Here is a 47,055-nt window from a genome sequence, read left to right on the forward strand (position 1 = left end):
CGCCATCCAGGCGCTGCTGCCGCATTGCCCTGTCGTCGCCGGGTCGTCCGTGCTGGACCGGCTGCGCGCCGTCAAGTCGCCAGGCGAGATCGACCTCCTGCGGCAAGGCATCATCTTGTCCGAAGCCGGGCTGGAGCGGCTGCAGGTCGACGCCATGGCCGGCATGCGCCAGGGCGACCTCGTCGCGCTCTACCGGCAAGGCGTCGCCACGGCGGCGGCCGGCTTGTCTCATCCGGTCACCACGGCCGAATATATGACGCTCGGTGCCCGGGCCAAAGGCGCCGACGCCAGGGCCGTGGCTGGCGATCCGCTGAAATGCGACATGGTCTGCACGGTCGGCGGCTACGCCTCCGACATGTCGCGCAACTTCACCTTCGGCCCGCCCCCGGCGGATCAAGCGGAGCTGCACGCCATTGCCGAGCGCGCCTTCGAGGATGGCCTGGCCGAGCTTGTCCCCGGAAACACGCTCGCCCATGTCCACCGCGTCGCCAGCGAAAGCCTGGCGCTGCAAGGCCTGCGCTCCTACCGTCGCGGCCATTTCGGCCACGGCGTCGGCCAGTCGGTCTTTTCCGAACAATGGCCGTTCATCGCCGCCGACAGCGATATCGCGATCGAGGCCGGCATGGTGCTGGCCTTCGAGATCCCGCTCTACATCGACGGCCTCGCCAGCTTCAATCTCGAGGACCAGTTCCTGATCACACCGGATGGACCGGTTGTGATGAACCGGCTGCCGAGACGGCTGGAGGTGATTGGATAGGGAAGGCAGGGGTTGGCGCGCTTGCGTTGCCCATTGCGAGGCGGCACTCTACGGCGCCCCCCTCTGCCCTGCCGGGCATCTCCCCCTCAAGGGGGGAGATTGGCGGTTTCGGCGCCGACTTCTCTTCTTGCAGCGTCGAAAATTGGCGAAGGCGGTCGTGACAAGCAATCTCCCCCCTTGAGGGGGAGATGTCCGGCAGGACAGAGGGGGGCGCCACGGAACTCGGCGGTGATGCCTGGGCACGCATCGGCTGCAACGGTGCCGGGTGCATGGAACGACAGCGTACAGACATGATAAGAAATCGGGTCGAAAGCGGGCTAGGGAAGATCGACTTCATGACCGGAGCTGCCAGACATCCGATTGCCGTGCCCGAATATGCCGACACGTTGAAGCCGACCGCCTCGCGCTTCGCCTTCCTGGCAATGATCGACGTCTTGGCGGTAGCCTCGGCCTACAAGCTCGACGGCTCGGCCCGCGAGACGGTACGCCGCATCAAATACAACGCCCAGATCCACCGTACGGGGAAGGAAATGGAGCCGTTGGGAGATTGAGAGGCGGGCGCGGCGCGTCTTCCTTCCCCCCTTGTGGGGGAAGGTGGATCGGCGCGACAGCGCCGAGACGAATGAGGGGTGTTCCAGCGGAGTGAGACGCTGGTGTTCCCTGGAACACCCCTCATCCGTCGCCTTCGGCGACACCTTCTCCCACAAGGGGAGAAGGAAGAAGAAAGAGGGAAGAAATGCTCGAAATGTCACCATCCAAACAGGCGGCCGCTTGGCTTGATTCCTTTTCGCAGGCGCTTGAATCCGGCGACGTATCGGCCGCAAGCAACCTGTTCGTCGACGATTGCTACTGGCGCGACCTGCTGACCTTCACCTGGAACATCACCACCATGGAAGGCCGCGACGCCATCGCCGATATGCTGAAGTCGACGCTGGCGACGACCAAGCCCGCCGCATGGCAGCTTTCCGGCGAAGCGACCTCGGATGAAGGCACGATCGAGGCCTGGTTCACCTTCGAAACGGCGGTGGCCACGGGACAAGGCATCATGCGCCTGCGCGATGGCCGCTGCCGCACGCTGTTCACGGCGATGACCGACCTGAAAGGGTTCGAGGAGCGCAAGGGCGCGGCGCGGCCGCTCGGCGTGCGCCACAAAGCCGATCCGGAACGCGAAACCTGGTCGGAAGCGCGGGCGCGCGAGACGCGCGAGCTTGGCGTCTCCGAGCAACCCTATTGCCTGGTCATCGGCGGCGGCCAGGGCGGCATCATGCTCGGCGCAAGGCTGCGTCAGCTCGGCGTGCCCACCATCGTCATCGAGAAGAACGAACGGCCAGGCGATTCCTGGCGCAACCGCTACCGCACGCTCGTGCTGCACGATCCGGTCTGGTACGATCATCTGCCCTACATTCCGTTCCCCGACAATTGGCCCGTCTTCACGCCCAAGGACAAGATGGGCGACTGGCTGGAAATGTACACGCGCGTCATGGAGCTGAATTACTGGGGCGCCACCAGGTGCCTCAGCGCCAGTTACGACGAGGCGGAGAAAGAATGGACCGTGGTGGTCGACCGCGTCGGCCAGCGCACCACGCTGAAGCCGAAGCACCTTGTCTTCGCCACCGGCGCCTACGGTCCGCCGCGCAAGATCGAGCTGCCCGGCGCGGACCAGTTCGAGGGTGAGTTGCTGCATTCCAGCCAGTATGCCAGCGGCGAGAAATTCCGCGGCAAAAAGGTCGCCGTCATCGGTGCGGCCAGTTCCGGGCACGATGTCTGCGTCGACCTCTGGGAAAGCGGCGCCGACGTCACTATGATCCAGCGTTCGCCGACCACCGTGGTCAAGTCGGACACGCTGATGCAGGTCGGCTTCGAGATCTTCTCCGAGGATGCGCTGGCGCGCGGCATCACCACGGAAAAGGCCGACATGATCGTCGCCTCGACGCCGTTCGCGCTGGTGCCCAAGGGCCAGCGCGCGCTCTACGACGTCATCCGCGCGCGCGACGCCGCTTTCTACGAGCGTCTCGCCGCGTCCGGCTTCGCGCTGGATTTCGGCGACGACGAGACCGGCCTATTGATGAAGGCCTACCGCACCGGCTCGGGCTATTACATCGATGTCGGCGCGTCCGACCTGATCATCGATGGCAAGATCGGCATCCGCAGCGGCGTCGCGATAAAATCGCTGACAGGCAAAGGCATCCTGTTCGAGGACGGCAGCGAGATCGAGGCCGATGCCATCATCGCCTGCACCGGCTACCAGTCGATGAACGAGAACGTGGGGGCTCTCGTCTCGCGCGAGGTCGCCGACAAGGTCGGCCCGTGCTGGGGCCTCGGCTCCGGCGTCAAGGGCGACCCCGGCCCCTGGCAAGGCGAATTGCGCAACATGTGGAAGCCGACGGCGCAGGAAGCACTATGGTTCCACGGCGGCAATCTGGCCCTGTCGCGGTTCTATTCGAAATACGTGGCGCTGCAGATCAAGGCGCGGATGGAAGGGATCGAGACGCCGGTGTACGGGGCGCCGGGCCTCTAGCTTCTTCCTTCTCCCCTTGTGGGAGAAGGGAAGACCGCACGGCCTCACTCATGCCTATGCCCGAAATGCCGGGCCGCCACCTCGACATGCGTATGGTTTGCATGCGCTTCGAAGCGCTCGGTCTCGCTGACATCGTTCGCCGCCTCGTTAGGCCACCAGGTGCCGCCGATGACGATGCCTTCCGACATCAGCCGCTGGTCGGCGACCAGCGAGGCGCCGACCGCGTCGACGAAGGTGAAGCGGCCCGAACGCTGCCGCAGCACGGCGACATCCCCCGCCGTGCCGACCGCCAGCGTGCCGAGGTCCGGCCGCGCGATCGCCTGCGCCGGCGCCTGCGTCGCGGCGCGCAAAACCTCGACCAGCGGCATGCCGAGCGCCATCAGCTTCGACATGCACACCAATATGTCGAAGGCCGGCCCGTCGACGCAGTAGAGATGCACATCGCTCGAAATGACGTCGGGCGCCAGACCTTCGGCGAGCATGGCGCGGGCGACGTCGAAATCGAACGAGCCCATGCCGTGGCCGAGATCGAAAATGACGCCGCGCTCACGCGCCAGCCGCATGTCGGGCCGCACCATGCCGGAGGCGAAGACCGGCGCATTGGGGAACGGCCGGAAGCAATGGGTGAGAATGTCGCCCCGGCGCAGGCGCGGCAGCACTTCGGAGCGGCCGGGCGGCGGCTCGTCTATATGCGCCATCAGCGGCAGCCCGGCCTTGTCGGCGGCTTCCAGCGCCAGATCGACCGGCGCGATGCCGCTGGTGCCGCCGGCATGCTTGCCGGAGCGGACCTTGACGCCGACGACGACGTCGGCGTGCTCGCGCGCGGCCGCCACCACCTCGCGCGGTTCGCAAAGCCGGAGATCGCTGCATTCGCCGACCGACACCGTCTGCGAAAAGCCGAAAATGCCGGCAAAGGAAATGTTGACATAGGCCAGGATGCGCACCTTGGAGCGCTCCATGACATGGCGGCGGAAGCCGAGGAAATTGCCCGCACCCGCGCTGCCGGCATCGATGAAGGTGGTGGTTCCGCTCTTGGCGGCGAGCCTGTCGGCATCGACGCCGAGCGAAGTGCCGCCCCAATAGACGTGGCTGTGCAGGTCGACCAGACCGGGCGCGACGATGCAGCCGGTCGCATCGACCACCTGCGTGGCGCTGGTCACCGGGACATCGGCGTCGACAGCGGCGACACGGCCATTGGCGATGGCGACATCGCGTGGCGCGTCGATGCCGGACGCCGGATCGATCAGCCGTCCGCCCTTCAGCAGGAGGTCGAATTGCATGGAGATGCCCTCCGCCTTGTTACTTTGCCTTTCAGGCCGGCCTGTACGCGACGGCCTCGACTTCGATCTTGATGTCGATCATCAGCCGCGATTCGACCGTGGTGCGCGCCGGCGGATTCTTCGGGAAGTGCCTGGCATAGACCGCGTTGAAGCCGCCGAAGTCGCGCGCGTCCTCGAGCCAGACGGTGGTCTTGACCACATCGTCCATCGTACAGCCGGCGAGCGCCAGCGCGGCCTTCACATTGGCGAGCACCTGCTCGGTCTGTTCCGCAATGCCGCCCTTGACCACGATGCCGTCGCCGCCGACCGGAACCTGGCCCGAGACAAAGACGAAGTCGCCGGCCCGCACGGCGGGCGACAGCGGCACGTGGGATGTTCCAAAAGCCTGCTTGGGCAAGGGACGGCCTCCTCCGGTGACATGGCAAGGCACCGAGGCGGCGCCCGCTTCGGGACGAGATTTACCGCGATCGGGGTGATCCCGATAGGGCCCTTGTTGGAAAGCAACATCCTTCGAAATCCGTGTTGCTTTATTACAGAAGCGCTTGCATCGTGCGCGCTGCCGGACGGGGTCGACGCCACGACGGAGAGACGCCCTTGCGAGACCGGGAGCCCCGACGATGACCTTCGACAAGAACCCGTTTCCTTCCGGTGACGCCGACCGCCACGCGCTGTGGGAGATGCTGGTGCGGCGCGACATCGACGCCTTCATCGGCCAGGACTGGTCCATGGTCGAGAGCGACTTCATCGCCGAAAGCTTCTTCGGCATGCACGCGCATTTCCTGGCCAATGCCGACGCCTGGCGATTGCAGTTCCCGCGGCTGGAGATCTATCGCGACGAGTGGCTGCGCCAGGCCAAGGAAACGGCCGCGACCAAATTCGCCGAGCCGCTGCGCGAGGCGCTGTTTCGCGTCACCAATCTGCGCGACATCGATGTCGACGGCGACCGCGCGGTGCTGCACAAGAAGTTCGACGGCAGCGTCGCCAAGGCGGATGGCAGCGTCGACCGGCTGAAATGGCAGACGCTGTATTTCTGCCGGAAGGTCGGGGCGAACTGGAAGATAGCCGGCTTCGTCGGCTACATGCCGTATCCACTGGGCGGCTAGCCGAGGCGCCGGCTGATTGCCGTGCGGGCGCTCGGCGCTCAGTACAGCGTGATGATAGCCGGCAGCAGTCCGCTTTCCCGGAGATACTCGACGAGTTCGATGATCGGGAAGATGGCGAGGAAATAGAGCCCGTCGAAAAAAGTGCGCTTCAGCGCGCGCGTCGAGAACTGCAGCTCGTCACTGTCGCGGTAGAGCAGCGGGTTCGGCCAGAACCGGGGCGTCGCCTTGATATAGGCTGAATAGGCCGGGCCGAACTTGCCCAGAAGATATTCAGCTTCCTTGCGCGCCGTGACGCGGAAGATCAGGAAGCTGGCAACGCCGAGGACGGCGGCCGCCACCAGCGAGCCATAGAGCAGACCGATACCGACCGCACCGACCGTCGAGAAGAAGTAGAGCGGGTTCTGGGTCATCGAGAATGGGCCCGCCGAAACCAGCTCCTCATTCTTCTTGCCGCCGACATAGAGGATGCTCCACAGCCGGCCGGCGACGCAGGCGAGCACCAGGCAGAAGCCGAGGAATTCAAGCGTCTCGTGGCCGTGCGAGCCTTCGCTGAGCGCCGGCTTTGTCAGGAACAGCAGCAGCACCGCCAGCACTGCCGCGACGCGGGTGAAAATCAGCCGCTTGCGCTGGACGAAAGCCTTCGAAACCGGCTTGAGGGAGGCGTAGGTCATTGGTGTTTTCCTGGGGCGCTCTCTACGAGCCCGGCCACTGGGGCACGCCATTGATGGCGGATACAAGGCGGTCGCCTTCTGTCAGCGCACCTCGATTATTCGTAAAGACCTTTTGCGCCAGGCAAAGCCATCCTTACGAATTTGTATGCCGCCAGACAGGCTGGCGTGAAGTCGCTTGCCTATTGTCCGGATGCCGGATCGCCGCCGCAACCATCGACATCGGACACCAGCCATGCTCGCGCCCAACACACCCCCCGCCGTACCAAGCCCCAACCGGGTTCCCGACGTCACCCTCGACTTCTGGCTGATCAAGCTGATGGCGGTGACAATGGGCGAAACGGCGGCCGACTATCTCGCCGTCAACCTCGGTCTCGGGCTGACCGTCACCTCGCTGATCATGGCCGGCGTCCTGATCGTCGCTCTCGTGCTGCAGTTCGCGCAGAAACGCTACGTGCCCTGGGCCTACTGGCTGGCGGTGGTGCTGATCAGCATCATCGGCACGCTGGTCACCGATAACCTCGTCGACAATTTCGGCGTGCGCCTGCAGACCACCACGATTGCCTTCTCGGTGGTGCTCGCGGCGACGTTCGCGGTCTGGTACGCGAGCGAGCGGACGCTCTCTGTCCACACCATCTTCACCACCCGCCGAGAGATCTTCTACTGGCTGGCGATCCTGTTCACCTTCTCGCTCGGCACCGCCGCCGGCGATCTTGTCGCCGAGAGTTTCGACATGGGCTATCTGGCCACGGGCCTGCTGTTCGGCGGCGTCATCGCGCTCATCGCGCTCGCCTATTATCTCATCCACCTGAACGCCGTTCTGGCCTTTTGGCTCGCCTATATACTGACGCGTCCGCTGGGTGCCTCCTTCGGCGATTGGCTGTCGCGGCCGCCCGAATATGGCGGTTTGGGTTTCGGCACCATTTTCACCAGCCTGATCTTCCTCGGCTGCATCATCGCCCTGGTTCTCTCCATGACACTGAGGCAAACCGCCGGCGATGCCGACGAGATCCTGCTGGAATCGGACTGAGCCGCCGCCGGGCGCTGCGGCGGCAGCCGGCCTTGCGCCCATCCTAGGAACGGACCCGTGCCGGTGATAACCTGTCCCCGATATCGGCAGTCAACCGGAACAGCGATGCGGCTACTTCTCGTCGAGGACGACCACAGGACGGCGGACTACATCGTCAGGGGATTGACCGAGGCCGGCCATGTCTGCGACCTCCTGCGCAACGGGCATGATGGACTTTTCGCCGCGACCAGCGGCGGCTACGACGTGATCGTCGCCGACCGGATGATCCCGGGCCTCGACGGCCTGTCGATGGTCAAGGCTGTCCGCGCCGCGGGCGTGCGCACACCGGCGATCTTCCTCACCTCCGTCGGCGGCATAGACGACCGCGTCGAGGGGCTCGAGGCCGGCGGCGACGACTATCTGGTCAAGCCCTTCGCCTTTTCCGAATTGCTTGCCCGCATCAACGCGCTTGGCCGGCGGCCGGCCGCGCAGGAGCAGAAGACCGTGCTCAGGGTTGCCGATCTCGAGATGGACCTGATCATGCGCCGCGTCGTCAGGCACGGCCAGCCGATCGACCTGCAGCCGAGGGAGTTCAGCCTGCTCGAGGTGCTGATGCGCGGCGAGGGCCGCGTCATCACCCGCACCATGCTTCTGGAACGCGTCTGGGATTTTCATTTCGATCCCAAGACCAGCGTCGTCGAGACCCATATCAGCCGGCTGCGGGCCAAGGTCGACAAGCCGTTCGATACCCAGCTCATCCACACCATCCGCAACACCGGCTACAGCCTGCACCCGCCGCTCCCCCAGTGATCGCGACATCCCGATGACCGCGACTTTCTCATGACGGCGACCTGGACCCGCCTGCTGCGCAGCACGCCGTTCCGGCTTGCCCTGACGTTCGCCTTCCTGTTCATGCTGGCCTTCGTGCTGGCGGGCGCCATCGTCTACCAGATGATGAGCGCCGACCTTGCCGAGCAGCTCGACGACACCATCAAGGAAACCTATTCTGTCATCGCCGCGACCTATGCCGGCAATGATCTCAAGGAGCTGGTGGAGACCGTCGAAAGCCACTCCACGCGCAGCCTGAAGAAGGCACAGCTCTTTTCGCTGACCGACGCGGCCGGCAACCGTATCGCCGGCAACTTCACCGCCGCTGGGCTTCCCGACGGTTTCTCGATGTTCGGCGCCGAGATGCCTGGCCTGCCGCCGGGCACCGAATACCGCGCCTATTCCGGTTCGGTGGGTGCCAACACTTTGACCATCGCCTTCAGCCTCTCCGAGACGGAGGAGCTGGAGACGATCATGCTGATGAGCTTCGGCTGGGCGACCCTGATCATCACCGGTCTGGCCGTCACCGGCGGCGCCCTGCTCGCCTCGCGCGTCCAGCGCCGTCTCGACGGCATTGCCGCCACGATGGTCGACGTTTCGCATGGCAGGCTCGACACCCGCATCCCGCTGACCGGCAAGGGCGACGACATCGACATCGTCTCCAGCCAGGTCAACGCGGCACTCGATCGCCTGTCGGCACTGGTCGAAGGCATGAAGCAGGTCAGCGCCGACATCGCGCACGATCTTAAGACGCCGCTCAACCGCCTGCAGATGATCCTGGAGGGTGCGGCCGACAAGGCCGCGCGGCACCAGGACGTCTCCGACGATCTGGCCGACGCCCGCACGGAAGGCCATCAGATCAACGAGACCTTCGACGCGTTGCTGCGGATCGCACAGATCGAGGCCGGTGCGCGCAAGGCGCGCTTCACCGATGTCGATCCCGGCGAGATCCTGCGGACCATCGCCGAGATCTACACCGATGTGGCCGAGGACGACGGCAAGTCGCTGTTGCCGCCGCGGCTGGAGGAGACGACGGGCCGGATTCACGGCGATCGCGAACTGTTGACGCAGATGGTCGCCAATCTGGTGGAGAACGCGCTGCGCCATTGCCCGCCCGGCACCTCGATCGAACTGTCGGTGACGCGCCAGGGTGACCGCGCCCTAGCCAGCGTCGCCGACAACGGCCCCGGCATTCCCGCCGACGAGCGTGAAAAAGTGTTTCAGCGGCTCTACCGGCTGGACCACAGCCGATCGACGCCGGGCAGCGGTCTCGGCCTCAGCCTCGTCCGGGCCATCGCCGACCTGCACGGCGCGACCATCACGCTCGAGGACTGCCGGCCTGGGCTGGCCGTGGTGGTGAGTTTTCCCTTGGCGACGGATTAACTTCGGAAGTTGGCGAAACCCGGTGTAACGGCCAATCTCCCCCCTTGCGGTGGAGATGCCTGGCAAGGCAGAGGGGGTGCTGTCCCGCTGGCCTGTCGATCTGTGGTCACGTCGATACACCGGCCCAGGCTGGCGATCCTTCACACCCCCCTCTGGCCTGCCGGCCATCTCCCCCGCAAAGGGGGAGATCGGCTGTATCGATCTTCACCTGTCGATCCGTGTCGATAGGATGATCGACGACGCGGTCCGCTCCACCCCGTCCATGGCGCCGATCTGGTCGAGCAGCGTGTCGAGGTCGCGGATCGACGGCGCGTCGACGATGACGATCATGTCGAAATTGCCGCTGACCGAATGCAGTGTCCGCACGGGCGCCAATGCCTGCAGGCTGCGCACCACCCTATCGGCCAGCTTGGGCGTGACGGTGAGCAGCACATGCGCCCTGACCAGCCCCTGCTCATAGTCCGGCGCCAGCCTGACGCCATAGCCCGTGATGATGCCGCGCTGCTCCAGCCGCTCGATCCGGCTTTGCACCGTGGTGCGCGAAACGCCGAGCTGCCGCGCCAGTTCGGCCGTCGAGGCGCGCGCGTTGGCGCGCAGCAGGGAAAGCAGGGCCTGTTCGGCATTACTGAGCATTTCGACAAAACTCTTCGGCAAATTAACTAAAGATAGGGTGCGGTTTGCAAGATCTCACGCTTCCTTTCGACAGGCAAGCTGCGATGATTCCGGCGAACGCAGATGGCAGGGTATTTGACCATGAACAACATAGCTATCGTCGGGGCCGGCAAGATCGGCTCGACCATCGCCGAAATGCTCGCCGCAACGGGTGACTACCACGTCACCCTCGTCGACCGCTCGGCCGCGCAACTCACTGCCGCCGAAGTGCCCGACGGCGTCGAGACACTCGAACTCGACATCGCGGCGGTCGGTGCGCTTGAAGCCGCACTCGCCGGCAAGTTTGCGGTGCTGAGCGCCGCCCCCTTCCATCTCACCACGCGCATCGCCGAAGCGGCGGCCAGCGCCGGCGTGCACTATCTCGATCTCACCGAGGATGTCGTCTCGACTAGGCGCGTCAAGGAGCTGGCACGTTCCGCCAAGAGCGCCTTCATCCCGCAATGCGGACTGGCGCCGGGCTTCATCTCGATCGTCGCCAACGATCTCGCCAGCCGCTTCGACACGCTGGAAAGCGTGCGCATGCGCGTCGGCGCGCTGCCGCAATACCCGTCCAACGCGCTGAACTACAATCTGACCTGGAGCACCGACGGCGTCATCAACGAATATTGCGAGCCTTGCGAGGCGATCGTCGAGGGCGAGCTGGTCGAAGTGCCGCCGCTGGAGGAGCGCGAGGAATTCTCGCTCGACGGCGTCACCTATGAGGCGTTCAACACCTCGGGTGGGCTCGGCACCTTGGCCGAGACGCTGAAGGGCAAGGTGCGCACGCTGAACTACCGCACCATCCGCTATCCCGGCCACGCCGCGATCATGAAGGCGCTGCTCAACGACCTTGGCCTTCGCCACCGCCGCGACGTGCTGAAGGACATTTTCGAAAGCGCCCTGCCGGCGACGCTGCAGGACGTGGTCATCGTCTTCGTCACCGTTTCCGGCCGCAAGAACGGCCGCCTGCTGCAGGAGACCTACGCCAACAAGATCTATTCCAGGCGCGTCGGCCAGACCGTGCGCAGCGCCATCCAGATCACCACCGCCTCCGGCATCTGCGCCGTGCTCGACATGCTGGCCGATGGCAGCTTGCCGGCGACCGGCTTCGTCAAGCAGGAGGAAATCGCGCTCGAAGCCTTCCTCGCCAACCGCTTCGGCCGCGCCTATGCCCAACATGAGATGGTAAGCCGGCTAGCGGGGTAAGCTTTTCGGATATGCCGGCGGGACAGCGCCCCCCTCTGTCCTGCCGGACATCTCCCCCTCGAGGGGGGAGATTGGACTTCACTGCGGCCTTCGCCAATTTTCGGTGGTGAAGTAACCCGCAGCGTCGAAACTGCCGATCTCCCCCCTTGAGGGGGAGATGCCCGGCAGGGCAGAGGGGGGCGCTGTCCCGCCGGCATTGCCGATCTGCGTCGGCGCGACACCTCAAATATGCAGCGCGTGCCCGAGCGCCTTTAGCGCGGCTTCCTGGAACCCTTCGCCTTGCGTCGGATGCGAATGGATCGTGCCTGCGATGTCCTCCAGCCTTGCCCCCATCTCCAGCGCCAGCCCAAACGCCGCCGACAGCTCCGACACGCCCTGACCGACCGCCTGGATGCCGAGCACCAGATGATTGTCCGCACGCGCCACGACGCGAACGAAGCCATCCTCGCCGAGCTTGGTCATGGCGCGGCCATTGGCGGCGAAGGGGAACAGGCCGATCTTGATCTCGCCGAGCGCCTTGGCCTCTTCAGGCGACAGACCCGCCGTCACCAGCTCGGGATCGGTGAAGCAAACGGCGGGGATCGAGCGTTTGTCCCAGCTGCGCTTGTGGCCGGCGACGATTTCGGCGACCATCTCGCCTTGCGCCATCGCCCGGTGCGCCAGCATCGGCTCGCCGGTGACGTCGCCGATGGCGAAGACGCCGCGCATCGAGGTGCGGCACTGGTCGTCGATCCTGATGAATTTCCCGCCCTGTCGAGATCGATCTGCTCGAGCCCCCAGCCCTCGGTCACCGGCTTGCGGCCGACCGTCACCAGGATCTTGTCCGCCGCGACCTTGCCGCTCTTGCCGTCGGATGTCTCGACCAACAGCGCATCGCCTTTTGTCGACAGTCCCTTGGCCTTGGCGCCGAGCATCACCTCGACGCCAAGTGCGGCGAGCCGCTTGACCACCGGCCGGGTCAACTCCGCATCATACTGTGCCAGCACGCGCGGCAAGGCCTCGACCAGGGTCACCTTGGCGCCCATCTTGGCGAAGGCCATGCCGAGCTCGAGGCCGATATAGCCGCCGCCGACGACCGCAAGCCTCTTCGGCACTTCGCTCAGCGCCAGCGCCTCGGTGGATGAAATCACCGGTCCGCCGAAGGGCAGGAGTTCGACCGGCGCCGAGCCCGTCGCGATCACGATCACTTCCGCGCGGATCACCTGGCTGCCGGTCTCGGTCTCGACCTCGACGGTCTTGCCGTCGCGAAACCTCGCCCAGCCGTGCACGGTCTTCACCCCGGCCTTCTTGAGCAGGCCGGCGACGCCACTGTTGAGCCGGCTGACGATCCCGTCCTTCCAGGCGATGGTCCTGGCCAGATCGAGCACCGGTGCCGTGACCGAAATGCCGAGCGGGCTCTTGCCGCCGGCCATGTGCGCGACCTTCTCGAATTCCTCCGCCGCATGGATCAGCGCTTTTGAGGGGATGCAGCCGACATTGAGGCAGGTGCCGCCGGGCTTGCCCGCCTCGACGATGACCGTATCGACGCCGAGCTGCCCGGCACGAATGGCGCAGACATACCCGCCCGGCCCGGCGCCGATGACGAGCAGCTTGCAAGAGATTTCTTTCATGGCGTCGGCTTCCCTTGGACGAAGGCCGCCGCGCGCTTTTGCCTTCTCCCCTTGTGGGGTCCGCAGGACGGGGCGAGACCAGTGGCTCGCCCCAGGGCGGTGGATCGGCGCGCCAGCGACGAGACGGATGAGGGGTGTTCCAGCGGAGTGAAACGTCGGCGTTCCCTGGACCACCCCTCATCCGTCGCCTGCGGCGACACCTTCTCCCACAAGGGGAGAAGGGGGAGCTTACATCCGCCCGCCGCGCATTGATTTCCGTTCGAGACCGACCCCATCATCCCCTCTCAATCCACGAAAATCAGCGCCGGCGTCTCCAGCAGCGCCTTTATCCGCTGGATGAACACCGCCGCGTCCCAGCCGTCGATGACGCGGTGGTCGAAGCTCGACGACAGGTTCATCATCTTGCGCGGGATGAACTGAGTGCCGTCCCACACCGGCCGCACCATCATCTTGTTGACGCCGATGATCGCCACTTCCGGATGATTGATGACCGGCGTCGTCGCCACACCCCCCATGGCGCCGAGCGAGGTGATGGTGATGGTCGAGCCCGACAGCTCGTCACGCATCGCCGTGCCCGACTTGGCCGCCTCGGCCAGCCTGGCGACCTCGGCGCCGCACTCCCAGATGTCGCGCGCCTCGGCGTGCTTGACGACAGGCACCACCAGCCCCGACGGCGTCTGCGCGGCGATGCCGATATGGATGCCGCCATGCTGGTGGATGATGCCGGCCTCGTCGTCGAACAGCGAATTGAGCTGGGGCTGGTCCGCGATCGCCTTGACCATCGCCCGCATCAGGAACGGCAGCAGGGTCAGCTTCGGCCTCTCCGCGCCGCCCTTGGCAACACGCTTCTCCTTGTTGAGCGCGGCGCGCAATTCCTCGAGCGCCGTCACGTCGATCTCCTCGACATAGGTGATGTGCGGGATGCGCGATTTCGACAGCGTCATCTTCTCGGCGATCTTGCGCCGCAGGCCGACCAGTTTGATATCCTCGATGGCATCGTTGCGGGCGAGGCCCGATGCCTTGGCCACTTGCGGCCCGCGCGCCAGGAAGGCCTCGATGTCTTCATGGCCGATGCGGCCGGCCGGGCCGCTGCCTGCCACTTGCCTGAGATCGATGCCGGCCTCTTTGGCGCGCAAGCGGACAGCTGGCGAGGCCAGCGGCTTTTCGCCTTCCGGGCGCGGTGCGCCGGCCGAGGCCTGTGCCATGGTCTTGGCGGCGGCCGGCGATGGCGCGAGTTTCGCCGGTGCCTCGGCGGGCTTTGCCTTGGCGGCCGGTGCGGTTTCGGGCTTTGGGCTCGCCGGCCTTGCGGGCGCTTCGGCTTCGGCGGCCGGTGCCGTCCTTTGCCCGGCGGCCTTCACATTGCCCTCGCCCGCCACTTTCAGCCGCACGATGGGCGAACCGATCGCCACCGTGTCGCCGATCTCGGCGCCCAGCCACAGGATCTCGCCATCGACGGGCGACGGGATTTCGACCGTCGCCTTGTCGGTCATCACGGCGGCCAGCAACATGTCCTCGCGCACGATGTCGCCGATCTTCACATGCCATTCGACGAGTTCGGCCTCGGCGACGCCCTCGCCGACATCGGGCAGCTTGATGATGTGTTCGCCCATTTCAGGCCTCTCTAAGCTTCCAATGTTTCGATGAGCGCACGGCCGACACGGGCCGGGCCGGGGAAATAGTCCCACTCCTGCGCGTGCGGATAGGGCGTGTCCCAGCCGGCGACGCGGACCACCGGCGCTTCCAGATGGTAGAAGCAGTTTTCCTGTACCAGCGCCGACAGTTCGGCGCCGAACCCTGACGTCAGCGTCGCCTCGTGTACGACCACGCAACGTCCGGTCTTCTTGACCGAGGCCACGATCGTATCGAGGTCGAGCGGCAGCAGCGTCCTGAGGTCGATGATCTCGGCATCGATGCTGGTCTCCTCGGCCGCGGCCTGGGCGACATAGACCATGGTGCCGTAGGCGAGCACCGTGACAGCGGAACCCGCCCTGCGGATCGCCGCCTTGCCGAGCGGCACGGTATAGTGGCCGTCGGCGACCTCGCCGAGCTCGTGCTTCGACCACGGCGTCACCGGCCGGTCGTGATGGCCGTCGAAAGGGCCGTTATAGAGCCGCTTCGGCTCGAGGAAGATCACCGGGTCGGGATCCTCGATCGCCGCGATCAAAAGCCCCTTGGCGTCATGCGGGTTGGATGGCACCACCGTCTTCAGTCCGGACACATGGGTGAACAGCGCCTCCGGGCTCTGGCTGTGCGTCTGGCCGCCGAAGATACCGCCGCCGGTCGGCATCCGCACCACGATCGGGCAGGTGAAATCACCGTTCGACCGGTAGCGCAGCCTTGCGGCTTCCTGCGTCAGCTGGTCGTAGGCCGGATACATGTAGTCGGCAAACTGAATTTCCACGCATGGCTTCAGGCCATAGGCGGCCATGCCGATGGCCGAACCGACAATGCCGGATTCGTTGATCGGCGCGTCGAAGCAGCGGCTCTTGCCGTATTTGGCCTGCAGGCCGTGGGTGACGCGAAAAACGCCGCCGAAGAAGCCGACATCCTCGCCGAACACGACGACTTTGCTGTCGCGCTCCATCGAAACGTCCATGGCGTCCCGGATGGCCTCGATCATGGTCCGCCTTGGCATGGCTCAGACTCCCGCCTGCTGGCGCTGGCGCCTGAGATGCGGCGGCATCTCGGCATAGAGGCCCTCGAACATGTCGCGCGTCGACGGCTTGCCGCCGGCATGCAGCGTGCCGTGGCTTTCCGCCTCCTTCTGCGCCGCGATCACCGTGTCGAGGATTTCCGCCTCGGCCTGCGCGTGCCGCTCATCCGACCAGACGCCGAGCTTGATCAGATGGTTCTTCAGCCGCACGACCGGATCGCCGAGCGGCCAGGCGTCGGACTCGGTCTTTGGCCGGTAGGCGGAGGGATCGTCCGAACTCGAATGGGCGCCAGCGCGATAGGTGACATATTCGACCAGCGTCGGCCCGAGATTGTTGCGGGCCCGCTCGGCTGCCCACTTGGCCACCGCATGGACCGCCAGATAGTCGTTGCCGTCGACGCGCAGCGACGGAATGCCGAAGCCGAGGCCGCGCGCCGCGAAGGTGCCCGAGCCGCCGCGCGCAATGCCCTGAAAAGTCGAGATCGCCCACTGGTTGTTGACGACGTTGAGCACCACGGGTGCCTTATAGGTGGAAGCGAACACCAGCGCCGAATGGAAATCGGATTCGGCCGTCGAGCCGTCGCCGATCCAGGCGGCGGCGATGCGCGAATCGTTCGAGATCGCCGAGGCCATCGCCCAGCCGACCGCCTGGATATACTGCGTCGCCAGATTGCCGGAGATCGAGAAGAAGCCGTGCTCTTTCGACGAATACATGATCGGCAGCTGCCTGCCTTTCAGCGGATCGGCCTCGTTGGAATAGATCTGGTTCATCATCGTGACCATCGGATAGCCGTCGGCGATCAGCAGGCCGGCCTGCCGATAGGTCGGGAAGTTCATGTCGCCCGGGGCAAGCGCCTTGCGAAAGGCGCAGCTCACCGCTTCTTCGCCCAGATGCTGCATGTAGAAAGAGGTCTTGCCTTGCCTCTGCGCCATCTGCATGCGCGCATCGAAGGTCCGCAGCGTCATCATGTTGCGCAGGCCCTCCAGCAATTCCTCGCTGGAAAGCAGCCCGGCCCATGGTCCGACGGCTTCGCCATTGCGGTTCAGCACGCGGATGATCGAAAACGCCATGTCGCGGATGGTGCGCGGATCGACATCGATATCGGGACGCGGCACCGAGCCGGCCTGGGCGATGGTCACGTTGGAGAAATCAGGTGTGCCGCCCGGCCGCACTTCCGGCTCCGGAACGTGAAAACGCAACATCCCAGCATCGGCCATGACCAAAACTCCTCCAATGTTGCCTGGGTGCGGATATTTGCACATCCGCGCGTCCAGACCAGTGCGAATTCGCCAGGCAAGTCATCCGGGTATTGGTTCCGGCCGCGCCGGCCGATCCCGGCCTCCCGCGCTCAAGATGAAGATATGTCCGCGAAATTTCTTGTCGATGTTGAGCAGCGGCACGCAATTTGGCGCAAGGTTGCGCCGTGTTTGTCGCCAGATAAGGTGATTGGGGGCAGAGCGTCGCCGCTTTTCCTTCTCCCCTTGTGGGGCCGAAGGGCGGGCGAGGCCCGTGACTCGCCCAGGGCGGTGGCCTCGCGAAGCGAGGTCGGATGAGGGGTGCTCCAGCTTGGCGTCCTGATGCCAATCGGCTGCATCACAACCAGCGTCTCACTCCGCTGGAACACCCCTCATCCGTCTCGGCGCTGGCGCGCCGATCCACCTTCTCCCACAAGGGGAGAAGGAAAAGAGTGCTCGGTGCCGATCGCCGTTCACTCCCTCCGCGCATCATGCTAACCACCCTCCATGGCACAGAAGAAAGCTTTCGAGGTCGATTCCTGGCTCGTGCGGCCTGATCCGCGCATCTCGATCGTCCTGCTTTATGGCCCCGATCGCGGCCTTGTCTCGGAGCGGGCGAAGGCCTTTGCCGGAAAGACTGGTCTGCCGCTGGAAGATCCGTTCTCCGTGGTCAGGCTCGAGGGTTCGGAGGTCGACCGCGACGAGGGCCGGCTGCTCGACGAGGCCCGCACCGTGCCGATGTTTTCCGACCGGCGGCTGCTCTGGGTGCGCAACGCCAGCGGCCAGAAGGCACTGGCCGACGACGTCAAGGCGCTGACGGCGGAGCCGGTGCAGGACGCCATCATCCTGATCGAGGCCGGCGACTTGAAGAAAGGGGTCGGGCTGCGCGCGGTGGTCGAGGGCGCCGACAACGCCATGGCCTTGCCCTGCTACGCCGATGAGGCCCGCGACATCGACACGGTCATCGACGACGAGCTGCGCAAGGCCGGCATGTCGATGACGCTGGAGGCCAGACAGGCGCTGCGCCGCAATCTCGGCGGCGACCGGCTGGCCTCGCGTGGCGAGATCGAAAAACTCATCCTCTACGCCCACGGCCAGAAGGAAATCGGGCTGGAAGAGGTGAGAGCCATGTCGGGCGACGTGTCCGGTGCCTCTTATGACGATGCCGTCGACGCGCTGCTCGAAGGCAAGATCGGCGACTTCGACACCGCCTTCACGCGCCACTGCCAGGGCGGCGGCCAACCCTTCCTGGTGCTGTCCTCGGCGATGCGGCAGATACAGCAGATCCAGGTCATGCGCGGTCAGATGGACTCCGGCGGCCGCAACGCCGCTTCCGTCGTTGCCGCCGCGCGCCCGCCGGTCTTTTTCGCCCGCCGCAAGCTGGTGGAGAGAACGCTGGAGCGCTGGAACAGCGAAGCGCTCGGCCGCGCGCTGACCCGCCTGCAGTCGGCCGTGCTGCAGACGCGGCGCCGGCCGGACCTGTCGGTGGCGCTGGCAAGGCAGGCGCTGCTGGGGATCGCCGTGGAGAGCGCCCGGCTGGCGCAAAGGTAGGCGCCTCTTCCTTCTCCCCTTGTGGGCCCGAAGGGCGGGCGAGGCCCGTGATTCGCCCAGGGCGGTGGCCTCGCGAAGCGAGGTCGGATGAGGGGTGCTCCAGCTTGGCGCGTCCTCATGCCAATCGGCTGCATCAAAGCCAGCGTCTCACTCCGCTGGAACACCCCTCATCCGTCTCGGCGCTGCGCGCCGATCCACCTTCTCCCACAAGGGGAGAAGGGAAGATTGCGCGAAATATTCGCCGGCTAAATAATAGGGTGTCCCAGGAAAAGTGTGCTGCGGCCTTGCATTCGAACTGCGCAGAAACAACAGTCAGAGCGGATCAGCGATTCTATGAATCGCCGGGCCGTTCTAATCCTGTTTCAACCGCCTGCACAACTCGTCCAGCTGTTCCAGGCTTCGATACGCAACGCGCAGCACGCCACCCTTGCCCTTGTGGTCGACCGTGACGATCATGCCGGTCGTATCGGTCAGCAGCTTTTCCAGGGCCAGCGTATCGGCGTCCTTTTCGTTGGCGGGTGCGGCAGGTTTGGTGCCGTTGGAACTGGTGCCGGCCGGCAGCTGCGCCAGCGCCTCGGCCTGGCGCACGGAAAGGCCCTCCTCGACGATGCGCTTGGCGAGGCCGGCCGGATCCTCCGCCGTGACCAGCGTGCGGGCATGCCCGGCCGATAGCGCGCCGTCGACCAGCATGTCGCGGATCACGTCGGGCAGCTTCAACAATCTCAAGGTGTTGGCGACATGGCTGCGGCTCTTCCCGATCACCTGGCCGAGATCGGCCTGGGTGTAGCCATGGTCGTCGATGAGTTGCTGGTAACCCTGTGCCTCTTCGACCGGATTGAGGTCGGCGCGCTGGACGTTCTCGATGATCGCCAGTTCCAGCGCCGTGCGGTCGTTGACTTCGCGGATGATGACCGGGATCTCGGTCAGCCCGGCACGCTGCGCCGCACGCCAGCGCCGCTCGCCGGCGATGAGCTCGTAGCGGCCCGCCTGCGTCGGCGACGGCCGCGCCACGACCGGCTGCACCACGCCATGCTCGCGGATCGACTGGGCGAGGTCGGTCAGTTCGGCATCGCCAAAATGCCGGCGCGGATTTCTCGGGTTTGGGCTGAGAAACTCGATCGGCACCTTGCCGTCGGCGCTCATGCCGGGCTTTTCCGGTGCGGCCGGACGATCGATCTCGCCGATCAGTGCCGCCAGTCCGCGTCCCAGTCTTTTCCTCGAGAGATCTTCGCTCATCTTTATTCCACGTCTATTTCAGATCGTTTCGGTATCGTATCGGCTGTTGATTATGCGGCCGACCTAATCAAGCAGCGCGCAATTTACGCTCGCGGCGGATCACTTCGGAGGCCAGTTGCAGATAGGCCTGGCTGCCGGAGCATTTCAGGTCGTAGAGGATCGCCGGCTTGCCATAGGACGGCGCCTCCGACACCCGCACATTGCGCGGAATGATGGTCTCATAGACCTTGTCGCCCATATGCTCGCGCACATCCTGCACCACCTGGTTGGCGAGGTTGTTGCGGCCGTCATACATGGTCAGTACGATGCCCTGGATGGTGAGATCCGGATTGATCGAGCGACGCACCTGCTCGACCGTTTCGAGCAGCTGGCTGAGACCCTCCAGCGCGAAGAACTCGCATTGCAGCGGCACGAGAACGGAATCGGCTGCCGCCATTGAATTCAATGTCAAAAGATTGAGCGAAGGCGGGCAATCGATCAGCACGTAGCCGAAGGGCGCTCCGCGCTCGGTCGCCGCGCGCAGTGCATTGCGCAGTTTGAGCACCCGGTCCGGCGCCGAAGCGATCTCCATCTCGATGCCGAGCAGGTCGAGCGTCGAGGGCACGATCGACAGGCCGGGCACCGCGGTCGGAATGGCGGCGGCTTCCAGCTCCAGTTCGCCGGTCAGCACATCATAGGACGAGACCGTCCGGTCCTTGCGGTCGATGCCGAGGCCGGTGCTTGCATTGCCTTGCGGATCGAGATCGACGATCAGCACTTTTTCGCCGATTGCCGCCAGCGCGGTGGCCAGGTTGATGGCGGTGGTGGTCTTGCCGACACCGCCCTTCTGGTTGGCTACGGTGATGATTCGAGGGCCGTTCTTCATCATGGGTTTATGCCAGAAATTCATCTTTGGGTCGCCGAATAATCAGACCGGTCTCGGTTCAGACAGGTCGCACATTGGATAATTCGAGGATGACGCCGCTGGCGTCGGTCACGCTTGGATGTTCTACCAGATCGAAAGTCCACCGGTTAACGCTTTCTTGCACTTCGGCGCGGTAATCCCGGCCTTTGTGGAACAGCGCGCGCGCCCCCGAGGTCAGCCATGGCGCGGACAGGTCCAGCAGGACCGAAAGCGGGGCCAGCGCCCGCGCCGTGACGATTTGCGGCTTCGAAACAAGCACATGGCTGTCCTCGATGCGGCGCGCCACGACCCGCGCCGGCAAGCCGAACTGACCGATGACGGTCTGCAGGAACGAGGCCTTCTTGCGGTTGCTTTCGACCATATCGATGCTGGCCCCCGGGCGCTCGGCGAGCAGAAAGGCCATGACAAGCCCGGGAAATCCGCCGCCGGAACCAATATCGACCCAATGCGTGGCTTCGGGCTCTATCCGTGCAAGCTGCGCACTGTCCAGGATGTGGCGTTGCCAGACATCACCGGAGGTCGATTGCGCGACGAGATTGATGCTGCGGTTCCATTTCTGGAACATCTCTTCGAACGCCACTAGGCGATCGAATGTTTCACGTGAAACCGGACCGGCGGCCTCCTGCAGGCTGTCGCGGGAGAAAGACCTCACGCAACGTCCCTCTGCTCGGCCTTTTCAGCGGTTTCCCCCTTCTGCGCTGCTTCCCCCTTCTGCGCTGTTTCCCAATGACGGACATGCGCGACAATGATCGCCAGCGCCGCAGGCGTCATGCCTTCCATGCGTTGTGCATCCGCAACGGAGCGCGGCCGCCGCGCCTGCATCTTCTGCTTCAATTCATTGGACAGGCCGGGCACACCGGTGAAATCGATGGCGTCCGGAATCAGCCGGCTCTCCTCATGCCGTATTTGCGCGACATCCGTGCTCTGGCGGTCAAGATAAACCGAATATTTCGCTTCCGTTTCGAGGCGCTCCGCGGTCCTGGCGTCGATGTCGCCAAATTTAGGCTCGACCCGGCTTAGCCAGGCAATATCGACACCGGGATAGGCCAGCAGCTCAAAGCCGGACCGGCGCACGCCGTCGCGATTGATCTCCAGGCCGTGCCGTGCCGCCTCGTTCGGCGTCATGGTCAGCGAAAGCGCCAATTGGCGCGCTTCGTCAAGCCGCCGCGCGACATCGCCATAGCGCTGCAGCCGCCGCGCCGAAGCGATCCCCAGCGTCTTCGCCAATGGCGTCAGCCGCTCATCGGCGTTGTCGGCGCGCAGCGACAGCCGGAACTCGGCCCGCGAGGTGAACATCCGGTAGGGCTCGCTGATGCCGCGACTGGTCAAATCGTCGACCATTACGCCGATATAGGCCTGGGTGCGGCTGAGCACGACCTGCTCGCCGCCCGCGGCGCGGCGCGCTGCGTTGAGGCCGGCGAGCAGGCCCTGCCCGGCGGCCTCTTCATAGCCGGTCGTACCGTTGATCTGCCCGGCGAGAAAAAGCCCGGCAACGCGCTTGGTCTCCAGCGTCTGATGCAGTTCGCGCGGATCGACATGATCATATTCGATGGCATAGCCCGGCTGCAGCATGACAGCACGCTCCAGCCCCGGAATGGTTTTCAGGATGGCGAGCTGAACATCTTCCGGCAGCGAGGTCGAAATGCCGTTGGGATAGACGGTGTGGTCGTCGAGCCCTTCCGGTTCGAGAAAGATCTGGTGCCCGTCGCGGTCGCCGAACTTGACGATCTTGTCCTCGATCGAGGGGCAATAACGCGGCCCAACGCCTTCGATTGAGCCGGAATACATCGCCGAACGGCCAAGATTGGCGCGAATCACCTCATGCGTGGCCGTGGTAGTGCGCGTAATGCCGCAATCGATCTGCGGCGTCACGATGCGGTCGGTCATCAGCGAGAACGGCACCGGGTTCTCGTCCGCCGCCTGGCTTTCCAGCGAAGCCGAGTCGATGGTTCGCCCGTCCAGGCGTGGCGGCGTGCCGGTCTTGAGCCGCCCGAGCCTGAAACCGGCGCGGTCCATTGTCGCCGACAATCCCATGCTGGCCTTCTCGTTCATGCGGCCGGCGACAATCTTCTTTTCGCCGATGTGAATGAGCCCGCGCAGGAAGGTTCCTGTGGTCAGCACCACCGCGCCGCAGGCAAGCCGGCGGCCGTCCGCCAGGAGAACCGCTTCTATCTTCCCATCGGAAATCTCAAAGTCGAGAACTTCGCCCTCGACAACCCCAAGATCGTTCTGCTGCCGAATCGCTTCCTGCATGGCAAGGCGATAGAGTTTCCTGTCGGCCTGTGTGCGGGGTCCGCGCACCGCCGGACCCTTGCGACGGTTGAGCAAACGAAACTGGATGCCGGCGGCGTCCGCCACGCGGCCCATCAGCCCGTCCATGGCGTCGATCTCGCGCACAAGATGCCCTTTGCCCAGCCCGCCGATGGCAGGGTTGCACGACATCACGCCGATCGTGTCGAAACGGAGCGTCACCAGCGCGGTGCTGGCGCCGGCGCGCGCCGCGGCACTGGCCGCCTCGCAACCCGCATGGCCGCCGCCCACCACAACCACATCATAGTGATCGGTCATCTTACATAAGTCCCGGACAAAGAGATCAGCGACACATGTCCCCGCGAGACGGGACTGTCAAGAAAACTTCCGCGCGACGTTTCACGTGAAACAGGGAAACCCTGCTTCTGTTCGCGTTTCACGTGAATCACGCCCAAGATGTTTCACGTGAGTCAATCGGAGCCCCCTGCCCGCGACATGCGTGTTTCACGTGAGTCATTTCCCGATGCAGAACTGGGAAAAGATCACATCAAGCAAGTCTTCGACGTCCACCGCGCCCACGATCCGCCCCAGGCGATCCGCTGCCAGGCGCAACTCTTCGGCGCGTAGCTCCTGTGGCGTCCCGTCATCGGCGGCGCGATGCAGATGCCGGTTCGCCGCACCGAGCAACTCGACATGACGCAGCCGTGACGGCAGCACATCGCCGGCATCGCCGGCCGCCTTCGTGGCGCGGCGCCCGATCTCCGCCAACAATTCATCCACGCCCGTCCCATCGACCACCGATATGCCGAACTCGTAGCGCCGGGCCGCATCGTAGGCCGCTCCCCCATCGAGCAGGTCGAGCTTGGTGCCGACGCGCAATGCCGGTATCGTAACAGGAAGCGGACCCGCGTCCCTGCGGTCCGCGGCGTCCTCGAGCAGCAGCAAGAGATCGGCGCGATCGGCCTTGGCTCTCGCCTTCTCGATGCCGATCGCCTCGATTTTGCCGGGCCCTTCCCGCAACCCCGCCGTGTCGGTCAACCTGACACGCAGACCTTGGAGATCCAGCACGACCTCCAGCAGGTCGCGGGTGGTGCCGGGTTCATCCGTTACAATAGCCGCATCGCGGCGCGCCAAGGCGTTGAACAGGCTGGACTTGCCGGCATTGGGCGCGCCGAGGATGACGACCTCGAAGCCGTCGCGAATGACTTCGGCGGCGTGGAATCCGGCTATGTGCCGGTCAATCTCTGATATCATGGACCGCACGTCGGACCAGACCGCATCCGAAACGGAACCCGGCACATCATCCTCATCGGCAAAGTCGATCTCGGCTTCGATCATCGCCCGCGCATGGATCAGGCGCCGGCGCCAGCCGAGATAAAGCTCACTCTGCGCGCCCTCGGCATTCTGGACGGCGAAGCGCCGTTGCGCTTCGGTCTCGGCGTTGACGAGATCCGCCAGCGCCTCCGTCTCGACCAGGTCGACCTTGCCGTTGAGAAAGGCGCGGCGCGTGAATTCTCCGGGTTCGGCATGCCTGACGCCGTCAAATCCAGCGATTGTCTCCAACATTCTGGCCACCACGGCGCGGCCGCCATGAATATGGAACTCGGCGACGTCCTCACCGGTGAAGCTGGCCGGCCCGGGGAACAAGACGACCAGCCCGGTGTCGAGAACCGTTCCATCTGGAGCCCTGAGCTTGCGCAGCACCGCCATGCGCTCCTTAACCATGCCGCCGGCAATCGTTTCGACAACGAATCGAGTCCGAGGGCCGGATATCCGCAGCACGGCGACCCCGGCCGGAAGCCGGCCGCTCGACAACGCCACGATCGAATCGCCTGAAATCATTTGCCCGCTCTACCGAACCGCCCTAGCTATCGTCTCATCACCCATCCCGAGTGCCTCGAAAGTTGGCCATTGTGACATTGCCCGCGCAAAACTTGCTTGCCGACGAGGCCAGCCCCTATCTGCAGCAGCACAGCGGCAATCCCGTACATTGGCGGGGGTGGTCACCGGCATCGCTGGAAGAGGCAAAGGCCCTGGACAGGCCTATCCTGCTCTCCATCGGCTACGCCGCCTGCCATTGGTGCCATGTCATGGCCCATGAAAGCTTCGAGAACGACGACGTTGCCGCCGTCATGAACCGTCTGTTCGTCAATATCAAGGTCGACCGCGAGGAGCGCCCCGACATCGACCAGATCTATATGGCCGCACTGTCCTCGATGGGCGAGCAAGGCGGTTGGCCGCTGACCATGTTCCTGGCGCCCGATGGCAAACCGTTCTGGGGCGGCACCTATTTCCCGCGCGAGCCGCGCTATGGCCGGCCGGGGTTCATCCAGGTGATGGAAGCGGTCGACAAGGCCTGGCGCGAAAAGAGGGCGAGCCTGCACCAGAGCGCCGACGGCCTGACCTCCCATGTCGAGGCGCGGCTCTCCGCCACGCATTCCAAGGCGCTTCTCGATCGCGATGCGCTGTCCGACCTGGCCGGCCGCGTCAGCGGCATGATCGACCGCGATCGCGGCGGCCTGGCCGGCGCGCCGAAATTCCCGAACGCGCCGTTCATGCAAACGCTGTGGCTGTCGTGGCTGCGCGACGGCAATGCCGCGCATCGCGACGACGTGCTCATCGGCCTCGAACATATGTTGAGCGGCGGCATCTACGATCACATTGGCGGCGGCCTCAGCCGCTACTCGACGGACGCCGAATGGCTGGTGCCGCATTTCGAGAAGATGCTCTACGACAACGCCCAACTCATCCGCTTCTGCAATTGGGCTCTTGCGGCGACCGGCAATGATTTGTTCCGGGTACGAATCGAAGACACGGTCGACTGGCTGCTGCGCGAAATGCGCGTCGATGGCGGCGCCTTTGCCGCCAGCCTCGACGCCGACAGCGACGGCGAGGAGGGCCTGTTCTACACCTGGAGCAGGGAAGAGATCGAATCTGTCCTTGGCGATGATTCAGCGTGGTTTTTCAATTACTTCACGCTTTCCAGCCCACCCGGCTGGGAGGGCAAGCCGGTTGTCCATCAAACCCTCTCCCAGCAAGCGCTTGGGGCGACCGACCGCGAACAACTGGTGCCGCTCAAGGCAAGGCTTCTCGCCGCCCGGGAAGAACGCGTCAGGCCTGGGCTTGACGCAAAGACCCTTACCGACTGGAACGGCCTGATGATCGCAGCACTCGCCGAGGCCGGCCGCTCGCTGGCACGGCCGGATTGGATCGAGGCCGCGGCAAAGGCGTTTGCCTATATCAGCGCCGCCAGCCGCGACAATCGCTTGCCGCATTCCATGCTTGGTATCAGGAAATTGTTTCCCGCTCTATCGAGCGACTATGCCGCCATGACCACCGCGGCGATCTCGCTGTTTGAAGCCACAGGCGATTGGAACTATGTCGACAAGGCCAGCCGGTTCCTCGAACAGCTCGACCATTGGCACGCCGACGCGCAGGGCACGGGCTATTATCTGACCGCCTCGGACAGCACCGATGTGCCGATCCGCATCAGGGGCGATGTCGATGAGGCCATTCCGTCAGCCACCAGCCAGATCATCGAGGCGCAGGTGCGGCTCGCCTCCGTCACCGGCAATCTCGATTTGCAGGAGAAGGCGTGGAAAACCGCCGAGCACGCCGCCGGCCGCGCCGCGCACCAGGCCTATGGCCAGGCGGGCATCGTCAATGCCTGCGCGCTTGCCATCGAACCGCTGAAACTGGTCGTCGTCGACGAGCCGGAAGATCAAAAACTCGTTCCGGTCGTTAATCGAAACCCTGATCCCCGCCGCGTCGACATCGTCGTGCCGATCGGTACGGCGGCGAATCGACCCTTGCTGCCCGGCGGAATTCTGCCGCCGACCAACCGGCGCGGCGCCTGGCTGTGCACCGGCCAGGTCTGCCTGCCGGTGGTTGCGGATCCCGATGAGCTGGAAGGACTGTTGCGCAGTTCGTCATCCTATAGCGCAGCAAGGAGCGACGCGACGCACCGCGGACCCTAGGACGTCACGGGATGGATCCACGGCTCAAGCCCGAGGATCACGAAGAGAAAGGCCGCCTCGCTTCGATTATGTATTCATCGAATCGAAGAAATCGCCGTTGGTCTTGGTCTGCTTCAGCTTGTCGATCAGGAACTCGATTGCGTCGGTGGTTCCCATCGGCGCCAGGATGCGGCGCAGCACGAAGATCTTCTGCAGGTCCTGACGCGACACCAGCAGGTCTTCCTTGCGGGTGCCGGACTTGAGGATGTCGATGGCCGGATAGATGCGCTTGTCGGCCACCTTGCGGTCGAGCTGGATTTCGCAGTTACCGGTGCCCTTGAACTCTTCGAAGATGACTTCGTCCATCCGGCTGCCGGTGTCGATCAGCGCCGTGGCGATGATGGTGAGCGAGCCGCCTTCCTCGATGTTGCGGGCGGCGCCGAAGAAGCGCTTCGGGCGCTGCAGCGCGTTGGCGTCGACACCGCCGGTCAGCACCTTGCCGGAGGACGGCACGACGGTGTTGTAGGCGCGGCCGAGGCGGGTGATGGAATCCAGCAGGATCACCACATCACGGCCGTGCTCGACCAGGCGCTTGGCCTTCTCGATGACCATTTCGGCGACCTGGACGTGGCGCACCGCCGGTTCGTCGAAGGTCGAGGAGACCACTTCGCCCTTCACCGAGCGCTGCATGTCGGTCACTTCTTCCGGACGCTCGTCGATCAGAAGCACGATCAGATAGCATTCCGGATGATTGGCGGTGATCGAGTGCGCGATGTTCTGCAAAAGCACCGTCTTACCGGTACGCGGCTGTGCGTTGATCAGCGCGCGCTGGCCCTTGCCGATCGGCGCCACCAGGTCGATCACGCGAGGCGATATGTCCTTGCTTGGCGGATTGTCGACCTCCATCTTCAGCCGCGAGGTCGGATAGAGCGGCGTCAGATTGTCGAAGTGGATCTTGTGGCGGATCTTTTCGGGATCGTCGAAATTGATCGTGTTGACCTTGAGCAGCGCGAAATAGCGCTCGCCCTCCTTCGGGCTGCGGATCGGTCCTTCGACCGTATCGCCGGTCTTCAGCGAAAAGCGCCGGATCTGCGACGGCGAGATGTAGATGTCGTCGGGACCCGGCAAATAGTTGGCATTGGCGGAGCGCAGGAAGCCGAAGCCGTCCTGCAGCACCTCGACCACACCGTCACCGATGATTTCGATGTCCTGGGCGGCGAGCTTCTTCAGGATCGCGAACATCAGCTCCTGCTTGCGCATGACGCTGGCGTTCTCGACCTCGAGCGATTCGGCATAAGCGATCAGCTCTGGCGGCTTCTTGTTCTTGAACTCGGTGAGTTTCATTTCTTGCATTAGACGGACTCTGGGTAGGCTTTGGGGAAAAGATCGGCGGGATGCGACAAATGCCGGGCGCGGCCGAAAGCAATGACGGGCGGCGCATGACGGGAAGGAAGACCCGTCTTGTATCGTCGGTCGGCTGAAAGAGCAAGCCGCCTTTTGAGCGGGTCCGATGAAGCCTCAGAAGGGCTTCACGACGACCAGGATCACGATTGCGATCATCAGCAATGTGGGGATCTCGTTGACGATCCGCCAGTGCCTTGCCGGTTTTTCGTTGCGGTCCTCGGCGAATTTGCGCACCGCGGCGGCCAGATAGCCGTGAATGCCAGACAAGATCAGCACCAGGCCGATCTTGGCATGCAGCCAGCCGCCCTGGAACGCAAAGATTTTCCAGGCCAGCCACAGCCCGAACACCCAGGTGAGGATCATCGCCGGATTGATGATGCCGCGCAGCAGACGCCGCTCCATCACCTTGAATGTCTCGGATTGGACGGAGTCCTTCTCCGCGTCAACGTGATAGACAAACAGGCGCGGCAGATAAAGCATGCCGGCCATCCAGGAGATGACGGCGAGGATATGGATCGCCTTTGCCCAGGGATAGAAGCTTTCCGGCGCGAAGAAAAACAAAAGCGCGGTGAGAACGATCAGGACAGCGATGCCGATGACCATGCGCTTCATCGCCTGGCCGGTGCTATTGGTGTTGCTTCTGTCAGTCATCAGCGTGCCGCACTCCGCACCTGTTTCACCATCGCCTCGACATGCGCCACCGGCGTGTCGGGCGTGATGCCATGGCCGAGATTGAAGATCAGCGGCCCGTCCCCCAACGCCCGAAGGATCGCCCCGACCCCGTCGGCCAATGCCTGGCCGCCGGCGACCAGCCGCAACGGATCGAGATTGCCCTGGACGGCTCCCTGCCGCTGCAACGCCTTCGCTGCCTCGAGCGGCACCGTCCAGTCGATGCCCAGCCCTGTCACCCCGGTCTTCTCGCGATAACTCTGGTAGCGAGCTCCGGCGCCCTTGGGAAACCCGATGATCGGCACGTCGGGATGCACGGCCCGAACTTGCCTGACGACCTCTGCGACCGGCTCGACGCAGAACTCTTCGAATGTAGCATCGTCGAGCACCCCCGACCAGGAATCGAAGATCTGCACGACATCCGCGCCCGCCTCGATCTGGCGGATCAGGTAGGAAGCCGAATGATCGGCGAGCACTTTCAGCAGCTGTCGAAACGCCGCCGGCTCGCGGTAGGCGAATAGCCGCGCCGGCGCCTGGTCCGGCGTACCGTGGCCGGCGATCATATAGGTCGCCACCGTCCAGGGCGCGCCGCAAAAGCCGATCAGCGTCGTCTCGTCGGGCAATTTCGCCCGCAGCCGGCGAAGCGTCTCGTAGACCGGTTCGAGATTCACGTGAAACATGTCGCTTCCCAGCGCCGCGATCTCCGCCGCTGAAATCGGTGTCAGCAGCGGTCCGCGCCCTTCCTCGAAGCGCACGTCGCGGCCAAGCGCATGGGGAACGACAAGGATGTCCGAGAACACGATCGAAGCGTCGAAGCCGAAACGCTCGATCGGCTGCAGCGTCACTTCGACGGCGAGGTCGGGGTCGTAGCAGAGATCAAGGAACGAACCGGCACGCCTTCGCGTCTCACGATATTCCGGCAGATAGCGCCCGGCTTGGCGCATCATCCAGAGCGGAGGAGGAAACACCGTCTTGCCCTTCAGGACATCCAGCATGATCCGTCTTGCAGGCATCGAACGCTCGCCTCTCCCGGCTTCCTCTTAATCAAATATCTTATTTTAAAAGAGTCTTCTGATTCTAAGAGTCTGTTGGTTGTGGTGGTTGTCACCTGTCCCGCTTTGGCCGCCAAAACGCCAGCAAGCATATTGTCGCGCACTGCCGATCGCGGTTTGCAGGGTTCTGGGGACAATCAGGAATCTCGCAGAGGAGTCAATGCGCTAGATCGACCGCCCTCGAGACCTGCCCTGTGGACGAACGAAAGGCAAAGCGCTTCGTCCACGGACTTGTCCCCAGCCGTCCGGCGAAGCTGACAGCGCATCGAATTGTGGACAAACCGGCATCTGATACAGTCGCCTTTCGCCGGCATGCCTGCCCGTTCGATCTTATCCACATCCGCCCACAGCCCCAGGTGACCCCCTGTGAACAAACCCCAAAGCTTCTTCCACCTGCACCTGATTTCCGACGCCACCGGGGAAACGCTGCTCGCCGCCGGCCGCGCCGCTTCGGCGCAGTACAAGGATGCGCGCGCCATCGAACACATCTACCCGCTCATCCGCACCGAAAAGCAGATAGCCAAGGTGTTCGAGGACATAGAGGAGGAGCCGGGCATCATCCTCTACACGGTGGTCGACCAGAAGCTGGCGCACGGCATCGACGAACGCTGCGCGGCCATGGGCCTGCCCTGCGTGTCCGTGCTGGAGCCCGTGCTGACCGTCTTCCAGTCCTATCTCGGAACGCCGGCCGGCCGCCGCGTCGGCGCCCAGCATGTTCTCGACGCCGAATATTTCCGGCGCATCGATGCGCTCAACTTCACCATGGACCATGATGACGGCCAGCTGCCGGCAAACATGGATGACGCCGATGTCGTGCTGATCGGCATTTCGCGCACCTCGAAGACGCCGACCAGCATCTATCTCGCCAACCGTGGCATCAAGACCGCCAACATCCCGATCGTGCTCGGCGTGCCGGTGCCCGAAAGCCTGGTCAACGCCAGGACGCCGCTGATCGTCGGATTGATCGCCACCGCCGAGCGCATATCGCATGTGCGCCAGAACCGCATCCTCGGCAATTCGAGCACCTACGTGCCGACCGACTATGTCGACCGCGCCGCCATCAACGAGGAGCTCGCCTATGCCCGCCAGATCTGCATCCGCCATGGCTGGCCGATGATCGACGTCAGCCGCCGCTCGATCGAGGAGACGGCGGCGGCGATCGTTGCCCTTAGGGGGAAGACGCGCTAGGGCAGACGAGAGAAGTGCGCTACGGAACACCAACCCCTGTGAGTCAGCATGACAGAAAAAATCATCCTCGCTTCGGGCAGCCCGTTCCGCAAGGCGATGCTGGCCGATGCCGGCGTCGACATCGAGGCGGTTCCCGCGACGCTTGACGAGCGGGCGCTGGAAGCCCCTTTGCAGGACAGCGGCGCCTCGCCAGAGGACGTCGCCCTGGTGCTCGCCGAAGCCAAGGCCACCGAAGTCAGCGAGCGCAGGCCCGGCGCGCTGGTGCTCGGCTGCGACCAGACGCTGTCCTTGGGCGACGAGGTGTTCCACAAGCCCGCCGACATGGAGGGCGCGCGCCGCCATCTCCTGGCGCTGTCGGGCAGGACTCATCAGCTCAACAGCGCCGCCGTGCTGGTGCGCGACGGCAAGGTGCTGTGGCGCCATGTCGGCATCGCCTCGATGACTATGCGCAAGCTCGACCCCGCCTTCATCGGCCGGCATCTCGCCAGGGTTGGCGCCAAGGCATTGTCGAGCGTCGGCGCGTATCAAATCGAAGGCGAAGGCGTCCAGCTGTTCGAAAAAATCGAAGGCGACCATTTTACCATTGTCGGCCTGCCACTGCTGCCGTTGCTGGCGGAGCTCCGTACCTTGGGAGCCATCGATGGCTGACGCAATGAAGAAGGCCTTCGTCACCGGCCATCCGATAAAACATTCGCGCTCGCCGATGATCCACGGCCACTGGCTGGCCAAGCACGGCATTGACGGCAGCTACCAGGCGATCGACGTAGCGCCGCGGGACTTCGCCGATTTCCTGGCGAGCATGCGGGCCAACGGCTATCGCGGCGGCAACGTCACCATCCCGCACAAGGAGGCGGCCTTTGCTGGGGTCGCGCGCCGCGACCATGCGGCGGACGAGATCGGCGCCGTCAACACGCTGTGGCTCGAGGACGGCACTTTGTGGGGCGGCAACACCGACGGCCATGGCTTTGCCGCCAATCTCGACGATTACGCTGCGGGCTGGGCGACCAATGGCCCGGCCGTGGTGCTGGGTGCCGGCGGCGCTTCCCGTGCCGTCATCCACGCGTTGAAGGAGCGCGGCGTCGGTGATATCCGCATCGTCAACCGCACGCTCGCCCGGGCGATTGAATTGCGCGACCGCTTTGGCGCCGGCGTCTCGGCGCACGAAATGGTCGCGACCGCCGAATTGTTGGGCGACGCCGGCCTGCTGGTTAACACCACCGCGTTGGGCATGCAGGGCAATGAGGGTTTGCCCGCCGACCCCACGCTGCTGCCCGACCATGCCGTGGTCAACGACATCGTCTACGTGCCGCTCGAAACCCCCCTGCTCGCGGCCGCACGGGCACGGGGGCTGAAGACGGTCGACGGGCTCGGCATGCTGCTCAACCAGGCGGTGCCCGGCTTCGAGCGCTGGTTCGGCGTCAGGCCGAAGGTTACCGCTGAACTCCGCGCGCTCATCGTTGCCGATCTTGTGCCTAAGTCTCCGGCGTCGAAACCATGATCGTGCTCGGCCTCACCGGCTCGATCGGCATGGGCAAGTCGACGACGGCCAGGATGTTCGCCGAGGCCGGCGTGCCGGTGCATGATTCCGACGAGACGGTGCATCGCCTCTATGCCGGCAAGGCGGCCCCCTTGGTCGAGGCCGCCTTTCCCGGCACCACCATTGGCGGAAGCGTCGACCGCGCAAAACTCGCCGCCCGTGTACTCGGCGATGCGGCGGCCTTGAAAAAGCTCGAGGCCATCATCCATCCGCTGGTCCGCGCCGATGCCGATGCCTTTTTGGCCAGGCATCGTAACGCGGGCGAATCGATCGCGGTGCTCGACATCCCCCTGCTGTTCGAAACCGGCGGCCGTGGCCGGGTCGACAAGGTCGTCGTCGTCACCGCGCCGGACGAAGTCCAGCGCCAGCGCGTGCTGGCGCGGCCTGGCATGACCGAGGAAAAACTGGCGTCGATCGTGGCCAAGCAGGTGCCGGATGCCGAAAAGCGCCGGCTGGCCGATTTCGTCATCGATACCGGCGAGGGGCTGGAGGCCGCGCGTGCCGCGGTTTCGGCGATTGTTGCCGAAATCAAGGGGGGTTCTGGCCGCTAGCTTTTTCCTTCTCCCCTTGTGGGAGAAGGTGGATCGGCGCGTAGCGCCGAGACGGTTGAGGGGTGTTCCAGCGAAGTGAGGCGCTGATAATCGCTGTGCGATCGTGGCCGGAAAGCTGTTGCCAAGCTGGAGCACCCCTCATCCGGCCGCTTCGCGGCCACCTTCTCCAACAAGGTTAGAAGGAAAAGAGGCATTGCCCATTGCCATTTTGTTCCGGTCTAACGATTCTGTTCCCAGGAGCGACCTGATTCGATGCGTGAGATCATTTTCGATACGGAAACCACCGGCCTCGATTCGCGCGACGACCGCGTGATCGAGCTTGGCGGCGTCGAGCTGGTCAATCGTTTTCCGACCGGCAGGACCTTCCATCACTACATCAACCCGCAAGGCCGTGCGATCCACGCCGAGGCGCAGTCGGTACACGGCATCAGCGCGGCCGACCTCGCGGGCAAGCCGAGCTTCGCCGAAATCGCCGAGGAATGGCTGAAATTCACGGAAGGCGCCAAGCTGGTCGCCCACAACGCCACGTTCGATATCGGCTTCCTCAATGTCGAATTCGGCCGGCTCGGCCACCCCCCCGTCGACAACGGGCTTGTCGTCGACACACTGGCCCTGGCGCGCCGCAAGCACCCGATGGGTCCCAATTCGCTCGACGCGCTGTGCCGGCGCTACGGCATCGACAACACAAAGCGCACCAAGCATGGCGCCCTGCTCGATTCCGAATTGCTGGCCGAGGTCTATATCGAGCTGATCGGCGGCAAGCAGGCGGCGCTGATCCTCGACAGCGCAAGCGCACCGGCGCGGGGCGGCGACAATGTCCGCCAGATCGAGATTATCGTAGCCGAACGGCCGGCGCCACTGCTGCCGCGTCTGACAGAGGCGGAGCGCGCGGCGCATGCAGCCATGGTCGCCACGCTCGGCGACAAGGCGCTATGGCTGAAAGCCTCCCCCCAGGAAGCAGCCCAGGCGCTGTCCTCATAAAAGCCGTCCGGCGAGCGGCCTCAGTAGGGCCACTCTCCCCGGCCCAGCGCGGCGACCGCCGCGATGATGCGCGCAAAGGCTTCCGCCGCGGCCGGCACGGTCGTGCGGGCGCGCAGGAAACTGTGCACGAGGCGGGGTTCCTCATGCCACCAGGCCTTGCCGCCAGCCTCCAGAATACAGTCGCGATAGGCCTCGCCATCCGACGACAGCGGGTCGCATTCGGCCGTGATGATCATTGTCGGCGGCAGGCCGGAGAAATCGCGATCGCGCAATGGCGAGAAGGTCGGATCGTCGGGCGATTGCTTCCTGGCTGACCTGACGTCGCGGTAGAAGGCGGCATCGCCTGTCGACAGCAGCGGCGCGTCAGCGTGCTCGACATAGGAGCCCATCGTCTCGTTGCCGCCGAGATCGGGATAGATCAGCACCTGGCCGATCGCGGCGCGCGGGTGGTGACGCGTGGCCTGTGCCACCGCCGCCGCCAGGTTGCCGCCGGCACTTTCGCCGCAGAGCACGAGCGGCAGGTCGCTGCTTGCCGCCCATTCGAAAGCCGCCAGCGCATCGTCGAAGGCGGCGGGGTGGAGATGCTCGGGCGCCAGCCGGTAGTCGACCGACAGCACGTCGAAGCCGGTGCCGGCGCAGATTTCGGCGCAGATGTCGTCATGGCTTTCGAGCCCGCCAAGGATGAAGCCGCCGCCGTGGAAATAGAGCACTGTCGCACGCGGCGCCGCGCCGGCGAGCCGGTAGCGGCGGACCGGGATGCCATGCTTCGAAGCGGCGACCAGGCTGTCGCTGGCCTTGACCCCGGCCGGACGGCCCTGGTGGAAAGCCCGGCACATCCTGGCATAAACCGCGCGCTGCTTGTCGACCGGCAGGCCGGCGATCTCGGGCGGGTACCAGGCGTTGACGCTGTCTATATAGGCCCAGAGCGCGGGGTCGAGCCAAGGTCCGTATTTGCCGCGGCTGGTCATTTCACTCCGAGGGGCACGTCAAAGCTCGGTATAGAGGCGGGCGGCGTTTTCAAAGGTGAAGCGCAGGGGTACCGAGCCCTCGACCTGCCAGACGGTGACCGTCTCGCCGGCCAGCAGCCGGCAGGCGCCTTCCGTATCGGTGACCGCGCCGCCATAGAGCCGGTTGGCAAGGTTGAGAATGGCGGTCTGGTGCATGGCCGCGCTGCCGCTGCCGCAGGCATCCTTGACCAGAAGCACGCGAAAGCCCTTCGCCACCGCGTCCTTTACCGACGCGTCGATGCAGGCCTCGGTCCACACGCCAGCGATGACCAGCCATTCGATGCCGGAAGCCTTGAGCCGGTCGCCCGCCGGACCGGAGCGGAAGGCGCTGGCCTCCGCCTTGATCAGCAGCGCCTCGCCATCCGCCGGCGCCACCTCGCGGCAGATTTCGGTCAGCGGGTCGCTTTTGTCGGAAAAGGCCGACTTGCCGTCTTCGCCGACCGGATGAAAGGGCCGGTCCTGGCTGTCGAGATCGACAATATAGGCCCAGTGCTGAAGCGGCACATGGTTCTGCCGCGCCGTCGCCTGCAGGCGCTGGACGTTGGCGAGGATTTTTTCGTAGCCCTCGACGAGATAGCGCGGGTCCTGCCGGTGCTCTTCCTGCAGGTCGATGAAGATGGCGGCCACCGTGCCGCGCTTGATCGAGATAGGGGCTTTCATGCGGATGCGCCTGGGCCCCAAGATATTTCCAAATGCTGGAGGGACAGTGCCCCCCTCTGCCCCGCCGGGCATCTCCCCCTCGAGGGGGGAGATTGGCGGTTGGAGTGCTTTCGCCAATCACCAGCATTGCAGGAAAAAGCGCTGCAAGCGAAGCTGCCGATCTCCCCCCTAAAGGGGGAGATGTCCGGCAGGACAGAGGGGGGCGCCAAGGAATGAGGCGCTCGTTCTTCAGTTGCAATACGTCGCTGAGGTGAGCAACCAGCATCAAACCTCTTTCTCCAAAAACTCGTCCTCGTAGGGAAAGCGCGACAGAAGCTCGGTGCCGGTGTCGGTGATCAGGATCTCGTCCTCCAGCTTGACGCCCTCGCGGCCGCCTTTCTCGCCAATATAGCTTTCCACGCTCACCACCATGCCTGGCACGATATGGCCGTCGCGGCCATAGGTCTCGTAATCCATGGCATGCGCGATGAACGGTGTCTCGCCATGCATGCCGACACCGTGCATGACCGAGGTGTATCGCTGGTCGACGAAGCGGTCCGGAATCTTCCACGCCTTCTCGGCGATTTCGCGGAAGGCCATGCCGGGTTTGACGATCGAAATGTTGTGCTGAACCTGGTCGTGCGCCATGCGGTAGAGCGACTTCTGATAGGGGGTCGGCTTGCCCGGCCCGCAGCGGAAAGTTCGGGAGAAATCCGAGTAATAGCCATAGCAGCCGATTGTGTCGGTATCGAGCGCCAGCAACTCGCCGGGCCTGATCTTGCGGCCGCTGGCCTCGTTGAACCAGGGATTGGTGCGCTGGCCCGAGGTCAGCAGCCGGGTCTCGATGAACTCGCCGCCCTGGCGGATAACCTCGCCATACATGATGGCGAACAGCTCGTTTTCAGATACGCCGGGCTTGATCGCCTCGCGCACCGCATAGACCGCCGCCTCGGCGCCGGCCATCGACACCTGCAGGCATTTCACCTCCTCGGGCGTCTTCACCGCGCGCACCGCTAAAATCTCGCCCTGGCAATCCCGGACCTCGCAGCCGCGCTTTTCCAGCGCTAGCGCCTGCAGATGGCTGCAGCGGTCGAGCCCGAGCTTCATCGAGCCGCCGCCATGCTTTTTCAGCAGCTCGGCGATCTCGTCGGCGAAGGGACCGGCGGTTTCGTCGTCGCGGCCCGACACGGAAGACCACACAAGCTTGGACGGACGCGCCTCGTCGATCGTGTCGAGCACCATCGAGACATGGTAGCTCTGCGGATATTCGAACAGCACGATCGGCCCGTCGGTCGGAATGAAGAAATAGCGGGTCGAGTTGCGCAGGAAATAGCCGAACATGTTGCGCGAGCCGGTGGCGTAACGCTGGTTATAGGGGTCGAACAGCACCACGCCGCCATAGCCGGCCTCGCGCATCCAGCCGCGCAGTTTGTTGAGCCGGCCTTTGCGCAAGGCGTCGGCATCGATGAAGGACGGTTCCGTATCCGACAGCCACATGCCGCCCGCCGGATCGGCGGCGGCCGGGTGGCGCATGCGATCCTTGAAGTCGACGTCCTCGGTGCTGTCGGGGTCGAATACGACGATGCTCATGGGGTGGCTGGCCTTGGGTGGGTTGCAAGGTGTGACCATGGCGCAGGTGGGGTGCGGGAATTGTGCGGAAAACCGCGTGGGTTGTGCGGAATGCCGCTGACGATGGAATGCTGGCGGGACAGCGCCCCCCTCTGCCCTGCCGGACATCTCCCCCTCAAGGGGGGAGATTGGATGTTATGCCGGGTTTTGCCAATCCTCCACCGTTGAACAAGAAGCGAGGTTGGCGAAGCTGCCAATCTCCCCACTTGAGGGGGAGATGGCCGGCAGGCCAGAGGGGGGCGCTGTCCCGCCAGCATTCGAAAGTCCTAACGCCGTCGCGCCATCTTCGGTGCATGCCCATGCTCCTCGCGAAAAGCCCGGGCAAAACTCGACATCGAGGCAAAGCCGCAGGCCAGCGCCACGTCGCGCACGGCGAGCGTCGAATGCGCCAGCAGGTCGGCGGCGCGCTTCAGCCTGAGCCTCCGATAATAGCCGTTCGGCGAGATGGCGAGTTCGGAGCGGAAGGAGCGTTCGAGCTTGTCGGAGGACACGCCGAGCTTCGCGGTCAGCTCGGCCATGCCGAGCCGCTCCTCCACCGCATCTTCCATGATGGCGATGGCCGACAGCACAAGCTCGTTCTGTACCCCGGTACGCAGGCGCAGCGGCATCAGCTTGCGGTCGACGCTCGATCGCAAGGGACTGTGCACGAACCATTCGGCGACGCCGGCGGCAAGCTCGGCGCCGTAATCGCGGGTGATGATCTCCAGCATCATGTCGAGGCTGCCGACGCCGCCGGCCGAAGTGAAACGCTTGCGGTCGATGACATAGAGGTCGCGTCTAAGCTCGATGTTGGGAAAGGCCTCGGTGAAGGCGGCCTGGCTGGTCCAGTGCAAGGTACAGGCATGGCCGTCGAGCAGGCCGGCCCGCGCCAGGAAGAACGCCGCGTCCGCCACCGCGCCGATATGAGCGCCGGCGCGCAGGCTGCGGCGGATCCAGCTCGCCGCGTCCTCGGCCACGAGGTGATCGGCGTCGCCGCCCGAGCAGACCACGATGCGGTCGACCTTGGGTGCGGCCTCGGCGTAAAACCTTGGCTGGATGACGACCCCATTGGAAGCCTCGACCGGATCCTGCGTCGCCCCGACGATGATCCAGCGGTAGCATTCCCGCTTCGCCAGTATGTTGACGGCGCGCAGCGGCTCGATGACGGAGCTGAACGCCATCATCGGAAAGCCGGGGAACACCAGCACCGCGAAGGTGAGGGGTGCGTCTGTGGGTGGTTCGCGCGTGGACATGGGCGCTACATCTCGGGCAGATGGCGCTTGTGGTCAACGGTGTTTGGCCGACCGCTGCTCGATGCGGCTGCTGATCTTCACCGTTGAGGCGCGTGTCGACGTCGCGGCATGGATCCTAGGGCCTCCGCGACGTCGCTTCGCTCCTGCTCATCCCTAGGATGACGAAAACAAGAACGGCCAAAAGGCCCGCCGCGAACGTTTGAGATTGGCAAGTTGCTCCGCATCTGGTTGTGCATGAAGGGGATCCGAATTTCGCACCTGAAGACTTTCGAGATTAGCCGAAACAATCCTCAATTCGTGATCCTAGGGCGGAGCAAGGAGCGAAGCGACGCGGCGCAGACCCTAGGATCCATGCCGCGACGTTCGTGAGAGAACCCCAAGCTCGCGGTGCAGGTTACCACCGACGCTTCTCGGTCGTGCCGAGAGCCACTCAACCCCCCAGTGCCTGATCCAGGTCCGCAATCAGATCATCGCCGTCCTCGATGCCCGCCGACAATCTCACCAGCGAATCCGATATGCCGATCTCCGCCCGCTTCCCGGCGGGAATGGAGCCATGCGTCATCAGCGCCGGGTGTTCGATGAGGCTCTCCACCCCGCCGAGACTTTCGGCCAGCGTGAACAGCTGGGTGCGTTCGAGGAAGCGTTTGGTGCCGGCAAGGTCGCGATCGAGCACGGCTGATATCATGCCGCCGAAGGCATGCATCTGCTGGACTGCTATGGCGTGCTGGGGATGGCTGGCGAGGCCGGGATAGATGACGCGGCGCACATCCCTGCGGGCTTCCAGCCATTGCGCGATTTTCAGGCCGTTGGCGGAATGACGCTCCATCCTGAGCGCCAGGGTCTTCAGCCCGCGCAGCGCCAGGAAACTGTCGAACGGACCCGATATGGCGCCGATGGCGTTCTGCAGGAATTTCAGCCGGTCGGCGAGATCCCTGTTGTCGCCGACGACAGCGACGCCGCCGACCATGTCGGAATGGCCGTTCAGATATTTGGTCGTCGAGTGGACCACGATGTCGATGCCGAGCTCCAGCGGCCGCTGGATGTAAGGGCTGCAGAAGGTGTTGTCGGCGACCGAGAGGATCCCCTTGCGCCTGGCGAGCCTCGCGACGCCCTCGAGGTCGACGATGCGCAGCAGCGGATTGGTCGGCGTCTCGACCCACAGCATCTTGGTCTCCGGCCGGATCGCCGCCTCGACCGCCGCAAGGTCGGTGAAGTCGACGAAGCTCACCTGGAGATTGGCCGAGCGCTTGCGCACCCGCTCCATCAGCCGGAACGAGCCGCCATAGATGTCGTCGGTGGCCACGATATGCGCGCCGGAATCGAGCAGTTCCAGCACGGTGGCGATCGACGCCAGGCCGGAGGCAAAAGCGAAGGCCGCCGAGCCGCTTTCCAGGTCCGCCACCGCGCGCTCGAAGGCGAAGCGGGTCGGGTTTTGGCTGCGGGCATATTCGAAACCCTTGTGCACGCCGGGCGACTGCTGGCCATAGGTCGAGGTGGCGTAGATCGGCACCATCACAGCACCGGTCAGCGGATCGTGGCTCTGGCCGCCATGGATGGTGCGGGTGGAGAAGGCCAGGCGGTTCTTGCCGGATGTGGTCATTTTGCGCGGCGCCTCAGATGGTTGATCAGGTCGATACGGGTAATCAGGCCGACGAACTCGTCGCCGTCGAAGATGATGGCGACCTCGTTGCGGTCGAACACCGGCAGCAGCGCGTCCAGCGTCTGGCTGGCCTGCAGCGTGTGCAGATTGGAGGTCATGGCCGTTTTCACCGGGCCGCTGAAGCGCTCCCAGCGCCCGTCATAGGGGCCGTCGACATGGGCCAGGATGTCGCTTTCGTCGACGATGCCGACCAGCTTGCCATTGTCGAGCACCGGCAACTGCGAGACGTCGGAGCGGCGCATGCGGCCATAGGCGTTGAGCAGGCTCTCGTCCGGGCCGACGTAGACCGTGTCGCCGGTGCGGTGGGTGCGCATGACGAGGTCGCGCAGGTCGCCATGCTGCTCGTGTTCGGCCAGCCCCTGCTCGGCCAGCCAGAAATCGTCGAACACTTTTGACAGGTACTTGTTGCCGCTGTCGCAGACGAAGGTGACGACGCGCTTGGGCACCGTCTGTTCGCGGCAATAGCGCAGGGCGGTCGACAGCAGCGTGCCGGAGGAAGAACCGGCCAGGATGCCTTCGCGGGACAACAGATCCCGCACCGCCAGCATGCTCTGCTTGTCGGTGATGGAATAGGCTTTCCTGACCAGCGACAAATCGGCGTTGGGCGGCACGAAATCCTCGCCGATGCCTTCCACTGTCCAGTTTCCCGCCTCTTCCATCTTGCCGGTCTTGATCAGCGGCGCCAGCACCGAGCCGACCGGATCGGCCAATACCATTTCCGTCTTCGGCGACGCCTTGGCGAAAAAGCGGCCAAGCCCGGTCAGCGTGCCGCCCGAGCCGACGCCGACCACCACCGCGTCGACGTCACCGTCAAGCTGCGCGAAAATCTCGGGGCCGGTGGTCGTCTCATGCGCCAGCGGGTTGGCCGGGTTGGCGAACTGGTTGGCATAGAAGGCGCCGGGCAGTTCGGCGGCAATCTTCTCCGCCATGTCCTGGTAATATTCGGCATGACCCTTGCCGACATCGGAGCGCGTCATGTGCACTTCGGCGCCGAGCGCGCGCAGATGCTGGATCTTTTCGCGCGACATCTTGTCTGGAACCACCAGGATGATGCGGTAGCCCTTGGGAATGCCGACCTGGGCGAGGCCAAGGCCGGTATTGCCGGCGGTCGCCTCGACGATCGTGCCGCCGGGCTTCAGCCTGCCATCCTTCTCGGCCGCCGCGATCATCGACAGCGCGATGCGGTCCTTGATCGAGCCGCCCGGGTTCTGGCTCTCGAGCTTGATGAACAGCCGGCATTTTCCCGTGTCGAATTTGGTCAGCTCGACGATGGGCGTCTGGCCAATGAGATCGAGAACCGACGCATAGGGCGGACGCAGGCGGGATGTTGCGGTGTCCGACGGGGCGCTGTCGGCAGTGGCTTTTCTGTGCTCGCTCATGTCGGAGCCTCCATGGATCAACCTAGCGTCTTTTCCAGCCGATCGCTGTTGGAAAGAAGATAGATCGTGCCAATCCGGTGGCCAGACGGGGAATGAAATTCCAGCGGCCCATCAGGGCGAAGCAGTGCGGTGCCGACCGAGACGCCGGCGGGACAGCGCCCCCTCTGCCCTGCCGGGCATCTCCCCCTCGAGGGGGGAGATCGGCAGCTTCGCCGGCCACGCCATCTTTACAACGTCGAGTATTGGCGAAGACCGTCGGAACAGCAATCTCCCCACTTGAGGGGGAGATGGCCGGCAGGCCAGAGGGGGGCGCCGTAGAGCGCCGACCTTAACGGCCCAAGCCGCCGAACTGTCCGGCCCGTCCAACGAACCATCTCGTTCGTTGAAGCCGCCGATTTGGCCATGCTAGCCGAACATACGCCATACCAGCACAAGGAGACGGCCGATGAAGATCCTCGCCTATGACAACTTCAAACCCGGCGTCACCCTCGCCGACTTGAAACCTCATCTTCGCGATGAAGTCTCGAATGTCTGGCGGCTGTGGAAGGCGGGCATAGTGCGCGAAAACTATGCGCGCGCCGATGTCGGCGGCGTCATCATCGTTTTCGAGCTCGACACTGTCGAAGAAGCCAGGAACTACACCGACGACTTCCCGCTGTCGAAGGCCGGGCTGCTGGAATGGCATTTTCTTGCCTTCGATTCCGCGCCGTTGCCGCTCGAATACCTCTTCGATCCAACGGTCGATCTCGCAAAACCCTGGGACCGGACAGCGGCATGATCCGGTCGAGCGAAGGGATGGAGATACCGACCAGCCTGGCGGAGTGGTGCAATCCGCGCCGCATGGCGCTGGTGGTCTACGACATGCAGGTCGGCATCTGCCGCCAGATCGCCGGCGCGGCCGACATTGTCGAGGCCACCGGCAGCGTCCTCGAAGCCGCCCGCTCGGCCGGCATGCGGGTGGCGTTCACGCGCCATCTCTCCTTGCCGCGCAAGTGGATGGGCGCCACCCAGCTGCGCACCGCAATGGCCTGGCAGCGGCGCGACAGTCCCGACACGGTCGAGCCCTGGTTCCCGCGCGATGCCGAGGCGACGGCGATCGTTCCCGAACTCGCGCCACGCGCCGAAGAGGCGGTGTTCGACAAGCTGACCATGTCGGCCTTCGATTCCACGGCGCTGAGCTTTGCCTTGCGCGATTGCGGTGTGCGCGCCGTCGCGCTCGCCGGCGTGGCGATGGAGATCGGCATCGAGCCGACCGTTCGCCAGGCGACCGACAATGGTTTTGTGGCCGTGGTGATCGAAGATGCCTGCGGCTTCGGTAACCGGCAGGCCCGTGACCGCTCGATGGCCACGCTTGGCTTCCTCGGCGAGGCTGTCATCACCGATGTCGAGGGTTTCCGCGGTGCGCTTGCCGCCAGGAGCTAGGCGCCTTGTCGGGTCTCGATATCGGTGCGGAAGCGGACGCCGTCCGCGCGTCCGTGCACATTGCCCCAGTCGTAGAGCGCCTCAAGCGCCGCGGCCAGATCGCGGCCACGCTCGGTCAAGACATAGCGTCCCTTTCCGTCCGGCGACGCCTCCAGCGCGACAAACCCGATCTCGACGAGATCGGCAAGGCGCTGCGTCAGCATCTTGTCGGAAAGCGAAGGGATCGATCGGCGCAGCTCGGAATAGCGCAGCGGTCCTTGCTTGATACGGGCCAGGATCACCGTCTTCCATTTGCCGCCGAGTGCGTCGAGCGCGAACTCGACCGGACAGCCGTAAAGTCTTCCGCGTTGTGCCATGCCGCCATCGTAAGCAACGCCCGGCGGCGACGGAAGCGGATTTTGCCCGGCCATATGGCCAGATTGCAGCATTAGGCTTTATCGGCGACAGCTTCATAGAGGAGAGCTACGATGAGTGTACGGGACGCCAATCCGGTCAATGCACGCAAGCCGAAACGCGTGGCGATCGTCATCGCCAATCCTGCCGTCTCGACCACGACCGGCTGGCTGGTCGGCTTTTGGTGGAGCGAGCTGACGCACCCGTGGTTCGCTTTCACCGAGCGTGGTTATGATGTCGAGATCTTCTCGCCCGATGGCGGCCGATGCGAGGCCGACGCGCTGAGCGATCCGCGTGATCCCTCGGGCTATTCCGAAACCGACCTCATCTCGCTCGGCTTCATCTCGAGCCCGAAACTGGCGAGCCTGGTCGACAACACAAGGCCGGTGGCGGAGATCGAGCTCGACAGTTTCGACGCGATCGTCGTCGCCGGCGGCCAGGCGCCGATGTTCACCTATGATCGGGCGGAAACGCTGCAGCGGACCTTCGTTGCCTTCCATGAAGCGGGCAAGGTGGCGGCAGCTCTTTGCCATGGCACGGCGCTGCTGCGCTATGCCAGGCGCGCCGATGGATCGCTGCTCGCCGCCGGCAAGACGGTGACCGGGTTCGCCAATATCGAGGAGGATTTTGCCGACCACGCGACCTGGCGGATGGGCGCGCTGGAGCGCGGAAAACATTTGATGCCATGGCGGATCGAGGATGAGCTCAAGGCAATCGGCGCCAACTACATCCAGGCCGGTCTGTGGCGCGCCTTTGCGGTGCGCGACGGCAACCTGATCACCGGCCAGCAGAACTTTTCCGGCGCCGAGACCGCGCGCGCCGTGTGTGAGGCATTGGGCGGCTGAACCGTCTCGTCCGGCGGACAGCGGAAGGGACTTCAGTCTTAGTTGAGCAATGGCTAATATAGATATAGCTTGGTCATGCGGGAGACGATCCCAAATCGAAGCCTAACCCGCAATGGCCGGTGCGACCCGCTTTCAACCCAAGCATCCCCGCACCGGCCATTCTTTTTCGTGGGGTAGCCCATGACCAGCCTGAAATCGCAACCTTGGGGGGCGCGATGTCGGCATTTCGGGGAGGAAATCCAGTCGAAGGCGGGAGCATCGCGCTCCCTTTGCAAGAGGTCTGCGTCAAGCCGTGAATATCTTAATTGGCTAAAGTGCGGAACGTCCAATGGACAAGTCCGGAACGTTTGAAGGCCCCTCGGACCAAGGCCTACCGGTGCGCAAGACTTTAGTCCTGCCGTCTTATAGCTAAGAACGGAAGTTGTTCGGCCCAGATAGGGCCACCTGGGCTAAATACCAGACTGCACTCAGCCGACTATGGTGCGATCGCGGAAGACGCTTTCGGGTTGAGCCGGATGCGGGTCTGCCAAATATACGATCGCCGCCGGAATTGCTCTATCCCAGCAACAGCTTGCTCAGCCTGGCGCACTGGACGCGGATATCGGGAATGGCGTCGATCTCGAAGAAGGTGCCGCGCGTCAGCGGCCCGACGGCGAGGATTTTTCGCGAGACGGTGCCGTCGGCGGCGATAATCTCGCAATTGGCCGAGACGTCGAGGCCGATGCGCAGCGGATCGGGACGCGCCAGGCCGCGGTCGACCAGCGAGCGCACCACGCTGTTCGACGAGGTCGAGATGTCGCGCACGATGCCGGAGCAATCATAGATGCGGGCGACGTCGAATGTTTCGAGACGCTGTGTGTGGCGCGACTGGACCTCGACCGCGAAGCCGTCGCCCGGGGTGACGCCGACGACGCGCCCGGCGATCGGCCGGATGCGTCCGGATTGCACGGCCTCCGTCACCCTGGCGTAGACCTCGGGTGCCATGCGATGGCGATGGATGTCCCACCACGCCTTGGTGTGTTCGACGAAGCGGCGCTTGGCCGAGGCGGGCCAGTTCTGCCAGATCTTCTGGTTGAAGGGGCGCAGGCCGTCGACGACGTCGCGCCAGTCGACGCCGGCCTTCTGGTTCTCGCGGATGAGGTCGCGGAACCAGCCGACGAAATAGGAGAGCTGGGTGCCGAGCGGGATGTCGGCGACGTCGAGCTTGATCGGATTGCCCTTGCGGTGCGGCGAGGGCAGCAGGCCACGCCGCGACACCGCGATGATGTCGCCGCGATGGCCGCGCTGCTCCAGGGAAAGGAAGGCATCGACCATGCTGAGCCCGGTGCCCAGCACCAGGATCCGATTGTCCTGATCGAGCGCGGTATCGGCCTCCGAGCCCATCCGGATCGCATGGCCCTGCGCGGGCTGTTCGTCATGGCCGGTGGCCAGCACGGCAAGATGGGCAACCACGCTGGTGCCGTTGGCGAGCGCCACCTCGACCCCGGATCCGGTGGGCGAAATCGACAGGCTCTCCTCGCGGATCAGGCGCAGCCGGCCGGTCTCGCGCTCGCGCGTCTCCAGATCGTCGAGCAATTCCTTGAGATAGCGCGCATAGAGGCTGCGCGGCGCGTACACCGGAGCCTGCTCCGGTGTCGCCAGCCCCCGTTCCAGCAGCCAGCGCCAGAAATTGCCGGGATCGTCGGCATAGGCGCTCATGCCGGCCGCACTGACATTCAGCACATGCGCCGACAGCAGCGTCGAATAGGCTATGCCCTGGCCGAAATGCGGGCGCTTTTCGATCAGTGTGACGCGCAGATCCGGATTGGGCGATTTGAGCAGATGGGCGGCCAGCACCACGCCGCTGGCGCCACCGCCGACGATGATGATGGAACTGGGGGTGATGGAATCGGTCCGCCCGGTCATGCGCAAGCGAGCCCCGTGCCAGGCGCCGGCTTCAGGCCTGGACCTTCACCACGACCGGCAGGTCGCTCATACCCGACGCGATCGTAAGATCGTCGGCGTCCCTCGCGATCGTAAGATCGTCGGCGATGTCGCGCATCTTGGCGAGGCTGCGCTGGTCGAGCACCTCGGCGATCGCCTGCCGGACCTCGAGCATCAGATGTCGGACTTGGCATGTCGCCTCGTTGCAGTCTTCACAGCGCTGATATTGTGTGCGGCTGGCGCAGGGGATTGGGGCCAGCGGCCCGTCGAGGACGCGCACGACGTGGCCGACCTTGATTTCGTCGGCGGGCCGCGCCAGGCGGTAGCCGCCCTCCTTGCCCTTGCGGCTCTGAACGAAGCCGGCATTGCGCAGCTCGCCGAGAATGGCGTCGAGAAACTTTTTCGGGATGTTGTTGCCGGTCGCGATATCGCCGACGAAGGCGAGCTGTCCGGCCGGCATCCGCGCGAGATGGACGAGCGCCTTGAGGCCGTACTTGCCTTTCTTGGTGAGCATGAACCGAACGTTTCTCTGTCATGCGATGGCCCTAGGTGTGGAGCCTCAACAGGTTGTCCTTGGTCAGGCCCAGGCGGCTGATTGGCGGTTTGGACTTTAGGCTTCCGTGCGGACGGTGCCAATTGTACCGATGCAGCCATATGGGCAACTCGGCGGCGCGATGGTCGGAGTTCGCATAAGCCACGGCATATGCCCACTCCCTGAGTGCGGTCTGGATGAACCGCTCGGCCT

At 64.5% G+C, this 47,055-nt stretch carries 43 protein-coding genes and 1 pseudogene; 18 read left to right on the forward strand and 26 right to left on the reverse strand.

Annotated features, from left to right (window positions below; all coding sequences use genetic code 11):
• From O7A61_RS12075 to O7A61_RS12085, 3 genes are all read left to right on the forward strand, one after another.
• A partial coding sequence (locus O7A61_RS12075) for a M24 family metallopeptidase (RefSeq protein ID WP_337129970.1) occupies nt 1–757 on the forward strand: 757 nt, incomplete at its 5' end.
• Nucleotides 758–1,092: 335 nt separating this feature from the next.
• Nucleotides 1,093–1,308: a hypothetical protein gene (locus O7A61_RS12080; RefSeq protein ID WP_337129971.1), complete on the forward strand. Its 216-nt coding sequence runs from the start codon at nt 1,093–1,095 to the stop codon at nt 1,306–1,308.
• Nucleotides 1,309–1,493: 185 nt separating this feature from the next.
• Nucleotides 1,494–3,275 carry an NAD(P)/FAD-dependent oxidoreductase gene (locus O7A61_RS12085; protein ID WP_337129972.1) on the forward strand — a complete coding sequence of 594 codons (1,782 nt, stop codon included), beginning with the start codon at nt 1,494–1,496 and terminating at the stop codon, nt 3,273–3,275.
• A gap of 44 nt (nt 3,276–3,319) precedes the next feature.
• Here the strand turns inward: O7A61_RS12085 and O7A61_RS12090 are convergent, their stop codons facing one another.
• Together O7A61_RS12090 and O7A61_RS12095 are read right to left on the reverse strand one after the other, a co-directional pair.
• Nucleotides 3,320–4,555, reverse strand: coding sequence for an amidohydrolase/deacetylase family metallohydrolase (locus O7A61_RS12090; RefSeq protein WP_337129973.1), 1,236 nt, complete (start codon nt 4,553–4,555; stop codon nt 3,320–3,322).
• 31 nt (nt 4,556–4,586) lie between these two features.
• On the reverse strand, nt 4,587–4,952 hold the full coding sequence (locus O7A61_RS12095) for a RidA family protein (RefSeq protein WP_337129975.1): 366 nt from the start codon (nt 4,950–4,952) through the stop codon (nt 4,587–4,589).
• Nucleotides 4,953–5,172: 220 nt separating this feature from the next.
• Between O7A61_RS12095 and O7A61_RS12100 the strand changes: the two genes are divergently transcribed.
• On the forward strand, nt 5,173–5,658 hold the full coding sequence (locus tag O7A61_RS12100) for a hypothetical protein (protein ID WP_337129976.1): 486 nt from the start codon (nt 5,173–5,175) through the stop codon (nt 5,656–5,658).
• A 38-nt stretch (nt 5,659–5,696) separates the two neighbouring features.
• Here O7A61_RS12100 and O7A61_RS12105 read toward each other — a convergent pair whose 3' ends face one another.
• The gene (locus O7A61_RS12105) at nt 5,697–6,329 is read right to left on the reverse strand and encodes a methyltransferase family protein (protein ID WP_027145942.1); all 633 of its coding nucleotides are present in this window, start codon (nt 6,327–6,329) and stop codon (nt 5,697–5,699) included.
• A 232-nt stretch (nt 6,330–6,561) separates the two neighbouring features.
• Here O7A61_RS12105 and O7A61_RS12110 point away from each other — a divergent pair, with 232 nt between their 5' ends.
• From O7A61_RS12110 to O7A61_RS12120, 3 genes are all read left to right on the forward strand, one after another.
• A complete protein-coding gene (locus O7A61_RS12110) occupies nt 6,562–7,356 on the forward strand; it encodes a COG4705 family protein (RefSeq protein ID WP_337129977.1) in 795 nt (264 codons plus the stop codon).
• Nucleotides 7,357–7,461: 105 nt separating this feature from the next.
• Nucleotides 7,462–8,145: a winged helix-turn-helix domain-containing protein gene (locus O7A61_RS12115; protein ID WP_337129978.1), complete on the forward strand. Its 684-nt coding sequence runs from the start codon at nt 7,462–7,464 to the stop codon at nt 8,143–8,145.
• A 30-nt stretch (nt 8,146–8,175) separates the two neighbouring features.
• Nucleotides 8,176–9,546 carry a sensor histidine kinase gene (locus tag O7A61_RS12120; RefSeq protein ID WP_337129979.1) on the forward strand — a complete coding sequence of 457 codons (1,371 nt, stop codon included), beginning with the start codon at nt 8,176–8,178 and terminating at the stop codon, nt 9,544–9,546.
• Between the two features lie 204 nt (nt 9,547–9,750).
• Here O7A61_RS12120 and O7A61_RS12125 read toward each other — a convergent pair whose 3' ends face one another.
• The gene (locus tag O7A61_RS12125) at nt 9,751–10,179 is read right to left on the reverse strand and encodes an Lrp/AsnC family transcriptional regulator (RefSeq protein ID WP_337129980.1); all 429 of its coding nucleotides are present in this window, start codon (nt 10,177–10,179) and stop codon (nt 9,751–9,753) included.
• A gap of 120 nt (nt 10,180–10,299) precedes the next feature.
• Here O7A61_RS12125 and O7A61_RS12130 point away from each other — a divergent pair, with 120 nt between their 5' ends.
• The gene (locus O7A61_RS12130; RefSeq protein WP_337129981.1) at nt 10,300–11,403 is read left to right on the forward strand and encodes a saccharopine dehydrogenase family protein; all 1,104 of its coding nucleotides are present in this window, start codon (nt 10,300–10,302) and stop codon (nt 11,401–11,403) included.
• A gap of 222 nt (nt 11,404–11,625) precedes the next feature.
• Here O7A61_RS12130 and lpdA read toward each other — a convergent pair.
• The 4 genes and pseudogenes from lpdA to O7A61_RS12150 all read right to left on the reverse strand — a co-directional run bounded on the left by lpdA (nt 11,626) and on the right by O7A61_RS12150 (nt 16,884).
• Nucleotides 11,626–13,013: pseudogene (gene lpdA, locus O7A61_RS12135) on the reverse strand (dihydrolipoyl dehydrogenase).
• Between the two features lie 284 nt (nt 13,014–13,297).
• A complete protein-coding gene (locus O7A61_RS12140) occupies nt 13,298–14,623 on the reverse strand; it encodes a dihydrolipoamide acetyltransferase family protein (protein WP_337129982.1) in 1,326 nt (441 codons plus the stop codon).
• 11 nt (nt 14,624–14,634) lie between these two features.
• Nucleotides 14,635–15,648 (reverse strand): alpha-ketoacid dehydrogenase subunit beta, encoded by a 1,014-nt coding sequence (locus O7A61_RS12145; RefSeq protein ID WP_337129984.1) that lies wholly within the window; start codon nt 15,646–15,648, stop codon nt 14,635–14,637.
• Between the two features lie 3 nt (nt 15,649–15,651).
• A complete protein-coding gene (locus tag O7A61_RS12150; RefSeq protein ID WP_027146765.1) occupies nt 15,652–16,884 on the reverse strand; it encodes a 3-methyl-2-oxobutanoate dehydrogenase (2-methylpropanoyl-transferring) subunit alpha in 1,233 nt (410 codons plus the stop codon).
• 525 nt (nt 16,885–17,409) lie between these two features.
• On the opposite strand from O7A61_RS12150, the gene holA reads away from it, so the two are divergent.
• The gene (gene holA, locus O7A61_RS12155; protein WP_337129985.1) at nt 17,410–18,453 is read left to right on the forward strand and encodes a DNA polymerase III subunit delta; all 1,044 of its coding nucleotides are present in this window, start codon (nt 17,410–17,412) and stop codon (nt 18,451–18,453) included.
• A gap of 351 nt (nt 18,454–18,804) precedes the next feature.
• Here the strand turns inward: holA and O7A61_RS12160 are convergent, their stop codons facing one another.
• From O7A61_RS12160 to mnmE, 5 genes are all read right to left on the reverse strand, one after another.
• Complete coding sequence (locus O7A61_RS12160; RefSeq protein ID WP_337129986.1) at nt 18,805–19,689, reverse strand: ParB/RepB/Spo0J family partition protein; 885 nt, start codon at nt 19,687–19,689, stop codon at nt 18,805–18,807.
• A 67-nt stretch (nt 19,690–19,756) separates the two neighbouring features.
• Nucleotides 19,757–20,557: a ParA family protein gene (locus O7A61_RS12165; RefSeq protein WP_031240355.1), complete on the reverse strand. Its 801-nt coding sequence runs from the start codon at nt 20,555–20,557 to the stop codon at nt 19,757–19,759.
• Nucleotides 20,558–20,612: 55 nt separating this feature from the next.
• Nucleotides 20,613–21,245 (reverse strand): 16S rRNA (guanine(527)-N(7))-methyltransferase RsmG, encoded by a 633-nt coding sequence (gene rsmG / locus O7A61_RS12170; RefSeq protein ID WP_337129987.1) that lies wholly within the window; start codon nt 21,243–21,245, stop codon nt 20,613–20,615.
• The gene (mnmG, locus tag O7A61_RS12175; protein WP_337129988.1) at nt 21,242–23,161 is read right to left on the reverse strand and encodes a tRNA uridine-5-carboxymethylaminomethyl(34) synthesis enzyme MnmG; all 1,920 of its coding nucleotides are present in this window, start codon (nt 23,159–23,161) and stop codon (nt 21,242–21,244) included. The genes rsmG and mnmG overlap by 4 nt, the downstream gene beginning before the upstream one ends.
• 195 nt (nt 23,162–23,356) lie before the next feature.
• Complete coding sequence (mnmE, locus tag O7A61_RS12180) at nt 23,357–24,685, reverse strand: tRNA uridine-5-carboxymethylaminomethyl(34) synthesis GTPase MnmE (protein WP_337129989.1); 1,329 nt, start codon at nt 24,683–24,685, stop codon at nt 23,357–23,359.
• Nucleotides 24,686–24,756: 71 nt separating this feature from the next.
• On the opposite strand from mnmE, the gene O7A61_RS12185 reads away from it, so the two are divergent.
• On the forward strand, nt 24,757–26,820 hold the full coding sequence (locus O7A61_RS12185) for a thioredoxin domain-containing protein (protein ID WP_337130009.1): 2,064 nt from the start codon (nt 24,757–24,759) through the stop codon (nt 26,818–26,820).
• Between the two features lie 66 nt (nt 26,821–26,886).
• Here the strand turns inward: O7A61_RS12185 and rho are convergent, their stop codons facing one another.
• From rho to hemE, 3 genes are all read right to left on the reverse strand, one after another.
• On the reverse strand, nt 26,887–28,152 hold the full coding sequence (gene rho / locus O7A61_RS12190) for a transcription termination factor Rho (protein ID WP_140507185.1): 1,266 nt from the start codon (nt 28,150–28,152) through the stop codon (nt 26,887–26,889).
• Between the two features lie 165 nt (nt 28,153–28,317).
• Nucleotides 28,318–28,854 (reverse strand): protoporphyrinogen oxidase HemJ, encoded by a 537-nt coding sequence (hemJ, locus tag O7A61_RS12195; RefSeq protein ID WP_337129990.1) that lies wholly within the window; start codon nt 28,852–28,854, stop codon nt 28,318–28,320.
• The gene (gene hemE, locus O7A61_RS12200) at nt 28,854–29,885 is read right to left on the reverse strand and encodes a uroporphyrinogen decarboxylase (RefSeq protein ID WP_337129991.1); all 1,032 of its coding nucleotides are present in this window, start codon (nt 29,883–29,885) and stop codon (nt 28,854–28,856) included. Before hemE ends, hemJ begins: the two co-directional genes overlap by 1 nt.
• A gap of 405 nt (nt 29,886–30,290) precedes the next feature.
• On the opposite strand from hemE, the gene O7A61_RS12205 reads away from it, so the two are divergent.
• The 5 genes from O7A61_RS12205 (at nt 30,291) to dnaQ (ending at nt 34,181) form a co-directional block, all read left to right on the forward strand.
• A complete protein-coding gene (locus O7A61_RS12205; protein WP_027145737.1) occupies nt 30,291–31,112 on the forward strand; it encodes a pyruvate, water dikinase regulatory protein in 822 nt (273 codons plus the stop codon).
• A gap of 48 nt (nt 31,113–31,160) precedes the next feature.
• Nucleotides 31,161–31,760 carry a Maf-like protein gene (locus O7A61_RS12210; protein WP_337129992.1) on the forward strand — a complete coding sequence of 200 codons (600 nt, stop codon included), beginning with the start codon at nt 31,161–31,163 and terminating at the stop codon, nt 31,758–31,760.
• The gene (locus O7A61_RS12215) at nt 31,753–32,610 is read left to right on the forward strand and encodes a shikimate dehydrogenase (RefSeq protein ID WP_337129993.1); all 858 of its coding nucleotides are present in this window, start codon (nt 31,753–31,755) and stop codon (nt 32,608–32,610) included. The genes O7A61_RS12210 and O7A61_RS12215 overlap by 8 nt, the downstream gene beginning before the upstream one ends.
• A complete protein-coding gene (coaE, locus tag O7A61_RS12220) occupies nt 32,607–33,200 on the forward strand; it encodes a dephospho-CoA kinase (RefSeq protein WP_337129995.1) in 594 nt (197 codons plus the stop codon). Before O7A61_RS12215 ends, coaE begins: the two co-directional genes overlap by 4 nt.
• A 252-nt stretch (nt 33,201–33,452) precedes the next feature.
• On the forward strand, nt 33,453–34,181 hold the full coding sequence (gene dnaQ / locus O7A61_RS12225; protein ID WP_140715786.1) for a DNA polymerase III subunit epsilon: 729 nt from the start codon (nt 33,453–33,455) through the stop codon (nt 34,179–34,181).
• Between the two features lie 20 nt (nt 34,182–34,201).
• Here dnaQ and O7A61_RS12230 read toward each other — a convergent pair whose 3' ends face one another.
• From O7A61_RS12230 to O7A61_RS12255, 6 genes are all read right to left on the reverse strand, one after another.
• On the reverse strand, nt 34,202–35,149 hold the full coding sequence (locus O7A61_RS12230; protein WP_337129996.1) for an alpha/beta hydrolase: 948 nt from the start codon (nt 35,147–35,149) through the stop codon (nt 34,202–34,204).
• A gap of 18 nt (nt 35,150–35,167) precedes the next feature.
• On the reverse strand, nt 35,168–35,848 hold the full coding sequence (locus tag O7A61_RS12235; protein ID WP_337129997.1) for an isochorismatase family protein: 681 nt from the start codon (nt 35,846–35,848) through the stop codon (nt 35,168–35,170).
• A 264-nt stretch (nt 35,849–36,112) separates the two neighbouring features.
• Nucleotides 36,113–37,417 carry a M24 family metallopeptidase gene (locus tag O7A61_RS12240; RefSeq protein ID WP_337129998.1) on the reverse strand — a complete coding sequence of 435 codons (1,305 nt, stop codon included), beginning with the start codon at nt 37,415–37,417 and terminating at the stop codon, nt 36,113–36,115.
• Nucleotides 37,418–37,722: 305 nt separating this feature from the next.
• Nucleotides 37,723–38,688: a GlxA family transcriptional regulator gene (locus O7A61_RS12245; protein ID WP_337129999.1), complete on the reverse strand. Its 966-nt coding sequence runs from the start codon at nt 38,686–38,688 to the stop codon at nt 37,723–37,725.
• A gap of 430 nt (nt 38,689–39,118) precedes the next feature.
• Entirely contained in the window at nt 39,119–40,288 is a 1,170-nt protein-coding gene (locus O7A61_RS12250; protein WP_337130000.1) for a trans-sulfuration enzyme family protein, read from the reverse strand.
• The gene (locus O7A61_RS12255; protein ID WP_337130001.1) at nt 40,285–41,727 is read right to left on the reverse strand and encodes a pyridoxal-phosphate dependent enzyme; all 1,443 of its coding nucleotides are present in this window, start codon (nt 41,725–41,727) and stop codon (nt 40,285–40,287) included. Before O7A61_RS12255 ends, O7A61_RS12250 begins: the two co-directional genes overlap by 4 nt.
• A gap of 445 nt (nt 41,728–42,172) precedes the next feature.
• On the opposite strand from O7A61_RS12255, the gene O7A61_RS12260 reads away from it, so the two are divergent.
• Complete coding sequence (locus tag O7A61_RS12260; protein ID WP_337130002.1) at nt 42,173–42,505, forward strand: hypothetical protein; 333 nt, start codon at nt 42,173–42,175, stop codon at nt 42,503–42,505.
• Nucleotides 42,502–43,149: a cysteine hydrolase gene (locus O7A61_RS12265; protein ID WP_337130003.1), complete on the forward strand. Its 648-nt coding sequence runs from the start codon at nt 42,502–42,504 to the stop codon at nt 43,147–43,149. Before O7A61_RS12260 ends, O7A61_RS12265 begins: the two co-directional genes overlap by 4 nt.
• Here O7A61_RS12265 and O7A61_RS12270 read toward each other — a convergent pair.
• Complete coding sequence (locus O7A61_RS12270; protein ID WP_337130004.1) at nt 43,146–43,505, reverse strand: winged helix-turn-helix transcriptional regulator; 360 nt, start codon at nt 43,503–43,505, stop codon at nt 43,146–43,148. The genes O7A61_RS12265 and O7A61_RS12270 overlap by 4 nt on opposite strands.
• Nucleotides 43,506–43,616: 111 nt before the next feature.
• Here O7A61_RS12270 and O7A61_RS12275 point away from each other — a divergent pair, with 111 nt between their 5' ends.
• Complete coding sequence (locus tag O7A61_RS12275) at nt 43,617–44,387, forward strand: type 1 glutamine amidotransferase domain-containing protein (protein WP_337130005.1); 771 nt, start codon at nt 43,617–43,619, stop codon at nt 44,385–44,387.
• A 555-nt stretch (nt 44,388–44,942) separates the two neighbouring features.
• Here O7A61_RS12275 and O7A61_RS12280 read toward each other — a convergent pair.
• The 3 genes from O7A61_RS12280 to O7A61_RS12290 all read right to left on the reverse strand — a co-directional run.
• Nucleotides 44,943–46,292, reverse strand: a complete 1,350-nt coding sequence (locus O7A61_RS12280; protein WP_337130006.1) for an FAD/NAD(P)-binding protein — start codon at nt 46,290–46,292, stop codon at nt 44,943–44,945.
• Between the two features lie 31 nt (nt 46,293–46,323).
• Nucleotides 46,324–46,824: an RrF2 family transcriptional regulator gene (locus O7A61_RS12285; protein ID WP_337130007.1), complete on the reverse strand. Its 501-nt coding sequence runs from the start codon at nt 46,822–46,824 to the stop codon at nt 46,324–46,326.
• A 31-nt stretch (nt 46,825–46,855) separates the two neighbouring features.
• Nucleotides 46,856–47,055: integrase core domain-containing protein (locus tag O7A61_RS12290; protein WP_337130008.1), on the reverse strand; the 200-nt coding region annotated here is incomplete at its 5' end.

The sequence above is a fragment of the Mesorhizobium sp. Cs1321R2N1 genome (genome assembly GCF_037179725.1).
Taxonomy (GTDB): domain Bacteria; phylum Pseudomonadota; class Alphaproteobacteria; order Rhizobiales; family Rhizobiaceae; genus Mesorhizobium; species Mesorhizobium salmacidum.

What these genes read in the sequence shown, in the direction of transcription:
- O7A61_RS12280 (WP_337130006.1), bottom strand. Translation starts at nt 46,292, where the DNA reads ATGACCGGGCGGACCGATTCCATCACCCCCAGTTCCATCATCATCGTC.
- O7A61_RS12250 (WP_337130000.1), bottom strand. Translation starts at nt 40,288, where the DNA reads ATGACCACATCCGGCAAGAACCGCCTGGCCTTCTCCACCCGCACCATC.
- O7A61_RS12275 (WP_337130005.1), top strand. Translation starts at nt 43,617, where the DNA reads ATGAGTGTACGGGACGCCAATCCGGTCAATGCACGCAAGCCGAAACGC.
- coaE (WP_337129995.1), top strand. Translation starts at nt 32,607, where the DNA reads ATGATCGTGCTCGGCCTCACCGGCTCGATCGGCATGGGCAAGTCGACG.
- mnmE (WP_337129989.1), bottom strand. Translation starts at nt 24,685, where the DNA reads ATGATTTCAGGCGATTCGATCGTGGCGTTGTCGAGCGGCCGGCTTCCG.
- O7A61_RS12285 (WP_337130007.1), bottom strand. Translation starts at nt 46,824, where the DNA reads ATGCTCACCAAGAAAGGCAAGTACGGCCTCAAGGCGCTCGTCCATCTC.
- O7A61_RS12230 (WP_337129996.1), bottom strand. Translation starts at nt 35,149, where the DNA reads ATGACCAGCCGCGGCAAATACGGACCTTGGCTCGACCCCGCGCTCTGG.
- O7A61_RS12215 (WP_337129993.1), top strand. Translation starts at nt 31,753, where the DNA reads ATGGCTGACGCAATGAAGAAGGCCTTCGTCACCGGCCATCCGATAAAA.
- O7A61_RS12255 (WP_337130001.1), bottom strand. Translation starts at nt 41,727, where the DNA reads ATGAGCGAGCACAGAAAAGCCACTGCCGACAGCGCCCCGTCGGACACC.
- O7A61_RS12085 (WP_337129972.1), top strand. Translation starts at nt 1,494, where the DNA reads ATGCTCGAAATGTCACCATCCAAACAGGCGGCCGCTTGGCTTGATTCC.
- dnaQ (WP_140715786.1), top strand. Translation starts at nt 33,453, where the DNA reads ATGCGTGAGATCATTTTCGATACGGAAACCACCGGCCTCGATTCGCGC.
- O7A61_RS12240 (WP_337129998.1), bottom strand. Translation starts at nt 37,417, where the DNA reads ATGAGCATCGTCGTATTCGACCCCGACAGCACCGAGGACGTCGACTTC.
- O7A61_RS12120 (WP_337129979.1), top strand. Translation starts at nt 8,176, where the DNA reads ATGACGGCGACCTGGACCCGCCTGCTGCGCAGCACGCCGTTCCGGCTT.
- O7A61_RS12080 (WP_337129971.1), top strand. Translation starts at nt 1,093, where the DNA reads ATGACCGGAGCTGCCAGACATCCGATTGCCGTGCCCGAATATGCCGAC.
- O7A61_RS12145 (WP_337129984.1), bottom strand. Translation starts at nt 15,648, where the DNA reads ATGCCAAGGCGGACCATGATCGAGGCCATCCGGGACGCCATGGACGTT.
- O7A61_RS12140 (WP_337129982.1), bottom strand. Translation starts at nt 14,623, where the DNA reads ATGGGCGAACACATCATCAAGCTGCCCGATGTCGGCGAGGGCGTCGCC.
- O7A61_RS12210 (WP_337129992.1), top strand. Translation starts at nt 31,161, where the DNA reads ATGACAGAAAAAATCATCCTCGCTTCGGGCAGCCCGTTCCGCAAGGCG.
- O7A61_RS12105 (WP_027145942.1), bottom strand. Translation starts at nt 6,329, where the DNA reads ATGACCTACGCCTCCCTCAAGCCGGTTTCGAAGGCTTTCGTCCAGCGC.
- O7A61_RS12235 (WP_337129997.1), bottom strand. Translation starts at nt 35,848, where the DNA reads ATGAAAGCCCCTATCTCGATCAAGCGCGGCACGGTGGCCGCCATCTTC.
- O7A61_RS12115 (WP_337129978.1), top strand. Translation starts at nt 7,462, where the DNA reads ATGCGGCTACTTCTCGTCGAGGACGACCACAGGACGGCGGACTACATC.
- rho (WP_140507185.1), bottom strand. Translation starts at nt 28,152, where the DNA reads ATGCAAGAAATGAAACTCACCGAGTTCAAGAACAAGAAGCCGCCAGAG.
- O7A61_RS12130 (WP_337129981.1), top strand. Translation starts at nt 10,300, where the DNA reads ATGAACAACATAGCTATCGTCGGGGCCGGCAAGATCGGCTCGACCATC.
- O7A61_RS12260 (WP_337130002.1), top strand. Translation starts at nt 42,173, where the DNA reads ATGAAGATCCTCGCCTATGACAACTTCAAACCCGGCGTCACCCTCGCC.
- O7A61_RS12125 (WP_337129980.1), bottom strand. Translation starts at nt 10,179, where the DNA reads ATGCTCAGTAATGCCGAACAGGCCCTGCTTTCCCTGCTGCGCGCCAAC.
- O7A61_RS12150 (WP_027146765.1), bottom strand. Translation starts at nt 16,884, where the DNA reads ATGGCCGATGCTGGGATGTTGCGTTTTCACGTTCCGGAGCCGGAAGTG.
- O7A61_RS12265 (WP_337130003.1), top strand. Translation starts at nt 42,502, where the DNA reads ATGATCCGGTCGAGCGAAGGGATGGAGATACCGACCAGCCTGGCGGAG.
- O7A61_RS12270 (WP_337130004.1), bottom strand. Translation starts at nt 43,505, where the DNA reads ATGGCACAACGCGGAAGACTTTACGGCTGTCCGGTCGAGTTCGCGCTC.
- O7A61_RS12100 (WP_337129976.1), top strand. Translation starts at nt 5,173, where the DNA reads ATGACCTTCGACAAGAACCCGTTTCCTTCCGGTGACGCCGACCGCCAC.
- O7A61_RS12160 (WP_337129986.1), bottom strand. Translation starts at nt 19,689, where the DNA reads ATGAGCGAAGATCTCTCGAGGAAAAGACTGGGACGCGGACTGGCGGCA.
- O7A61_RS12165 (WP_031240355.1), bottom strand. Translation starts at nt 20,557, where the DNA reads ATGATGAAGAACGGCCCTCGAATCATCACCGTAGCCAACCAGAAGGGC.
- holA (WP_337129985.1), top strand. Translation starts at nt 17,410, where the DNA reads ATGGCACAGAAGAAAGCTTTCGAGGTCGATTCCTGGCTCGTGCGGCCT.
- hemE (WP_337129991.1), bottom strand. Translation starts at nt 29,885, where the DNA reads ATGCCTGCAAGACGGATCATGCTGGATGTCCTGAAGGGCAAGACGGTG.
- O7A61_RS12090 (WP_337129973.1), bottom strand. Translation starts at nt 4,555, where the DNA reads ATGCAATTCGACCTCCTGCTGAAGGGCGGACGGCTGATCGATCCGGCG.
- mnmG (WP_337129988.1), bottom strand. Translation starts at nt 23,161, where the DNA reads ATGACCGATCACTATGATGTGGTTGTGGTGGGCGGCGGCCATGCGGGT.
- hemJ (WP_337129990.1), bottom strand. Translation starts at nt 28,854, where the DNA reads ATGACTGACAGAAGCAACACCAATAGCACCGGCCAGGCGATGAAGCGC.
- O7A61_RS12245 (WP_337129999.1), bottom strand. Translation starts at nt 38,688, where the DNA reads ATGTCCACGCGCGAACCACCCACAGACGCACCCCTCACCTTCGCGGTG.
- O7A61_RS12110 (WP_337129977.1), top strand. Translation starts at nt 6,562, where the DNA reads ATGCTCGCGCCCAACACACCCCCCGCCGTACCAAGCCCCAACCGGGTT.